We start from the raw sequence: 45,940 nt of genomic DNA on the forward strand, positions 1-45,940 counted from the left end.
CGCCGTATCCCCTTATTCGAAATCTTCGTCATCCCTGTTGAGAAGAACCGTACGACCACGCCAGACACAACGAATCCCGAAAACGTGCCACTGCGACACACCGGCAAAGCACGGCGCCGAGCGGTTACGAGCCCGGTCAGCCCAGGCCGTGCACCCGCTTGTACTCGAGCGCGTAGGCGAGCTTGCCCGGCTTGACGTCGGAGTACGGCTTGCTCAGCTTGTCGAACTCGCCCTTGTTGGCGGCCTTGCCGTCGTTCCACTGGTCCAGCGCCCCGAGCTCGGCGGCGGTGAAGCCGCTGTCGACGACGGTGGCCTTGGGCAGCGCGGTCATCGTCACGGTCAGGGACTTGACGGTGGCCAGGTAGCTGGCGTGGTCGTTCGGGTTCCAGCCGGCCAGATCGATCGGCTTGGTGTCGCGGACCCAGCTACCCCAGTAGAACTCCTGGAACGGCAGCCCGTTCTGCGCGTAGCCGATGTCGCGGCCGAAGTAGAGCAGGCTGCGGTACTTGTCGTCGGCGAAGTTGGCCAGCCCCACGCTGGTCGGCAGCTTGTTCACCTTGGTCGGGTTGCCCTGCGGGTCACGCAGGTACACCCACTTGTGCGCCTGCATCTCGGCCCAGAAGTCCTGGCGGGTGAGGGTGCTCAGGTTGGCCTGCACCCGCAGCCGGACGTGCAGGTTGGCGCCGCCGTCGGGGGTCTCGTAGAAGGAGGTGAGCGTGTGGTGCCCGTCGGTAAGGAACGGCTCGCCGCCGGGGCCGATGACCACGGTCTTCATGGCGGCGATGCTGTTCGCGGTCTCGGCACCGACCGGGAGCTGGCACGTGAAGGAGGAGGGGTCGTCCAGCCGCGCGGCGGGTGCGGCCGTCGCGGCGGCGACTCGGCCGTCGGCCTCGCACCAGTCGTCGAACTTCTTGTTGATCGCGTCCTTGCCCAGGGTGTAGCGGCCCAGCTTGTAGTAGACCTCGTCGTAGCCCAGCGACGGCTGCGTCGGGTGCACGTCGCCGATGCGGACGTCGAGCAGGTCACCGGCCTCGGCGCACAGGTACTGCGCGAACGGCGTCTTGCGCTGGTCGTGGCCGCAGAACGACGGCCGGGTGCCCGGTGCCCCCGGTGCGGCGAACGCGACCGGCGCGAGCGCGGCGACCCCGGCACCGATCGCCACGGCGATTGCCGCCCCGAGTACCGCGCCGCGGCGCGACGGAGATCTGAAGCGCATATGCGTGCTCCTAGCTGTCAGTGCGGATACTGACGCCGAGCGTCGCCATGATCACCCAACGCGCGAAAGCGCAACCCTGACATGCAGGTGAATCCGAGGGAACGATCTCATGTCAATCGCGCCGGCCTTCACGAGATGTCCACTTCGGACGGTCAGGGCAATACGTCCCGAAGCTGGGCCGGTGGGGACGAACGCTTCTTCCACTCGCGCGGGTACCCGACCGACACCTCCTCGTGGCGGACGCCGGCGTGCCAGGTGGTCCGCGGGATGTGCAGGTGGCCGTAGACGACCACGGCGGTGTCGAAGCGGGTGGGCCAGTCGGCGGTCAGGGTGGTGCCGCACCAGAGGGCGAACTCGGGGTACCACATGACGTCGGTCGGCTCCCGGACCAGCGGGAAGTGGTTGACCAGCACCGCCGGCCGGTCGAGGGCGGCGAGGCGCTCCTCGGTGGCGGCCACCCGGGCCCGGCACCACTCGGCGCGCCCGGGGTATGGGTCGGGGTGCAGCAGGACCTCGTCGGTGCCGACGATCCCGGCCTTGTGGGCGATCGCGAGCGCCTCCTCGGTCGAGGTCGCACCCTTGGGCCAGAAGGAGTAGTCGTACAGCACGTGCAGCGGCGCCACCGCGATGTCGTTCTGCCACAACGGGTACGGATCCTCGGGCGTGACGATCCCGGCCGCCCGGCAGGCGTCGACCAGCAGCTCGTACCGCGCCACCCCGCGCGCCTGCTCGGGGTCGTGCTGCGGGGTCCACAGGTCGTGGTTGCCCGGCGCCCAGATCACCTTGGCGAACCGCCCGGCGAGCGTGGTCAGGGCCCACATGACGTCGGCGAACTGGTCGGCGACGTCGCCGGCCACGATGAGCCAGTCGTCGTCGTGGGTGGGCCGTATCTGCTCGACGAGGGCCCGGTTCTCGGGGTAGGAGACGTGCAGGTCGCTGATGGCCAGGAGTCGCCCGCTCACGCGGGCAAGCCTACTGCCCGGCGCTCAGCTGCTGCCCGAGGTCGATGGCCAGGGCGGCCGGGTCGACGCCGAGCGAGCGCAGCATCCGCGCGCCCGGTGCGGCGGGGTCGGCGGCGATGACGTACAGCAGGTGGGTCGTCCCGGCGACCGGCTGCCCGAGGTCGGCGGCGAGCCGGTCGGCGTCGGCGAAGGTCCGCACGACGTCGGCCGCGAACGCCGGGTCCTCCCGCCCGCGCCACCACGTGCGGTCCCGCTTCGGCGGCTCGCCGACCTCGAACGACAACTCCTCGGCGAAGCCCTTGACCTGCGGGTAGCCGAGGCCCCGGGCGGCCAGCGCCTGCGGCCCGCCGCCGGCCGGGCGCCCGCCGGTCCGCTCCAGCGCGTGGTTCAGCGCGCACATCGCCATCACCAGGTGGGCCTGGCCGACGAGGGTGCACCCCCCGCGGACGGCCTGGCGGACGGCTTCGCGGCGCACGGCCGCGGCGACGCCCTGGGCCGGGCCGCCCAGCAGCTCCAGGCCGCGGGCGGCGTCCGGGCTGCCGTCGGCCAGGAACTCGGCGTCGGGGCGCAGGTGGAAGCGGCGCACGAACTCCATCCACTCGCCGGGCGAGTCGCACTCGGCGAGCAGGGAGCGCAGCATCAGCTTGAAGCCGACGTAGCGGATGTCGCCCTCGGCCGCGGCGGCCAGCGCCCGGCCCAGGGCGACCCGGATCCGCTCGTCCCACCCGGGCACGGGGGCGTCGAAGGGGCGCCGCAGCCGCCCGCGGGCGTGCCACTCGGCCAGGCGCAGGGTCGCGTCGACCTCGTCCTCGGTCTCGAACGGCACCGCCTCGCCGGAGGCGCCGAAGCCGGGGACGACCTCCCACCGTACGTCCATCGCCCCGACCCAGCCGAGCAGCACGTCGGCCAGGCGTTCGGCGTTCACCACCGGTGCGCCGGCGAGCCCCGCCCAGCGGCAGGACTCGCCGAGGCCGACCACGATCTCGTGCGAGGCGACGACCCCAGAGCTCATCACCTAACGATTCTGCGCTACCCGCTCTTTGAACTCGGCGACGTAGTCGGGCAGGTTGCGGGTCACCGTCCAGCCCAGCGCCTTGGCCTTGGTCGCCTCGGCGCGCCCGCGGGTCCGCTCCCCCGGCAGCGCCGGGATGAGCTCGATCGGCCCGCCGAACATCTCGGCGACGTCCTGGATCTGCCACTCGGTGCCGGTGCCGAGCAGGTAGCCGTCGCCGTCGCCGTGCTGGGCGCAGAGCAGGATGCCCGAGATGATGTCGTCGACGTGGGTGAAGTCGCGGGTCTGGGTGCCCGGCGACACCACCGGCAGCGGCACGCCGCGCTCGTGGTGGTCCTCGAAGATCCCGATCGCCGTGGCGTACTTCCCGGTGCGGATGTGCCCCGAGCCGTACACGTTGTAGAAGTAGGCGGCGACGTAGTCCAGCCCGTACCAGTCCCGATAGTTGGCCAGATACTCGATGTTCTTCGCCTTGGTCCAGGCGTACGGATTCAGCCGCTCGTCCTGCCCGTCGTTGCCGAACTTGGAGCTCGACCCGGCGTAGACGACCTTCGCCCCGTGCCGGTGCGCGAAGTCGACGACCTCCTTGGTCCCGCGCAGGTTGAACTCCCACGTGAGGTCGAGCTCCTCGAGCGACCGCACGATCCGGGAGTACTCCCCGAAGTGGAACACGTACTCCGGCGCCGGCAGCCCCTCGCTGGCCCAGACCTTGCTGAGCTCCACCGTGCTCGCGTGCAGGTAGGTCACCCGCGGGTCGTCGACCTGCGCCTCAATGGTCCCGGTGAAGTAGTTGTCCACCGACACCACGGCCACGCCGGGGTGGTCCCGCAGCAGGCGCCGAATGAGATGGCTGCCGACGAACCCGGCCCCACCGGTCACCAGAATCGTCCGCCCGTCGATGGGCCGCGCCGACCGCACATCCATCCGTGTCGCCACCTTCTGCTTCCCGAAGCCCGCTCACGTCCAGTCCGTTCACGCGGCTACGGAGCCTACCAGCGCCACCACGAAGCAGCCGCCCCCTCGCTTTGGGGGCCCCGGCCGTCTACGACTTGTAGGCGCCCGCGTCCAGGTCCTCGAGCAGGGTCGGGCCGGTCGGCGTCCACGCGAGCAGTTCCCGGGTCGCGGCGCTGGAGCTGGGAAGGTCCATCGCGAAGAAGCTGCCGATCCAGCCCCAGTGGCCCAGGACGTCGTCGGCCGCGATCGGGGCCACGGGCAGGTCGAACGCCCGGCCGATCGCCTCCGCGATCTCGCGGGTCGGCACCCCTTCCTCGGCCACCACGTGCAGGCGGGCGCCCGCGGGCGCCTTGTCCAGGGCCAGGGTGGCGAGCCGGCCGGCGTCGCGCACGTGCACGGCGGGCCAGCGGTTGCCGCCGTCGCCCGGGTAGCCGGACACGCCCTTCTCGCGGGCGATCGCGGACAGGATGGCGATGAACCCGTGGTCGCCGGTGCCGTGCACGGTCGGGGCGAAGCGCAGGCTCACGCTGCGCACGCCGCGCTCGACGAACTCCAGCGCGAGATTCTCGCTGCCGCCCCGCGGGGAGTCGGGGCCGTGGAACGGCGACGGGTCGGACTCGGTGGAGATCCGGCCCTGATTGAGGCCGGCCAGGCCGGCCGCGACCAGGAAGGGCCGGTCGCTGCCGGCGAGGGCGTCGCCGACGGTCTGCACGGCGGCCCGCTCGGCGGCGTTGGAGCCGGCCAGGTCGGCCCAGTCGTGCTTGTTGGCCAGGTGGACGACGGCCTCGGCGGCCTCCGCGCCGGCGCGGATGGACCCGAGATCGTCGAGGTCCCCGCGCAGGACCCGGGCGCCCTTGACGTCCAGGCTCGCGGCGGACGCGTCGGACCGGGCCAGGCCGGTGACCTCGTGGCCGGCGGCGAGCAGGTCGTCGACGACCGCCGAGCCGATCCAGCCGGAGGCCCCGGTGACGAATACGCGCATGACGTGCTCCCTCGACTGATGATGTCAGTGACAGACATACCGTACTCCGCGATGTCAGTTCCTGCCATCACTACACTGGAGCCCATGGTGCGGTGGGAACCCGGGGCCCCGGAGCGGTTGCAGAAGGCCGCCCTGGCGCTGTTCGCCGCCCGCGGTTACGAGCAGACCACCGCCACGGAGATCGCGCAGTCGGTCGGCCTGACCGAGCGCACCTTCTTCCGGCACTTCCCGGACAAGCGCGAGGTGCTTTTCCACGGCCAGCAGCAGCTGGTCGAGGCGTTCCTGGCCGGCGTGCACGACGCGCCGCCCGACGCGCCGCCGATGCAGGTCGTCGCCGCGGCCCTGCGCCGCGCCGCGGCCTTCTTCCCCGACGAGCGCCGGCTCCACTCCCGCACCCGCCAGACGGTGATCGACCAGCACCCGGCCCTGCAGGAGCGCGAGTCGCACAAGCTCACCATCCTGGCCGAGACGATCGCGGGCGCGCTGCGGGCGCGGGGCGTCGACGAGCGCACCGCCGCGCTGGCCGCCCACTCGGCCATGACGGTGTTCGGGATCTCGTTCGCGCAGTGGATCCGCGAGGGAGAGCGGCGCTCGCTCGCCGACATCGAGGACCAGGTCCTCGGCGAGCTGCTCGCGTTGCACACGCCGGCCGCCTGAGCTTCGGGGCCGCGCCGCACACCGCGCGTGCCGGGCCACCGGCGGCGTCCGGCGCCCCGCTGCTCAGCGGCTCCCGGCAGCGTCCAGCGTCTCGCTGCTCAGCGGCTCCCGGCGGCGTCCGGCGCCTCGCTGCTCAGCGGCTCCCGGCGGCGTCCGGCGCCTCGCTGCTCAGCGGCTCCCGGCGGAGCCGGGGGTGACCAGGCCGGTCTCGTAGGCGAGCACAACCGCCTGGGCACGGTCGCGGAGGGCGAGCTTCTGCAACAGGTGCCGGACATGGGTCTTCACCGTGGCCATCGAGATCACCAGCTCTGCGGCGATGTCCGTGTTCGACAGGCCTCGGCCGATGAGCTGAAGGATCTCGCGTTCGCGGGGAGTCAGGTCGGCGAGGCCGGCGAACGGCGGCGGCGCCGGTGGGCGGTTGACGTAATGGCTGACCAGGCGGCGCAGCACGGTCGGGGCGAACAGGGCCTCACCGGCGGCCACGACCCGCACCGCCTCCACCAGCTGCTGGCGGCCGACGTCCTTGAGCAGGAAGCCGCTGGCGCCCGCCCGGAGGGCCGCGAAGACGTGTTCGTCCAGGTCGAAGGTCGTCACCATCAGGACCCTCGTGTCGAGGCCGGCCTCGACGATGCGGCGGGTCGCCGCGATGCCGTCGGTCCCGGGCATCCGGACGTCCATCAGCGCCACGTCCGGCCGCAGGCGCTCCGCCTGCGCGAACGCCTCGGCGCCGTCCACGGCCTCGGCGACCACCTCCAGGCCGGCGACCTCGAGCACGAAGCGCAGGCCGGAGCGGACGAGGTCCTGGTCGTCCGCGATGAGGACGCGCGTCATGCCGCCTCGATCGGCAGCAGCGCCCGGACCGCGAAACCGCCGGCCGCGGCATTGCCGGCCTGCAGGTTGCCACCGTGAATGCGCACCCGCTCACGCATGCCGACCAGGCCGTGCGCGTCGGGCGAGGGCAGGCCGCGGGCCCCGGGGCCACGGTCGCACACCTCGATCTGCAGCGCGTCCGGCAGCCAGCGCAGGCCGACCGAGACCGGCGCGCCGGGCGCGTGCTTGGTCGCGTTGGTCAACGCCTCCTGCACGATGCGATACGCGGAGAGGTCGAGGCTCGGCGGCAGCGGTACCGGCGTGCCGTCCACGGCCAGGTCCACCGCCTGGCCGCCGTCGCGGGCCCGGCCCACCAGCGCGGGCAGCTGGGCCAGCCCCGGCAACGGCTCCCGGTCCGGGTCGCCGGCGTCGGCGCGCAGGACCCCGAGCAGCCGGCGCATCTCGGTGAGCGCCTCGACCGCCGAGCCGCGGATCACCGCGATCGGCCGCTTCGCGAGCCCGGGGTCGTACTCGAGCGCCGCCTCCGCAGCGTCGGCCTGCACGGCGATGACGCTCACCGCGTGGGCGACCAGATCGTGCAGCTCGCGGGCGATGCGGGCCCGCTCGTCCGCGACCGCCGACCGCTCGCGCCGGTCGCGCTCCCGCTCCAGATGCTGGGTCAGCTCCTCCAGCAGGCGGGTCCGCCCGCGCTGGCGGCGCACCAGCACCCCGACCGCGGCCGGGCCCAGGACGGCGAGGACGGCGCCGGCGTACTCCCCCACGCCCACCCGCTGCTCGGCTGAGCCGGCGATGCCGAAGATGGTCGCGATGAGGACCGTCGCGGCCGCCAGGTGCCGGTCGGTCACGTGGGCGGTCACCGCATAGAACAGCAGCAGCGCGGCGAGGTAACCGACCAGCAGGAATCCGTCGGTCGGAATCAGCCACACGGCCGAGCCGACGAGCGCGGCGATCACCGGGTGGGTGCGGCGCCAGGCGATCGGCGCGGTCGAGCCGACGGCCACGAGCACGCCGATCGGGGCGGGGGCGATCGGCAGGAACACGAGGACCTGCGCCAGCGCGATGACCACCAGCAGCGTCGCGACCACCCTGTCCGTGGTCCCGACCTGCGCGAACCGCCGCCATGGTGACACGTGGCCACGGTAGGCGGGCGGTGCACGGCGTGTCATCAGCCCGTGGGCTGAGCTCGCGCTCGGCCCACCGGATCGGCCGTGGTTCCGCCCCTGGGTCGATGAGCGAAGGCCCTGTCCGGCCGCACGATCGGCGTCGACACACCGGAGTTTTCCTGAGCCAATCCGGAGGTACCCCATGACCACGACCACCGCCGAGCCGACCACCGCCGTGCGCCGGCGGGTGCCGATCGCCGTCCGCGGCGCCCAGCTCCTGCTGCTGGTGCCGCTCGGCGCGTTCCAGCTCGTCGCGACGATCGCCTTCTCGATCATCATGCCGCTCTCCGGCAAGGACTACATCGCCGCCGCCTGGGCGCCCGTCATGGCGCTCGCCTGCATCGTCACGGCGCTGCGCCTCGGCCGCGGCGCCCCGCGGACGCTGCGCACGGCGCTGGTCCTGCTCGCCGCGCAGACCGCGTTCGGCCTGCTCAAGCTCATCGCGTTCGGCGAGACGGCCGCGCTGGTGTTCCTCGCCGTGACCGCGGCCTGCGCCGGGCTGCTCGCGCTGCCAGGGGCCCGGCGCCACTTCCACGCCTGAGACCTAGGGAGACATCACCGATGCGATCCACCTACCGAGTCTTCGCCTGCCTCGTCGCGGCCGGGGTGTTGGCGCAGGCGGCCAGTGTCGCTTACGCCTGGTTCGCGGTCCTGCAGACCATCGACGCAGGCGGAGTCTTCGACAAGGACGCCGGCGCCAATCCCGGCCACTACGCGCACGGCATCATCGGCATGGCGCTCATCCCGCTCATCGCGCTGACGTTGCTGATCCTGTCCTTCTTCGCCAGGATTCCCGGCGGCGTGAGATGGGCGGCAATCACCTTCGGCCTGACGGCGCTGCAGGTGGCACTGGCGTTCGTATCGTTCAGCGCGCCGCTGGTCGGCGCACTGCACGGCCTCAACGCCGTGGCATTGCTGGCCGCCGCGCTCGTCGCCGCGCGCCGGGTGCGGCGTGCTGTCGAGCCGGTCCTGCCGCGACCGGCCTGAACATGAGACGCAGGCATTGGCGAGCCGCCGTGCCGATTGCGGCGGCTCTGGCCACCCTGGGCCCGGTGGGCTGGTGGTGGCAGGGCAGTCTGACGCCGGACACCTACTCCGCCATGGACATGGGGTATCCCGACTACGGCGGCGGTGCCCGCGCCGACCACAGCGCCATGCATCACGGCGGCGCCGAGGTCACCGCCTTCACCGGCCCGCGCGACCGGCCCGCCGACGTGTCCATCACGCTGGTGGCCCGCGCCGAGCGGATCGACCTTCCCGACGGTCGCGGCGTGGCGGGGTACACGCTCAACCACGCCTCGCCGGGCCCGGAGATCCGCGCCAGGCAGGGGCAGCTGGTCGAGGTACGAGTGGTCAACGAGTCCGTGCCGGACGGTGTCACCCTGCACTGGCACGGCTACGACGTGCCGAACGCGGAGGACGGCGTGGCCGGCGTGACCCAGGACGCGGTCGCCCCGGGCCAGGCCCATGTGTACCGGTTCGTCGCCACGGACGCCGGCACCTACTGGTACCACTCCCACCAGGTCTCGCACGAACAGGTGCGGCTGGGGTTGTTCGGTGCGCTCGTGGTCGATCCACCGGCCGGCGCGCCTGCCGTCGTCGACCGGCTCGCGCTGGTGCACACCTATGGCGGCCGCCGCACCGTCGCCGGCCGCCCGGGTGAGACCGGCGTCGCCGCCGCCCCCGGCAGCACGGTGCGGGTCCGTCTGGTCAACACCGACCAGGGCACCGTGCGCGCCTGGGTGTCCGGCGCGGCCTACCGCCTCGTCGCCGTCGACGGCCGGGATCGCAACGCGCCGCCACCGGTCACCGCCGCCGCGGTCGTGCTGCCCGCCGGTGGCCGGGCCGACGTGGAGTTCGCGGTCCCGGACGCGGGCGGCGCCGTGCGGGTCGACGTCGGTGCGGGAACGGCGCTCGTGGTGGGTCCCGAAGGCGCCGTGGCCCCGGTGACGCCGGAGCCGAAGGCGTCGATCGATCTGCTGTCGTACGGCGCGCCGGTGACCATCGGCTTCGACCCCGCCACCGCGACGCGGCGGTTCGAGTACCGCATCGGGCGCCGCTTCGGCTTCCTCGACGGGCGGCCCGGACTGTGGTGGACCGTCAACGGCAAGCTGTACCCGGACGTGCCCATGTACATGGTCAGCGCCGGCGACGTCGTGCGCATGACGATCGCCAACAGCAGCGGCGAGACGCACCCGATGCACCTGCACGGCCACCACGCGGTGGTCCTGAGCCGCAACGGCACAGCCGCGACCGGCAGTCCATGGTGGACAGACTCCCTGGAGGTAGCCGACGACGAAACCTACGAGATCGCCTTCATCGCCAACAACCCCGGCATATGGGTCGACCACTGCCACAACCTGCCCCACGCCGCCGAGGGCCTCCTGGCCCACCTCGCCTACTCCGGCGTAACCACCCCCTACCGCATAGGCAAAGGCCACAACCACCCCGAGTGAAGATGCGTGGCCTGACGGTCGCGTCGCGCCGCGAACGGAACAGGGCCGCAGCGCGGAGGCTGCGGCCCTGCCGGTGGTTCGGTGGTGCTGGCGTGTTACGGGGTCGGGTAGTCGGTCACGAAGACCGGCGATCCGACCCGGGTCGTGTCGGCCGGGCCGCCCACGCCGTTGACGACGTGGTCGATCGTGCCGGCGCTGAGGTTGACCGTCATGATGTGGTGCAGCCGGACGCCCGGGGTCTGCGGGACCTCGAAGCCGTTCTCGGTGTGGATCGACGGGTTGTTCTGGTTGAACACGTAGGCGCCGCCGCCGTAGAGGCGGTGCGTCTTCACGCAGTTGCTGACCTTGTACGCGGCCCAGCCCTTGGTGTTGCCGTTCATCCAGTCGGCCTGGGTCGGCGGGTCGTAGGCCAGCTCGTTCTGGAAGAAGACCGTCGTGCCGCCGTTGCCGTTCCAGATGACGTCGTACTGCTGGAAGTGCTCGACGAACAGGCCGGTCGCGGTGACGTTGTCGCCGTTGACGACCACGCCGTTGCGGCTGGTGTTGGTCTTCCACCGCTGGGTGTCGGTGAAGCCCTCGACGCCGTGGTCGGCGCGCCACACCCAGGTGTGGTCGATGAGCACGTTGTCGCTGTTGATCTCGAGCGCGACGTCGGTCTTGCCCACGTGCGGACCGCCGACGCGGAAGTACACGTCGGACAGCGTCGTCGGGTTGTCCGCCGAGGTCCGGTGGTTGCCGTGCGGCTTGCCGACCCGCAGCAGCGCCGGCGAGTTGACCGGACCCGCGTCGAACGAGACGCCGGCGACGACGACGCCGGGGACGTCGGCGACCTCGAGCGGGACCGCGCCGGCGGCCGAGGTGAGCGTCGCGTGGCCGAGGCCGAGGACGACCGTGTCGGGCCGCTTGACCTCGATGGTGCGCGCGATGTCGTACACGCCCGGGGTGAGCAGCAGGTTCAGGCCACGGGCGAGCTGGTTGTTGATGACCTGCACCGAGTCGGACGGGGTCGCGACGAAGAAGTCCTTCAGCGGGACCGTGCGGCCCGGCGTCAGGCCGTTGGCCCACGAGATGCCGCGGCTGTTCTTCTGGGCGGACGGCACGCGGACGTTGTAGTTGCCCTTGGCGTCAGCGAACAGGTACGGCTTCTCCCGGCTCACCGGGGTGGTGTCCAGCGTCGTGTACGGCGGGTCGGGGAACCCGGCCTCGCTGGGCGCGCCGACGACACCGGAGAAGACCTGGTTCCACACGCCGTTGGACCAGCCAGCGACCTCGCTGTTGCGGGTCAGCCACTGCTGCTGCGATCCGCTGACGACGAACGGCAGCTTGGAGTCGGCGATGAAGCCACCGCTGGCGTACTGCGGGCCCGCGGTGCAGTAGTCCATCAGCGACAGGTTGGCGCCCGTGATGTTGAGGCGGCGCATGGAAACGGCCTGGGAGACCGCCCAGAAGTCCGCCGAGCCGCGGCAGCCGTCCTGCCCGGCGCTGTTGACGTTGATGGACAGGTTGGACAGCGTCCGCCAGAAGTTGACGAGCGCGAGGCAGTTGCTCGTGCCCCCGTTCTCCAGGCAACGGTTGTAGACCTCGACCTTGCCGTTGATGACCACGTCGGTGGGCGACGCGCCCAGGCCGGTGATCTCGGTGTAGTAGCCGACCTTGATCTGCAGCGGCTGCTCCGCCGTGCCGTACGTGCCCGGCTTGAAGAGGTAGGCGTGGCGCGCGGTGCCCATCTCGTTGTCGACCTGCGCGGCGTTCGCCGCGTCGAGGGTCGCCTGGATGCTGCTGACCGGCATGCTGGGGTCGAAGACGGTGACGTTCGATCCGAGGTCCCAGCTGCTGGGCGGCGGCGCGGCGGCGGCGGCCGCTCCCGCGGTCGTGATGGCGGTGGTCAGCACGAGCCCGGCCGTGAACGCCCGGCCGAGTTGCCGACGACCGGACCGCAGGCTTGCCAGACCCCGGCTACCAGGGGCGTGCATTGTCATTCAGTTCGTCCTTCCTGCTGGGGGCAGCGGTACGTAACGAAGAGTCGGATCCGGTGAGGAGACCTGAACAGGCGACGAAGGGCGCGCACCGGACGGGCGAGCGCTCTCTCGTCCCGCCGGGGTCGCGACCCTCATGGAGCCGCCTATTCAGGGGACTTGTGGCCCGATTTGGGCGGCTCGGTGCAGAGAGCGCTCTCACCGCACCGCCACTTGTATCAGGGCCTGAAGGAAGTGGGTGGAATGTTTCTACCGCGTAAACCAGCTCGGCGCTACGTCAGGCAGCCCTTGACTTTTTCGCGCAATAGCCCAGCGGCCCATCTCGACGGCGGAAATGCACACCAGAATCGGACCGAATGGTGTCGACCACCCTCAACGCCGACCATATGGGGCGCTCTTGGCGTCGGGTTCCCGGCGGTCCTGGCCGCCGGGGAGCTCCGGTTAGTCGACGGTGTCGTCGTCCACGAGCAGCACCCTGGCCAGACGGGTCACCGCCGCCGGGTTCAGGTCCCGGCCCGCCGCGAAGGCCCGGTCGAACGCATCACCCAGCGCCGCACGCACGGCTGCCGTGGTGCGCTCGATGTCGGCCTGATCCGCGACGGCCGGAGTGCTGCCCGTCGAGGCCCGGCTCCGCTGCGCGGCGCCGAGCAGCGAGGCGGCTGCGTGGTGCTCGCCGGCGGCCGCCGCGGTGCCCGCCAGGGCTGCGAGCGCGAGGGCGACATCACGCTCGGCGCCGAGCTCCCGAGCGGCCTTCAGCGCCTCGCGGTGCTGGCCGGCGGCGGCGGCCAGGTCACCCCGGTGCTGCGCCACGTGGCCGAGCTCGACCAGCACGCTGGGGACGTAGAGCGGACGACCCGCCCGGGTCGACTGGGCCGCCGCATCCCGCAACAGCGTCCGCAGATGCCGCATGGCGGTGTCGAGGTCGCCGGCGCGTCGAGCGGCCCACGCCAGTCCCATCCGCGCGAACGTCACGGTCAGCGGCGCGTTCTGCTCCTGGGCGAGAGCGAGCGCCTGGGTGCACTGCCGGATGGCGGCCTCCTGGTCGCCGTGTTCCATGGCGAGCCAGCCCAGCCATCCGAGCCGGCCGGCGACGTCCGCCCACAAGCCCAGCTCCCGGGCCAGCTCGAGCCCTTCCCGATGCAACCGGGTGGCGAGCGCGTGCTCGCCGGTCAGGCTGGCGTGCGCACCGAGCCACTCGGTCGCCTGCAGCAGGCCCCACCCATCGCCGAGCTGCCGGAAGATGCCGGCGGCACGGTCGCCGTCGTGGACCAGGCGGGTCGTGTCGCCGCGGATGTAGGCCAGCTTGGCGGTGAGGGTGAGGGTTGCCGCGGAACCCCAGGTGTCGTCCGTGGCACGAAACGCGGAGAGCAGCTCGGACACGAACGCCTCGGTGAGGGCGACGTCCCCGAGATCGACCTCTGCGTACGCCAGGAACCAGGCGGCGCGGGCGTGACGGGGGTCGGCGGTCAGGTCGTCCAGGGCCTCCCGAACGGCCTTGTGCCGGATCGGCCAGTCATCGACGTCGCCGAGCAGGAACGCAAAACCAGTTTCCCAGGCCGCCACGCGGACCCGTTCCGGGACTTCCGGTGCGCCGGCGGAGGCGGCCAGCGCGGCCCGCATCCAGCGGCGGCCCTCGCCCAGGCGCCCGCGGAGGAACCAGTACCAGGCCAGCGCGTCGACGAGCCGGAGCGCGCTGCGGGGGTGGCCGCCGGTCACCGCCTGGTCGGCGGCGGCGCGCAGGTTCGCCGCCTCACCGTCGAGGACGCGCAGCCACCGCGCCTGCAGCGGTCCGCGTAGCTCGGCCTCGGCGGCGGTGGCGAACGCCACGTAGTACCGCAGCCAGCGGGCGCGGGTAGCGTCCAGGTCGCCGGCCTCGTCGAGCCGCTCAAGGCAGAACGCGGTGACGGACTCCAGCAACCGGTAGCGTGGCGGCTCACCGTCGCGCTCCACTCGAACCACCAGCGACCGGTCCACCAGGCGGGCGAGGAGGTCCGGCACGTCGGCCGCCCGCACGTCGCCGGCGGCGCAGATGGCTTGCGCGGTGTCCAGGCTGCTGCCGTCGGGGTTGACGGCGAGGCGGCGCAGCACGATCCGCTCGGGCGCCGTGAGCAGCCGCCAGCTCCAGTCGATCGTGGCGCTCAGCGTCTGCTGGCGGGCCGGCGCTGACCGGTCGCCCACCGAGAGCAGCCGGAATCGGTCGTCGAGCCCGGCCACGAGCCGCTCGATCCCCAACCCGCGCAGCCGGGTCGCGGCAAGCTCCAGCGCCAGCGGGATCCCGTCCAGCCGGCGGCACAGATCGCCGATCAGGGCGGCGTTGGCGGGCTGCAGCTCGAAGCCCCGGTGCGCCGCGGCGGCTCGCGCCAGGAACAGCCGCATCGCCGCGGCGTCGCCCGGGTCGCCGCCGTCGGCCGGCAGGTCCAGCGGCGGCACGGGCCAGACCAGTTCGGCGGCGATGCGCAGCGGTTCCCGGCTGGTGGCGAGGACCCGCAGCTCGGGCGCGGCCGCGAGCAGCCGGCCGGTCAGGGTGGCGGCCGCGTTGATGACGTGTTCGCAGTTGTCCAGCACCAGCAGCAGCCGGCGGGGGCGCAGCGCGGCGGCGAGCCGGTCGACGGTCGTCGCGTTGCCACCCGCGGCGTCCCGGATGCCCAGTGCCCCCGCGACGGCGTCGGCGACCGCCTCGACACCCCCGTCAACGGCGGCGAGCTCGACGAGCCAGGCGCCGTCGCGGAACTCGCCTTGGACGGTGCGGGCCACCTCGAGCGCCAGCCGGGTCTTGCCGACGCCGCCCACGCCGGTCAGCGAGACCAGCCGTTGGGCGCCGACCAGGGCGGCGAGCTCGGTGAGCGCGGAGTCCCGTCCGAACATCTCACCCATCGCGGCGGGGAGGTTGCTGACCGGCTTGGGCGGGGCGGCCGCGGCCTCGGGCGGGTCCAGCGCCGGATCCTGCGCCAGGATCGCCCGATGCAGGGCCGCGACGTCCGGGCCGGGGTCGATGCCCAACTCGTCCTCGAGGCGGGCGCGCAGCTCGGCGAAGGCGTCGAGGGCCTCGGACTGCCGGCCGGCGCGGTAGAGCGCCAGCATCCGCAGGGACCGGGCCCGCTCCCGCAGCGGATGGCGGCTCACCACGTCCGCCAGCCAATCCGCGACCGCGGCGGCCTCGCCGAGCGCGAGCCGGGCCTCGGCGCGGTCCTCCACCGCGGTCAGCCGCTGTTCCTCGAGGCGTGCGACGACGGCCTCGACGAACGGCTCGTCCCGGTACTCCGCATATGCGTCCCCGCGCCAGAGATCCAGCGCCTCGCCGAGCAGCGCCGCGCGAGAATCCGGCGTCCGCTCATTGGCGGCCCGAGCGACCAGGGCACCGAACTCCGCGGCGTCGACGGTGGCGGCCCGCAGCGCGAACCCGGCCGGACCCGACTCGACCAGAGCACGACTGCCCGGCTCCGCGTCCTCGATCGCCCGGCGCAACTGCGACACCTTGACCGCGAGCGCCGCCGGCGGGTTGCCGGGCACCTGACCCGTCCAGAGCTCCTCGACGAGGCGGTCGGCGGACACCGGGCGCCCGTCGCGCGCGAGGAGCGCGGCGAGCAACGCCCGCACCTTGGCGCCCGGAATCGGCACGGGCCGGCCGTTGCGGTCCCACACCGCGAGCGGTCCGAGCACCCCAAAACGCATGCCAACGATCCTAGGTCGTCCAGCGCCGGGAATAAGACGACCACAATGACCGGCGGCCCGACCGTGATCGGGCCACCGGCACCATTACCGGGTTTCCTCAGGCCGGTACGAGAGAATGACGACGCCGTGGGGGAGCTGGGTCTGCGAGATCAGCGTCATCCGGGTCCACAGCCAGTCGCGGAAGACGTTCGTGCCGCCGCCGACCACGACCGGATGCACCCAGAGCCGGAACTCGTCCACCAGACCCGCAGCGGCCAGCGAGCGGGCCACCCCGCCGGATCCGTAGAGCAGGACGGCGCCGTCCGTGGTGCTCCTGAGTTCCCGCACGAACGCCGCGACGTCGCCCGGCACGACGTGTGCGTTCGTCCACTCGAGCTGGTTCAGGGTGCTGGTGACGACGTACTTGCGGATGCTGTTCATCCGGTCGGCGAAGCCCTCGGTCGCGGAGCCCTTGTCGTCGACCGCCGGCCACGTCGCGGCGAAGGCCTCGTAGGTGACCCGGCCCATGACGACAGCGTCGGCGGCGAGCAGTTGGTCCCGCGCGTAACGCCCGTACTCGTCCCCGAAGAACTCGAACGACCAGTCCTGTGGATCGTCCTGCACCCCGTCGAGCGTGATGAACGTCGAGACAATCACCGTTCCCATGTCCGCTCAGCCCCTTCCCGGCTCGGCTCATGTGTAGGTTGGCGGCTACGCCTCGTTGAGGTCGAGTTCTACGGCCTGCCGCACGTAGCCGGACAGCAGCGCGTCGTCCACATCGGCAGCGTTCTTGAGCTTGAGGTGCCGAGTCGTCTTGCCAATTCCCTCCAACCGGCGCTCGGGGTCGGAGAACTCCGCGCCGCGTGCGAAGGCGAGGGTGATGTGCGTCTTGCTGCGGCTCACGATGGCGATCAGTTGACGCCCCTTCCAGGCCGGCGAGCCACGGCTGATGACCTCGCGGGCATCGGGCGCGTGGATCGCCATGAACGCTCGGAGCGCCTGGACTATGGCTGCCTGCCCCTCGTCGAGATGGGCGGCGACGTACTCATCCATGTCGGTCACGGCGTTCATCCCCTCAAAGGCTCTTCGCCACGACAGCACTGATCGTGGTGAAGGCCGAGTAGTCGCCCGCCGTGACGCGGTTCTTCGCGACCGCGATCGCGACGCCGGTCTCCGGGTCGGCGTAGGCGGCCGTGCCGCCGCTGCCGGCCATGCCGAACAGCGTCGGACTGTCCAGCGGCCCCGAGAATCCGATGTCGTAACCAAGCCCTCGTTTCGCGGGAAACCCGAGCACCGCGTCCAGGCCGCTCACCACGACCGAGGCGGCATCGCGCAACCGCTGCGGTGACAACAGCCGGACCCCGTCGACCGGGCCCATCAACGCGGCGTACATACGAGCGATCGCGCGCGCCGACGCCACGCCCCCCGCGGGGATCTCCGCGGTCAGCACGTCGACCCGGTTGCAGTAGTCGGCATCGGGCATAGCCCCCAGCGGCGCCGCGGTCCAGTTGTCGAGGACCCGGAAGAACGGCACCGTCTCGGCCAGCTGCGCCGCCATCTCCGCGCTCAGGTGCATCCCGTCCGGCTGCTCGTGCCGCGCCACCCTGCCGAGAGCCTCCCGCGGAACGGCGAAGAAGAGTTCCTCCTCGACGCCCAGCGGTGCGGCGACCCGGCGGCGCGTCTCCTCGGAGATCGTGTGGCCGGTGGCGCGGCGCACGATCTCGCCGACCAGGTAGCCGTAGGTCTGCGGGTGGTATCCAGTGCGGGTCCCCGGTTCCCACCACGGGGTGGCGCCGGCGATCAGCTCGGACATCTTGTCCCAGTCGCAGAGGTCTTCCGGGGTCGTGCCGACCGGCACCGCCGGGACCCCGGCGCTGTGCGTCAGCACGTCCCGGACGGTGGTCCGTTCTTTGCCGTTGACCCCGTACTCCGGCCACAGATCGACCACCGGGGTGTCGTACTCCAGGATGTCGTCGGCCACGAGCCGGTGGACCACCGTCGAAGCCACCCCCTTGGCCGTCGAGGTCACGTGGAACAGTGAATCCGCGGCGACGGGCCGCCCCTCGGCCGCGAACCCGCCCACCGCGTCCACGATCTGCTCGCCGTGCCGGTAGACGGCGACCTGAAGCCCCCGCTCCGCGTCACTCTCGATCAGCTGATCGACCGCCAGCTGCACGTCCCGCTGAACATCACTCATCGTGGCCTTCACAGGTTCATTCGGGCGCCCTTCGCCCGGCCACGACCAATAATCCGGCGACCGCTTACGCTTTCTTTACCGTCCTTTACCGCCGCCCGGCGCAGGCTCGTTTCCGGCTGGTCGGGCTCCGCCGGAGCGCGTTCGTCACCGCAGGGTCAGCGCCGTCTCGACCTCCACGCGGGTCAGCTTCTCCGGGTTGCGGACGTAGTAGAGCCCGCTGATCCGGCCGTCCTCGACCCGGACCGCCATCACGCCGTCGATCACCCCGTCGATCCGCACCATGAGGGCAGGGTTGCCGTTGACCAGAGTGGGCTCGCTGGTGATCACACCCTCGGTCCGCCCGACGTTGCCCAGGTAGAAGCGGATCACCCGGTCCACACCGATGATCGGCCGCAGCGCGGCTTGCCGCAGACCACCGCCGTCGCCGACAAGGACCACGTCCGGCGCCAGTACGGTGAGCAGTTTTTGCAGGTCCATGGTATTCAACGCCTGCTGGAAGGACTCCAGGACGGCCTGGGTCTCGCCCGGCGAGACCACCTGACGCGGGCGGCGCGCCTCCACGTGCTGCCGGGCCCGATGCGCGATCTGGCGCACGGCCTCAGGGGTCTTACCGACGGCGGCGGCTATCTCGTCGTACCCGACGTCGAAGGCCTCACGCAGCACGAACACCGCGCGCTCGGTCGGCGAGAGTGTCTCCAGGACGAGCATGAACGCCATCGACAGGCTCTCGGCGAGTTCGGTGTCCTCGGCCACGTCGGGCGTGGTGAGCAGCGGCTCGGGCAGCCACGGCCCGACATACGCCTCCTTGCGGCGCTTCATGGTGCGAAGCCGGTTGAGCGCCTGGCGGGTGGTGATGCGGACCAGGTAGGCACGCTGATCGCGGACCCGATCAAGATCCACATTCGCCCAGCGCAGCCAGACCTCCTGCAGGACGTCCTCGGCGTCCGCCGCCGAGCCCAACATCTCGTAGGCGACGGTGAAGAGCAGATTGCGGTAGGCGACGAAGGCCTGCGTCGCCGGATCGGTGGTCTCGTCGCTCACCTGCCGGCCCTCTCCTCGGCCCTCAGCCGCTCCCCGCGCGTGCCGTCCGCCATCCAGGACGGGATCGAGATCGCCCCCGGCCGGCGCGCCTCGATGGCCAGCTGCTTGACCGTGCCCCAGCACACGAGCTCCTTGATCTTCGCAGCCGCACGACCGCCGACGTGGTACTTCGTCGCGGTGTCGTCACGGCCGCTGAACTGCACGAGGCCAGCCCGGCGCCCCAGGCTGATGCACTGGCCGACGAAGCCGAGCGCGACCTGCTCGGGCCGCTCCCCCGCGATCTTGCGAAGCACCGTGCCGGCGGCGTGCATGCCCAGCGGGCCGGCCGCCTGGCAGCTCATCCGGAACGGCATACCCGACGGCGCAGCCGAGTCACCGGCCGCAACGATCCGCTCATCGTCCACGCTGGTCAGGGTCTCGTCGGTGAGCAGGCGGCCGAGCGCGTCGGTGCTCAGCCCGCTGCGCGCGGCCAGGTCCGGCACGCTAAACCCGGCGGTCCAGACGGTCACCGCGCTCGGCAGCTCACGACCGTCGCCGAGCCGCACAGCGTCGCGGCTCACCGCCGTCACCTTCGCGCCGGGCCCGTCGAGCACGGTCACGCCGAGCTTGGCGAGTTGCGCGGCGGCCGAGCGCCGGCCCTTCGGGTGCAGATACGGGCCGAGCACCGAGCCGCAGACCAGGGTAACGGCCCGGCCCTGTTCGGCCAGCTCGGCGGCGGTCTCGATGCCGGTCGGCCCCGCGCCGACGACCGTGACCGGGGCCGAAACCGGCGCGGCGTCGAGGACCGGCCGCAGCCGCTGCGCCTCCTCCAAACCAGCGATCGGATACGCGTGCTCGGCCGCCCCGGGCACGGTCACCTCGGCGCTGCCGCTGCCCACCGCATAGATCAGGTAGTCATACCCGACCTTGTCACCACCGGCCAGGGTCACGCTGCGCCCAGCAGCATCGATCCGGTCCACCGTGTCGACCACCAGCCCGACCCGCCCGCCCAGCACCTCGCGATAGTCGACAACCGCGTCATCCGACCCGGCCACCAACTGGTGCAGGCGGATCCGCTCAACAAACGTCGGCCGCGGGTTGATCAGGGTCACGATGACATCACCGCGCCCGGCCAGGCGGTTGGCCGCCGTCACACCGGCATACCCGCCCCCAACCACAACCACTTCGGTGTTCCCGGCCATGATGCCCCCTAATTCTCGAGTTCTGGCCTCAAGACACCGACAACCCCCCGCTTGTGACAGACGTGCCCCAGATCACTGACGGCCGTGGGCAGCAAAAACCCCCACCGAGAAGCAAGCGAAGCGAAGCAAGCCCAACCCCACGACGGACCACAAGACCCCGACAAAGAGCAACCCAACCGGGGGTTTCGGGGGCGTGGGTGGCGAAGCCCCCACTGGGGAGCGAGCGAAGCGAGCGCGAAAATTCAACTCCACCACAAACGCGAACAGGCCCAGCCTGTGAATAGGCTGGGCCCATTGGTGGAGTTGAGGGGACTCGAACCCCTGACCCCCTCGATGCGAACGAGGTGCGCTACCAGACTGCGCCACAACCCCTGGTCACGGTTCGCTTTGCAGCGGACCGGCGCTAAGAGTAACAGGTCGGCCGGAGGGTTCGCGAATCAGATCACTGCCCCGAGGCGCGCGTGTCGTACGGGCGGCCACGCAGGGCGGACAGGCGGGCCGCCTCACGTCGGGCGCGGTCGCGTTCGGCCAACTGGCGGGCCAGGGCCTCGCGGCGGGCGGCGGCGCGGCGCAGCTGCTCGCGGCGGACCTGGGCCTGGCGGCGGGCGATCCATGCGGCGTAGCGGGCCTCGTCGCGGCGGCGTCGGCGGTCGGCCAGGGCGCGGGTGCGCAGGTGGGCCAGGTAGGTGACCAGTAGGACGCCGGTGACCGCGAAGCCCACCCAGAAGCCCGGGCTCACCAGCGTGATCCCGCACACCTCCACCAGGTTGAGCAGCACCAGGGCGAGCAGGACCCGGCGGCGGCGGTACACCGCGCGCGGGGCGCGGCGGCGGGGCGGGCGGCGGCGGGCCGCGGGGGGTACCGGGGTCAGGTTGCGCCGGGGCGGGGGCAACGGGCCCGACGCCGACGAGACGCGCGTGACCAGCAGGCGCGGCGGGTTGACCGGGCGGCGGCCGGGCACGGTGCGGCGGCGCCGGTCCACGCGGGACAGCACCCGCGCGGTCGACAATGCCCGCTCCGCCACCAGCCGCTCTGTTGCGTCGTATCGGCGCACCAGTGCGGGCGCCAGGGCGAGGAGCCCAGCAGCGGCGAGGACGGCGAGGAGCACCGAGGTCGGCACCCTCACGCCTCCTTGTTCAGCCCCCGCGCCGGTCCCCCCGGGCGCGGAAGATTCATTGAAGTCTGTGAAAGTTACACAGTGGTAACTCCGACTCATGACCATACGTGGCGGCGGGGCTTCTACCACGTCAACACGCAGGGCGACACGCCCGTTCGAGCTAACCGGGCGTAAACGAAAAGTCGGGAGAAACTCCCCAAACGGTCAGGCGTTGGCCTTCGACTTGTGCCAGCGCTCGAGCAGGCCGCCCTCGGTGGCCAGGTCCTCGGTCGTCATCGCGTAGCCGAGGTGGTCGCGCCAGTCGCCGTCGATGTGGAGGTACCGGTGGTGGTACGCCTCCTGGCGGAAGCCCAGCTTCTCGACGACCCGGCGGCTGGCCAGGTTGTCGGGGCGGATGTTCACCTCGATGCGGTGCAGCCCGCCGGCCCGGAACGCGTGGTCGACGACCAGGGCCAGGGCGGTGGGGATGATGCCCTTGCCGGCCTGGCGGGAGTCGACCCAGTAGCCGGCGTACGCCGAACAGAAGGCCCGCCGCACGATGTTGCCCAGCGTGAGCTGGCCCACGAGCTGGTCCTCGTAGCAGACCGCGAACGGCATCGCGGTGCCCTGCCGGGCGGCCCGGCGCAGGTCGGCGTGCACGGCCCGGAAGGCGGCCACGGAGTTGAGATCGTGCCAGGTGCCGTAGGGGGTCGGCTCCCACTTGCCCAGCCACTGCTCGTTGGCCCGGCGCACCTCGGACCAGGTGCGCGCGTCGGAGCGCCGATACGGGCGCAGCGTGACCGGACCGTCGGAGAGGACTGCGGGCCATCCGGGCTGACTCATCGCCGCCTATCCAAGAGTATGACGTCCACGGTGGAGCCGGCAGCCGCGCTGATCACCTTCTCGCCCAGCACCATGAGGCCGTTGGCGTCGGCCAGGCCGGAGAGGGTGTACGGGCCACCGGCGAGTGGAGCGACAGTGTACCCGCCGCCGCGGCGCTCCGTGATGTACGCGGGCCGGAACTCGCGCATCCCGGACGGGGAGTTGACGGTTTCCAGCAGGTGGGCGCGCACGCTCGGGCGGAAGACCGGGTCGGCGCCGGCGAGGAGCTGGATGACCGGGCGGGCGAGGACCTCGAAGCCGATGAGCGCGGCGCCGGGGTCGCCGGGCAGGCAGACGATCGGCACGCCGTTGGGGCCGCCGACGTTGCCGTAGCCGAGGGAGGAGCACGGGTACACCGACAGGTCGGAGAAGACGACCGTGCGCGAGAGGATGCGCCGCACCATGTCGCCCGGCCCGTGGCCGGTGCCGCCGGTGGTGATGATGAGGTCGGCCCGCAGCAGCTGGTCGTCGAGCAGGCCGCGCAGGCCCTCGGGGTCGTCGTCGCAGATGCCGACCCGGTAGGCGTGGGCGCCGGCCTCGGCCGCGGCGGCCGTGAGGGCGTGCGAGTTGGCGTCGACCACCTGGCCCGGCTGGCTGGCCCGGCCCACGTCGACGAGCTCGTCGCCGGTGGCGATGACCACGACCCGCGGGCTGGGACGGACCACGACGTGGCCGATGCCGCTGGCCGCGAGGACCGACACCAGCGGCGGGGTGACGTAGGCGCCGGCCCGGGCCAGGATCGCGCCGGCCGGCAGCTCGTCGCCGGCCCGGCGCACGCCGTGCCCGCGCTTGGTCGGGTGGTAGACCTCGACCGCGGCCATCCCCTGGTCGGTGAGGCCGGGCGGCACCACTACGTCGGCGGAGACCGGCATGAGCGCGCCGGCGGCGACCGAGAAGCAGGTGCCGGGGGTGAGGCGGACCGGCCGCCAGCTGGAGGCGACCAGGTCGCCGACGACGCTCAGCCGGACCGGCCGGCCCGGCTGGGCGTCGCTGACGTCGTCGAAGCGCGCGGCGTAGCCGTCGATGGCGGCGTGGTCGAACGCGGGCACGGGGCCCGGTCCGACCACGTCCTCGGCCAGCACGTTGCCGTGCGCGGCGGTGATCTCCAGGTCCAGCGGGGGCAACGGGCGCAGCCCTCGGAGCACGCCGGCGAGGTAGTCGGCGAGGGGGACGCGCGCGTTCGACCCGACGCCGGCGTCGCGCGCCGCGTCGTGGTGGGAGCCCGTCGCTGGAACCGCTGTCACCCGAGCAGATCCTTCTCCACGAATTGGGTCAGCCACTGGCTGAACGCCTTCCCGAGGTCGTCGCGCTTCACGGCGAGCTGGACGACCGTCTGCAGATACCCCAGCGGCATGCCGGTGTCGTACCGCGTGCCGCGGTAGACGATGCCGTGCACCGGCGTGCCCTCCGCCAGCAGCAGCGCCATGGCGTCGGTGAGCTGGATCTCCCCGCCGGCACCCGGGCCGATGCGGCGGATCGCGTCGAAGATCTCCGGGGGCAGGATGTAGCGGCCGACGATGGCCAGGTTGCTGGGGGCTTCCTCCGGCCGGGGCTTCTCGACCAGCGCGGTGACCTTCATCGCCTCGCCGGCCTCGACGGTGAACTCGGAGGGCTCGACGGCGGCGATGCCGTAGCGGTTGGTCTCCTCCGGCTCGACCTCGATGAACGCGAGCACGATGCCACCCGTGCGCGCCTGCAGGTCGAGCATCGCCGGCAGCAGCGGCTCGCTCTCGTCGACGAACTCGTCGCCCAGCAGCACCGCGAAGGGTTCGTTGCCGACGTGCGACTCGCCGTACGACACCGCGTGCCCGAGGCCGAGGGGCTCACCCTGCCGGCACGTGTAAATCTCGGCGAGCTCGGCCGGGCGCTTGATCGCCTCCAGGCGCTTGGTGTCGCCCTTCTCGGCGAGGCGGGCCTCCAGGTCGGGGCGGCGGTCGAAGTGATCGACCATCGAGGTCTTGCCGCGGCCGGTCACCAGGAGGATGTCCCGGATGCCGGAGGCGGCGGCCTCCTCGACGATGTACTGCAGGACCGGCCGGTCGACCACCGGCAGCAGTTCCTTCGGGACGGCTTTGGTCGCAGGGAGGAAGCGGGTGGCTAGCCCCGCCGCCGGGATCACGGCTTTGACAGCCCGCTGGCGCGGTGCGGACTGGTGAGGAGTCGTGTCAGGCATGTAGAAAGGCTAGCCGCCGCGGCTCTGTCGCGGTGGTTGCGCCGCCTTCGCCGCGCCGGGCGTCACCTCGGCGCTCGCCTTCGCGCTGGTCACGCTGCCCGCCAGGCGATATGTGTCGCGACCTCCGGCCTTGGCTGCGTAAAGGGCATCGTCGGCGGCCTCCAGCACCGCCGCCCCGGTCGCGCCGTGCACCGGAAATACCGCGATACCGATCGATACGGTGACCGGGATCCGGCGCGGCGGCTGGCCGGCGGTGGAAGAGATCACCAGGACCGGGCTGCGCCGCACGGCCGTGCCCAGCCGCTCGGCGAGCACCGCCGCGCCGCCCGCGTCGGTCTCCGGCAGCAGCACCACGAACTCCTCGCCGCCCTGCCGGAACGCGAAGTCGACCTCGCGGATCTCGGCCCGCAGCCGGCGGGCGAACTCGGCCAGCACCGCGTCGCCGGCGGCGTGCCCGTGGGTGTCGTTGACCTCCTTGAAGTGGTCCAGGTCCAGCGCCAGCACGGCCAGCGCGCGGCCGAAGCGGCTGGCCCGCTCGACCTCCCGGCGCAGCGACTCGCGCAGGTAGCGGTAGTTGGACAGGCCGGTGAGCGGGTCGGTGAGGGAGAGCCGCTGGGCCTCCTCGTGCACCCGCACGTTGTCGACCGCGACCGCGGCCTGGCCGGCGAAGGTACGCAGGGTGACGAGGTCGGCGTCGTCGAACTCGTCGAAGCCGTGCCGGTCGTAGAGGGCGAGCACCCCGCGGGCGGCCGGCGGGCGGTCCGACTGCGGCTCCAGCCCGGTGGTCGGGCCGGCCGCCGGGGCCGCGATCGGCACGGCCACGTAGGTCACGCAGCGCGGCTCCTGCGGCGAGAGCGCCGGCCCGTCGCGGTCGACCCGGCCCCGCACCGGCTCGCCGGACGCGGCGACCGTGCCGAGCAGCCCCTCCCCCGGGGAGAGCCGCAGCTCGGTCACGTCGATCCCGGCGAGACCCTCGCCGACCTGGCCCCGCAGGTCCGCGCCAGCCTGGTCCATCATGAGCACGACGCCGGCCTGCGCGCCGGTCGCGGCGGTCGCGGTCTGCAGGATCACCTGCAGGATGCGGTCGAGGTCGTGGGTGCCGGCCAGGGTGTCGCCGAGCACGCCGAGCTGGCCGCGCAGCTGGTCGCGGCTTGCCGTGAGGGCCTGGACGTACCCCTGCATCTCCCGCGTCATGCGGTTGAACGTCTGCCCGAGCCGTCCGACCTCGTCCTGGCTGCGCACGGGCACCCGGGCCCCCAGGTCGCCGCCGGCCACCCGCTCGACCGCCTGGGCGAGCTCGGTCAGCGGCTGGGTGGTCGAGCGGGCCAGCCACCAGGCGACGATGATCGCGACCAGGCCGGCGCAGACCACCACGGCCACGAGCACCGCGTAGAGCCCCTGCATGTCCGGCTCCGGCACGCTGACGGCGAGGGTGAGCGGCTGGCCGGGCTGGGGGTCGAGGCGGCGGACCAGCAGCCCGGCCTCGGTCGTGCCGGTCGTGCCCGGCACCAGGCCCCGGGCCAGGTCCACGACCTTGGTGTCGTCCGCGGTGAGCTGGGGGCCGGCGAGCGCGCTGACCCGCACCCCGCTGGCCGCGCCCAGCCACTGCAGCAGGGCGGCGTCGACCGGCTCGACGGCGGACGCCCGGCCGACCCGCCGGCCCTGGGCGTCGAGCACGTCGACCGAGGCGGCGATGGCGGCGAAGGCGGAGCCGGTCGGGGCGGCGCAGTCGGCCCACGGCCGGGCCGGCAGGTCGCCGGCGACCGCGACGGGGGTACCGTCGGCCCCGGCGACCTCGATCGCGCGGGCCAGGCCCCGGCCGACGGCCGCCTGGGCCGCGTCGGGGCGCTCGCGCAGCGGCGCCGCGGCCTCGGCCGCGAGGCGCAGCCGCTGGCAGGTGACGCCGAGAGCGGCGCGCAGGTTGTCGGCGCCGGCGGTGAGCCGCTCGCCGGCCCGCTGGTCGCTCACGGCGGCGACGGCGACCCCGACGAACACCGCGCCCAGCAGCACCGGACCGAGCACGACGGCGAGGAAGGCGGCGGTGAGCCGCGCACGCAGCGTCACGTCCGTCCTCCCGTACATCGGTTGATGCGATGCTGTCACAGAACAGGAGGAATTCGAGTGGTGCTGCCCGGGGTGTCCCCGAAATCCGAGCTCAGAGCGCACATCCGGTCCGTCCGGCGGGCGCTTGCCGAACACGTGCGGGGCAACGCCGACCGTTCCCTGGCTGTCGCGGCTATCGATCTGGTACGGCAATCAGCCGCCGAAACCGTGGCCGCCTACGTCCCGCGCCGGTTCGAGCCGGGCGGCGATCTGCTCATACCCGCCCTGGCCGCGGCCGCCCAGCGCCTTCTGCTGCCCGTCCTGCTGGACGACAACGACCTGGACTGGGCCGCCTACGACGGCCGCCTGGCCCCCGGCCGGCTCGGCCTGCTGGAGCCGGTCGGCCCGCGCCTGGGCCCGGGCGCGGTCGCCGAGGCCGGGCTGGTCCTGCTGCCCGCGCTCGCCGCCGCGCCGGACGGCACCCGGCTGGGCCAGGGCGGGGGCTCCTACGACCGGGTCCTGCGCCGGGTCGAGGCGCCCACGGTCGTTCTGCTTCACCCGGGGGAGTTTCTGGCCGATGTCCCCTCGGAGCCGCACGACCAGCGCGTCTGCGGTGCCGTGGAGGGTGCCCGTGAGGGTTATGACACCGCGCACGTCCACTGGACGAAGGGGTGCCCGATGCCGCAACATTGGCACTCGAAGTATCGGAGTGCCAATGATGGAGGCTGAGCGTTGCCTACCTACCAGTACGCCTGCACGGAGTGCGGCCACCAGCTGGAAGCTGTGCAGTCGTTCACCGACGAGTCGCTGACCGTGTGCCCGGAGTGCCAGGGCCGGCTGCGCAAGCAGTTCTCGGCGGTGGGCGTGGTGTTCAAGGGCTCCGGCTTCTACCGCACCGACTCGCGCTCGTCGTCCTCGACGTCGGCCTCCGGCTCGTCCTCGTCCACCAAGACGGAGACCAAGACCGAGACGAAGTCCGAGAGCACGACCAGCACCACGACCAAGTCCGACTCCAAGCCGGCCGCCAGCTCCACGCCGGCCGCCTGACCGGCACGCAACAAGCGCCCGGGCCCTCGAGGAGAGGGCGCCGGGCGCTTTTGTGCGAAAAGGACTCAGTCCCAGTGCGGCGGGCGGTCCGACAGCAGGCGGTCGTCGTTGGTCGACGCGCGCTCGCCCCAGCCCGAGTCGGTGTCGTCGGTCGTGTGGTCCGGGAGCACGACCAGTTCGTCGGCGAAGTCCTCGAAGGACACTTCACGCTGTTCATCGGTGGGAGCCCACCCGTTGGTACCTGCCACGGCAGCGAGACTACCCCTGGCAGTTTGCGGGAAAGTGGCCGAATGACGACAGTCGCCTTTGCGGGAGACGGGTCACACTCGGCGGCATGACACAACCAACGCCGGACCCGGCCCTCGACCTCCCCCTCGGCGAGGCGCCCGCGGACGACCAGGAGACCCAGCGCCTGGACGCGCCCGACCTCGACTCGACCCGACCCATGTCTTTGGCGGAACTGCGCGAGCTCAACCTCAGGCTCGGCTAGCCCGTTCCTCCCCTTCCCGGCCCGGGCGTACCACCCGGGCCGGGCAAGGAAACGGTGGGTAATGTCGTTGGCGTGAGCGACGACGCGTACTGGCGACGCCCGGCCGAGGGCGCCGAGGCGGCCCCTCCTCCGCCCGCCGCCCCGCCGAGCGTCCCGTACACGGGTGCCCCGCGCAGCACTCCGCCCCCGCACGGCTGGCGGCCGCCCGTGGTGGAGAACCCGGCGCCGCCGCGCAAGCTGCCCGCCCAGGACGTCGAGCGGGTCGAGCGCGAGGAGCAGGCCGCGACGATCCTCACCAAGGGCATGGGGATCTTCGCGGGCGCCGTGATGCTGGTCCTGCTGCTGATCCTCTGCGGCCGGGCCCTCTTCTGACCAGCCCTCTTCCGGCCGGGTTCTAGAAGCCCGACCAGACCATGTGGGCGCCGCTGTCGCCGGTCTTGTAGACGTAGTACGCCGCGGCGATCGCCAGCACGACCGACAGGCCGGACGCGACCCAGTGCGCCGGCGCCGGGGCCTTGATCCGGGAGCTGCCGCCGGCCGCCGCCGGGATCATGAACGCCATCACCAGGGCCACCACGGCCAGACCGACGATCACCCAGAACAGGGTGTCGGCGTAGTCCTCGTGCTCGGCGATCAGCGCCCTCACCTGCGGCGCCTGGAACGCCCGGTTGCCGCTGAACGACTCGCCGGACTCCTTCGCGAAGAACACCGAACCCGGGGCGGTCAGCGCGAACGCGACGAGCGGCCAGCGGATGTGCCTCCGGCTGGCCGGCCACACCGCATACAGCACCGCGGTCAGGGCCAGCAGCGGCACCAGTACGACGGCCGCATGGATGAACAGCGGGTGGGCCGGAATACCCAGGACACGATCGAACACGGGGCCTCCTCCTCCAGATGCGATCCTCCCCCGCCGGGGCGTACCCGCGGTGAAGATCCAAGGTTCAAGAGCCCGGAAACATTTGAACGGTTCCAGTTGGCTTGCTCCGAACCTCGTGGTGTTATGGAAACTGTGTCGGGTGAGGATCTGCTGCGCGCCCGGGGTCTGCGGGTGACGCGGCCCCGGCTGGCCGTGCTGGAGGTCCTCGAGAGCTCCCACGGCCACCTCGATGTCGACCAGATCGCGGCCCGGGTGCGCCAGCGCCTGGACACGGTCTCCACCCAGGCGGTGTATGACGTGCTCGGCGCGCTGTCCAGGGCCGGGCTGGCCCGCCGGATCGAGCCGGCCGGCAGCCCGGCGCGGTTCGAGTCCCGGGTCGGCGACAACCACCACCACGTGGTGTGCCGGGGCTGCGGGGAGATCGCCGACGTCGACTGCGCGGTCGGCGACGCACCCTGCCTGACCCCGTCGCAGGCCCACGGCTTCGTGCTCGACGAGGCCGAGGTCACCTTCTGGGGCCTGTGCCCCGCCTGCCAGCAGAAGCGCGACGAAGAAACCCCGTGAGCGAGCCCGACCCCGGGCTCTTCGGGCCCGACTCGATCACCTGGCGGGTGCACCGCGAGCCGATCATCTCCGTCGGCGGGCTGCGCAGCCTGTACCTCCAGGCGCTGCACCCCCGCGCGGTGGCCGGCGTCGAGCAGAACAGCCGCTACCGCCAGGACCCGTGGGGCCGCCTAGCCCGCACCTCGACCTACGTGACCACGGTGATCTACGGCACCACGGAGGAGGCCGAGCGGGCCGGCCGACGGGTCCGGGCGATCCACTCCCGGATGACCGCGGTCGACCGGCGCACCGGCGAGCGCTTCCGGGTCGACGAGCCCGAGCTGCTGCGCTGGGTGCACATCACCGAGGTGGAGTCGTTCCTGACCGCGGCCCGGCGGGGCGGCCTGCGGCTCACCGCGGCCGAGGCCGACGCCTACTACGCCGAGCAGACCCGCACGGCCGCGCTCGTCGGGCTCGACCCGGCCACCGTGCCCGACTCGGTGGCGGCGGTCGAGGACTACTACGCCGAGATGCTCCCGTCGCTGGAGCTCACCGTCGACTCGGCGGCCACCGGGCTGTTCCTGACGGTGCCGCCGCTGCCGTACGGGCTCGGCCTGACCCCGGTCCGCGGGTTCTCCCTCGGCGTGTCGGCGCTAGCCATCGGTCTGCTGCCGGCCTGGGCCCGGCGGCTCTACGGGCTGCCGCCGCTGCCCGGCGCCGACGGCCTGACCTCGATGAACACCCTGTTCCTGGGCCGCCTGCTGCGCTCGGTGCCGATCGAGTGGATCCAGTCCCCGGCCCGCAAGCGCGCCATGGAGCGGCTCGGCCTGCGCAACTGATCCACGGTCGCCCGCGTTCAACCGGGCGTGACCCGGTGGTTGCCCGCGCTCGTCGTCGTCGCGGTGGTCGCCTGGGCCGCCGGGACCGACATTTCGGATATTGCGCGATACGCCGCTTATATCGCTTTCTACGTCGTCCTTCCGGGAACCCTCGTCTACCGGGCACTGCGCCGCGATCCGCACAGCCTGGTGGAAGACCTGGCCTTCGGCGCCGCGACCGGGCTCGTCGCCGAGACGCTGCTGCGGCCCGTGCTCCTGATCTGGCCGGTCGTGGCGGTCGTGCTGCTCCGCCGCCACCTGAAGCCGCCGCAGTACCCGCACCGGCCGACGAGGGGCTGGTCGTGGGCGGTGGCGGCCGTCGCGGCGGGGTTCGTCGGGTACCTCGCCAAGGCCTTCATCCGGGCCAACCCGCCGGTGCCGGTCGACGGGCCGCACGAGTACATGATCGACCAGCTCAACCTGCTGGCCGTCGCCGCCGACCTCGAGCACCACTTCCCGCTCGCGGTGCCCGGCCTCGGCGCCGAACCGCTCCCCTACCACTGGTTCGCCTACGCGCACCTGGCCTCCGCCGCCCGCCTGAGCGGCGTCGACCTGCCGGTGCTCTGGTTCCGGCTGGACCTCCCGGCCCTGGCCGTGCTCGCGGTCGTGCTGCTGGCCGTGGCCGCCTGGCGGGTCACCGGCCGCGCCTGGGCGGGCCCTGTCGCCGCGGCGCTCACCTACACCGTCGGCGAGGCGCTCCTGCCGGGCCGGGCGCCCGCGTTCTTCGGCTCGATCACGGCGTACTACTCCTGGTCGAGCCGCTCCGTGCTGTACGCCTCCGCCTTGTCCATGCCCTTGATCGCGGTGCTGGCCCAGATCCTGCGGCGCGGGCACATGCGCCGGACCTGGCTCCTGCTGGCCGTGCTGGCCGTGGGCGTGGCCGGGGCCAAGTCGACGGTGCTGCCGGTCGCGCTGGCCGGCCTGCTGTGTGCGGGCCCCCGCCGCGCGTGGCGCCCGGCCGCCGTGCTCCTCGGCGTGTTCGCGCTGGCCGTCGCGCTGCTCTACGGCACCGGAGGCGGTGGCCTGGCCTGGTCCCCGTTCGGCATCATGGCCGACTTCGCGCAGGGCCGCCCCGCGGTGATCGTCGCGGGCCTCGGCGCCTACGGGTTCGCGATGGGCGCCAGGCTGGCCGGCGCCGTCTTCCCGCCGCGCGCCTGGGGCCCGGTGGAGCGGATGCTGGCCGGCGCCGCGCTGGCCGGGTTCGCCGGCGCCGTGCTGCTCTGGCACAACGCCTGGGGCCAGCACTTCTTCGCCATCGCCGGGTGGCCCTTCGGCGCGATCCTGTCCGCCGACGGGCTGGCCCGAGTCCTGTCCCGGCGGGCCCTGCGCGTGGGCCTGCCGGCGGCCGCCGCGCTCTCGGTGTTCGCTTCCTTCGCAGCGGTACCGCACGTGCGCCGCCCCTGGGACGCGGTGTTCCCGGTGTACCTGTTCGCCGCGCTGGTCCTCGCCGTCGCGCTGGCATTGCTGGCCACGCGCCGGCGGGCCGCCGCCCTGACCGCGGTGCTGTTCGCGGGCGGCGCCGGGCTGCCGTACGACGCCGCGCACCACGCCAACCTCGGCTCGGCGTACCACGTGCGGGTCACCCCCGACCAGGCGGCCGGCGCACGGTGGCTGCGCGCGCACAGCTCGCCGGATGAGTACGTGGCCACCAACGTGCACCGGATCGGCTCCGGCGCGCAGGCCGGGCAGAGCCTGACGTACTGGATCGCGGCCTTCTCGGAGCGCCGGGTGCTGCTCGGCAGCTGGGGCTACTCCCCCGAGTCGACCCGCGAGCGGACCGCCCGGCGCCGGATCGGGCCGGCGCCGGACTACTGGGACCCGGCCCGGCTGGCCGCCAACGACCTGGCCGTCTACGAGCCGACGGCGCAGCGCCTGCGGTGGCTGTGGGACCAGCGGGTCCGCTGGATCCTGGTGGACCGGGCGCAGGGGCGCGAGTCCCCGCGCCTGGCCGACCAGGCCACCTGCGCCTGGTCAGCCGGCGACATCGTGATCTACCGGCTGCGGGGTGTGCCCGAGTAGCTCCTGCGCTACTTCGCGCACGTTGCGCGGGCCGGGTGGTCCGGATCACCTTGCGGGCGACGTGTTGGCGCCCGCGTAGCTCCTGCGCTACTTCGCGTACTTTGCGCGGGCCGGGTGGTCCGGATCACCTTGCGGTCGACGTGTTGGCGCCCGCGTAGCTCCTCCGCTACTTCGCGTACTTTGCGCGGGCCGGGTGGTTCGGCGGGAGCGCGCATGCGGCCGTGCCGCCCGGCATACGGTGCCTGTTCTTGGCGACCCACCGGTACACCGGCCAGGCCATCGCGGTGATCGGGCGCAGGCCCAGGACGGCCCCGGCGGCGCGCCACGGCCATCCGGCGATGCGCAACATGTCGGCGATCGCGGCCGGGCCGCCGGTGCTGCGGCCGGGCGCCACGTAGTACACGGCGGAGCTCACCTGCTCCTCGGTGAGCCCCAGCGCGCCGAGGTCGGTGAACTGCCACGCCACGACCTGCGCGGCGGGCCGGATGCGCCGCTCGATGAAACGGGCGCATGATGAACAGAAGGCACAGTCACCGTCGAACACGAAGGTCGGGCGTTCCACGCTTCCCATCATCCCGCACGGCCGGGGAGTGGGAATGCCGGTAAGGGGTATGCGGTTATGACGGTGCATACCTGATGCGACGCCATGAGGATCGGAGCTGAAAGCATGGCAACCGTAGAGCTGACCGCGGAGAACTTCGCTGAGAAGATCGGCGGTGAGGGCATCACCCTCGTCGACTTCTGGGCGTCCTGGTGCGGCCCGTGCCGGATGTTCGCGCCGGTCTACGAGCGGGTGTCCGAGGACAACCCCGACATCGTGTTCGGCAAGGTCGACACCGAGGCGGAGCAGGCGCTGGCGGCGGAGTTCAACATCCGCTCGATCCCGACGCTGATGATCGTGCGGGACGGCGTGGCGCTGTACTCCGAGCCCGGCGCGCTGCCCCAGCAGGCCCTGGAGTCCTTGATCCAGCAGGCCCGCGAACTCGACATGACCGAGATCAAGGCCAAGGTCGCCGAGGCGCAGGCGGCCCAGGGTGAAGTCAACGCGTAACCCGGTGTAGTCCCCCGCCGCGTTTCCTTGAAATCCGTTCGTACGCATGTTCGAATGAACCCGTGCGTTGGGACAACCTCAAGGCGACTGGCGGTCCTGGCACCGGCGACACCGGGCAGCCGCGAGTCCTGCCACTCGCGCTGCCCGGGGCCGTCGTGCGAACCTTCGACACCCCGGAATTCCGCGGCGTCACCTTCTACGAGGTGCATGCCAAGTCGATGATCAACCGGGTCCCGGGCACGTCCCGGGTGCCCTTCCAGTGGACGCTGAACCCCTATCGCGGCTGCTCGCACGCCTGCGTCTACTGCCTGACCGGCGACACCGCGATCCTGCTGGCCGATGGCACCACCCGCCCGCTGGCCGACCTGCGGGTGGGCGACGAGATCGTCGGCACCGTGCGCGACGGGCGCCTGCGCCGCTATACGACGACCCGGGTCCTCGCGCACTGGTCGACGGTCAAGCCGGCCTTCCGGGTCACCCTCGCCGACGGCACCACGCTGGTCGCCTCGGGCGAGCACCGCTTCCTCACCGACCGCGGCTGGAAGCACGTGACCGGCACCCGGCACGGGCGCGGCCGCCGCCCTCACCTCACCACCGCCAACCGCCTTGCCGGTTTCGGCGCCCTGCCGGCCCCGCCGCCCTCGGACTCACCTTCGTATCGCCGCGGCTACCTGTGCGGCTTCATCAACGGCGACGGCCACGCGGCGCCCGTGTCGTCCGCGCGGGCCGTGCTGTATGCGCAGAGCCTCGGGGGCCTGCACGCGCTGGCCGCCGAGGGCCGGGAGTTCTCCGGGGCGAGCGTCCGCGACGCCAGCGCCGTGCTCGACTGGCCCCACGATCCCCCGCGGGCCTGGCGGCTGGGCTTCGTCGCCGGCCTCTACGACGCCACCGGCTCCGTCGCGGCCGGCCTGCCCCGCTTCGACGTCATCGACAAGGTCGTCGTCGACTGGCTGGTCGAGTGCCTGGCGTTCTGCGGGTTCGCGGCCGAGCTCGAGCACGCCTACGGCGACCTGACCGGCGTGCGGGTCCTGGGCGGCCCTCGCGAGCGCGTCCGCTTCGCCCTGGCCTTCGGCGCCACCCACCCCCCGTTCGCCGTGACCGGCGACCTGGTCCGCGGCGACGACGCCCTGCGCGTGGAGTCGGTCGAGCCGCTGGGCGTCGACCTGCCGATGTTCGACATCACCACCGGCACCGGCGACTTCATCGCCAACGGCGTGGTCAGCCACAACTGCTTCGCCCGCCGCACCCACACCTACCTCGACCTCGACGCCGGCCACGACTTCGACTCCCAGATCGTCGTCAAGGTCAACGCGGGCGAGGTCCTGCGCCGCGAGCTCTCCGCCCGCTCGTGGCCCGGCGCCCACCTGGCCATGGGCAGCAACGTCGACTGCTACCAGCGCGCCGAGGGCCGCTACCGCCTGATGCGCGACATCCTGGCCGCCCTGCGCGATCACGCCAACCCGTTCTCGATCCTCACCAAGGGCACCCTGATCGCCCGCGACCTGGACCTCCTGCGCGAGGCCGCCTCGGTCACGACGGTGGGCCTGTCCATGTCGGTCGGCTTCGTGGACGAGTTGCTGTGGCGCTCGGTCGAGCCCGGCACCCCGAGCCCGCTGCGCCGCCTGGACACCATCCGCCGCCTGGCCGACGCCGGCTTCGAGGTGGGCGTCCTGATGGCCCCCATCCTCCCGGGCCTGACCGACACGGAGGAGTCCATCGACGCCACCGTCGCCGCACTGGCCGCCGCCGGCGCGACGAGCATCGTCCCGTTGGTGCTGCACCTGCGCCACGGCGCCCGCCAGTGGTACCGCGCGTGGCTGACCCGCGAGCACCCGGCCCTGGTGCAGCGCTACCGGGATCTCTACGCCACGGGGTCCTACGCTCCACAGCCCTACCAGCGCGAGGTGACGGCGCGGGTCCGGCTGGCCGCCCGGCGCCACGGCATAGCCACGGGCGGCACCGGCACAACTCGAATCCCGGACGCTGTGGAGCCCCCGGCCGAGCCCGAGCAACTGACGCTGCTGTGACCGGGGTGCGGCTGGAGGCCTAGGCGGGGAGGCCATCGGCGCGCCGCGACCGGGAGCGACTGGAGGCCGGCGCGGCGAGGCCCGCTCACCCTGGCGGCTGCCGCTCGCTATGACCGGGTGCGGCTGGAGGCCGTCGGCGCGCTGCGACCGGGTCGCGCGTGCGGCTGGAGGCCGGCTGGCGGGAAGGCCGTCGGCTTGCTGTGACCGGGTGCGGCTGGAGGCCGGCTGGGCGAGGAGGCCGTTGGCGCACCGAGTCCCGCTCACCCGGGCAGCTGACGCCGTTGTGATCAGGGTGCGGTTGGAGGCCGGTCGGGTGAGAAGGCCGAACCAGCCCACCCGACCGGCGCTCGTCGGCGCCGGGTCCCGCTCAGCGGTGCAGGGCGCGCGCCAGTTCCTGGGCGATCCCGTTGACGAAGCGGCGCTCCGCCAGCGGGATCTCCACGCCGCCGAGCCGGATGCGCCCGGCTTCCCAGGCGGTCCGGCCGACGCTGGCCGCGATGTCCATCAGCCACTCGCCGTAGGCGAGGGCGACGTCCGGGCCGAGGCGCTCGACCAGCAGCCGCACGGCGTAGCCGCAGTCGGCGAGCACGGCGGCCGGTCGGGCACTCGTGGCGTCGATGTCGTTGTCGGTCAGCTGCTCGGCGAAGATGGCCGCCACCACCCCGCGCACGAGCAACGCCCGGGACCGCTGCCCCGCGGCGATGGCCTCGACCCCGGCGACGGCGTCCACGCGGTCATCCCCGGCGCAGGCCGCGACGAGCACGCTGCGGGGCAACCTGACGAGCAGATCCCACTCCGGCCGCCGCAGCGGCAGGTCCACCCCTACGGCCGGACGGCCGGACGGGCCGGATGCGGGTTGGCTCGGCATGGCAACCTCCCACCGCCGAGCGTATGCCGAAATTTCGGCTTATCACGGGCTTTCGGCGCTCTTTCCCGACCCGCCCGGCCCGGACTCGCCCGCGACGAACGGCGACGAACGGCCCGGCCGAACCTCGCCCCGGTCAGCCGCGCCGCGCTAACCACAGCAGGCCCCGGCGAACCCGCCCGCTGCCTGAACGGCCCAGCCGAACCTCAACCCGGCCAGCCGCGGCGAACCCCGGCGAACTAGGGTGTTTGCCCAAAATCCCGGGTGTTTCGAGCCAAAGCTCCATTTCGGACTTATACCCCGGCGGGGTATAAGTCCGATAAGTCGTGGCGCGGAGTGCCCGACTTATCGCTTCGCGGCGATCGGCCGGGCGGGTCAGGCGCCCGTCTGGGCGAGTCAGGCGCCCGTCTGGACCATGCAGCCCCAGCCGTCGTAGATGCCGTCGTGGCCCTCCACGATGCCGCGCACCTTCCAGGTCACCTCGTGCAGGGCCGGCGGCTCGACCGAGTCCCGGCGGATGGCCTGCAGCACGAAGTCTCCCTCGTCCCCGCGCTCCACCGTGACCGCGAAGCCGTCCTCGCGCAGCTCCTGGGCCGACGCCTCAGCCCGGTCCGGGTCCGGGAAGTAGGCGAGGAACTCCACCGCCCGCGGCAGGCTCAGCCGGTCGCCGTGCGCCTCGAGCTCCTGGACCACCTGGTTGTCGTCCATGATGTTGCGCTGCCAGGCGTCGGGCGTGAGCTCCTCGCGCACCCGGGTCCAGCCCGGGTCCGAGATCACCGCCACGGTCGGGGCCAGGCCGTCGACCTGCGGGAGCGGGGGCGGGGTGACCCCGGCCGGCAGGTACCCGGTGATCCGCCCGGCGCGGTCGGACAGCCTGCGGCCGACGAGGGCCCCGCCGGCGGAGCGGAGCACCTGCCGTACCGCGGCATCCAGAGCATGGATGGAGGACAGTTCGCCGTCGGCCGGCATGCCGCTGGCGCCGTCCCCGGCGTAGGCGAACTCGACGTCGTACCGCTGGGGGAACCTCGCCACCGGGGCCGCCTCGACGGCGCCGAGGTCGATGTTGTACATCGCGAGCTGGCCGCCGACCTCGCCCGGGTACACCGCCCAGCGCTCGACCCAAGCCTGTTCCCGCCCCAGCAGCCTGCGGAGCCAACCCACGCCGTCCTCCTTGACGCGTTGCCTAGACTCTCACGATTTCGGCGTCGGGAAGCTCGGCGCCTCCGGGCCGGCGTACGACTTCTTCGGCACCATCACCCGGCGCTTGAATACGCACACGAGGGTGCCGTCCTGCTTGTAGCCCTTGGTCTCCACGGTCACGACGCCGCGGTCGTCCTTCGACTCCGACTCGCGCTTGTCCAGCACGACCGTCTCGCCGTAGATGGTGTCGCCGTGGAAGGTCGGGGCGGTGTGGCGCAGCGACTCGACCTCCAGGTTGGCGATGGCCTTGCCCGACACGTCGGGCACGGACATGCCGAGCAGGATCGAGTAGATGTAGTTGCCGACCACCACATTGCGCCCGAACTGCGTCGACGTCTCCGCGTAGTGCGCGTCGAGGTGCAGCGGGTGATGGTTCATGGTGAGCAGGCAGAACAGGTGGTCGTCGGACTCGGTGACCGTCTTGCCTGGCCAGTGGCGGTAGACCGCCCCGATCTCGAACTCCTCGAAGTACCGGCCGAACTGCATCGTCGCCCCCTCCGTCGGGTTTCTGGGCAGCATGCCGGGCCGGATCGGGGGCTCGTAAGAGGGATGCGGGTAACTGTGACAAAACGCAGCAAGCGGCGGGGCTCTCCGGCGCCCGCCGCCCACGCTTCGTGGTGAGTATCTTGGTACCGCTACCCGCTTCGTCGCAACGCTCCGTATAGAGATGCGCGTCACAATATTGAGATATTGAGCGTAACCACTACACAGTGTGACGGGAGTCTCACTACGGAGAGTGAGATAGTTGCCGTACGGTAAAGTCTGGCGCCGATGGAACGGTTGACCGCTCGGGGGCGCGTGCCGCGGGTCGCGGCGACGCTGGTCGTGGCCGCTTTGACGCTGGCCGGCACCTTCTTCGCCGACGACTCAGTGTTCCCGTTCGCGCCGTTCCGGATGTTCTCCACTGCCGACAACCCGAACGAGCCGGTCCTGGTCCTGCGCACCGACGGCATCGACACCACGGGCCGCCGCCTGGAGCTCGACGAGCGCAACGCCGGCGTGCGGCGGGCCGAGATCGAGGCCCAGATCGAGCGCTTCAAGGCCGACCCGTCCCTGCTGCGCTCGGTCCGGGAGGCATACGCCCAGCGCAACCCGGGCAAGCCACCGCTCGTGGAGGTCGACATCGTCGAGGTCCAGCACCACCTGCGCCACGCCCAGCCGACGGGCGAGATCACCGAGGTCGTGCTGGCGAGGTACCGCCCGTGAGCTGGCTGTTCGCCCCCGTCCCGAAGGCGCGCATCGCCGCCTTCCGGACCCTGCTGTACCTCTTCGTCCCGCTGGACCTGATCTTCTTCAGCGCCTGGATCAAGAGCCACGGCAGCCTGCCGGGCGACCTGTACCAACCGCTGGTCATCGGCCGCCTGCTGCACCTGCCGACCCCGACCCACCTGCTGGTCAACTCGATCTACTACGCCCTCATCCCGCTCTCGCTGCTGGCCGCCACGGGAAGGGCCCACCGCCTGCTCGGCTGGACGGTGTTCGCCCTCTACTTCGAGTGGATGATCATCGCGATGAGCTACGGGAAGATCGACCACGATCGGTACGCCATCCTGGTCGCCCTGGCCGTGCTGCCCACCGCCGGCAAGGCCCGCCACGGCGACCAGACCCCGTCGGAGGCGGGCGGCTTCGCGCTGCGGGCCACGCAGGTCGCCGTCATCGCGACGTACTTCCTGGCCTCCATCGCCAAGCTGCGCTACGGCGGCCTGGCCTGGCTGACCGGCGCCACCCTGACGCGGTCCTTCATCCGCCGCGGCACGGTGCTGGCCCAGTGGCTGCTAAAGATCCCGTACTTCACCACGGTCTCGCAGTTCGGCATCGTGGCTTTCGAGATCCTCAGCCCGGTCGTCTTCTTCGTGAAGCCCAAGTGGCGCTATGCCATCGTGGCCGGCTTCTACGTCTTCCACCTGCTGACGTTCAGCCTCATCACGATCTCCTTCATCCCGCACCAGATCGCCATGACGGCGTTCCTGCCCCTGGAGAAGGTGACCCCGATCCGCTGGCTGCGCCGCAACCGGACGGCCCCGGCCAAGCTCGAGCCAGCCGCGGCGGAGGTCTGACGGTGGAATCGCTGGAATCGCTGGAAATTGAACCCGAGATCGAGGTCGAGGTCGGGGTCGGCCCGTGGGAGGGCCCCTGGCCGACCGGGGAGCACTACGACCCGCACCTCCTCGCCGAGGGCGACCGTCGCAACGTCGTGGACCGGTACCGCTACTGGCGGCTCGAGGCGATCGTGGCCGACCTCGACACCCGCCGGCACCCGTTCCACGTGGCGGTGGAGAACTGGCGGCACGACCTGAACATCGGCACGGTCGTGCGGACCGCCAACGCGTTCCTGGCCGCCGAGGTGCACATCGTCGGGCGGCGGCGCTGGAACCGGCGGGGAGCCATGGTCACGGACCGCTACCAGCACATTCGCCATCACCCCGACGTCGAGGCCTTCCTGGACTGGACCCGGCGGCACGACCTGCCGCTGATCGGCATCGACAACCTGCCCGGCGCGCGGCCGCTGGAGCACGCCGCGCTGCCCGAGCGGTGTGCGTTCCTCTTCGGCCAGGAGGGCCCTGGCCTGTCAGAACCCGCCCGGCTGGCCTGTGCCGCGGTGTACTCGATCGCCCAGTTCGGCTCGACCCGCTCGATCAACGCCGGGGTGGCCAGCGGCATCGCCATGCATGCTTGGATTCGCCAGTACGGGGCCACAAACCCCTGACCGGCCTTACCGTGGGTATATGGGCGTCGCAGTCAGCTGTCCCCGCTGTGGTGGTCCGGTGCGACCGCCGGACCTCATGCACTCCGAGTGGCGCTGCGACACCGACGGCGGGGTCCTGCCGTTGCACGTCGCGCAGCACATCGGGGCCGAGATCGTCGAGGCGGCCAGAGCCCGGCTCGTGAGCGCCGCGCAACGGGCGGGCCAGCACCGGCCGACGCCGCTGTGGTGCCCATGGCCGCTGCCCAGCGGCTGGACGGTCACCGGCGTCGGGTGGGTCGGCGACGAGCGCTCGGGCGTGCGGGCCACCGTGCTCGCCTGCAGCGGACCGGGGCCGGTCGAGCACGGGCCGGCCGACTGCGTGATCGTCGCCGAGGAGCCCGGGGTCGGGCTCGGCACCCGCTTCGCCGGCATCCCGGGCACCGACCCGGGGCCGTTCTTCGACGGCGACCTCGCCACCACCACCGCGCACGCCAAGGTCCGGACCGCGGGCTGGCCGACCCCGCTGTGGATGGCGAAGACTCCCGAGGACCGGTGCGCCTACATCGGCGAGGCAGCCGGCATGTGGCTTTACGTGGTGACCTGGCCCGCGGCCGCCGGATATCTCCTCGAAGAAGGGCTCGATCTGCACGATCTGTCCGATGACGTGCCAACCCATCTCGTGTACGGCGCGCCGTCGCCCTATCTTCACGGCAAGGCGTAGACACTCGCGACTAGGATCAAGGTCCGAGTCGATGCTCGGCGCGGCACAGCTGCACCCAGCGCCGCGCAGCTGATACGCTGAGTTGGCCGGGACGTTGGTGCGCAACGTCGCGGGGAGGGGATTGACGGCAATGGTCAAAAAGGTCCTCACCTGGGGAAGCATTGCCTTCCTCATTTTCTTCGTGGCATATCGGCCACAGTCGGCCGCCCAGGTGTTCAAGTCCCTTGGCGGCGGCATCATGGACATCGCCACCGGATTCGGCGACTTCTTCTCCAGCCTGGTTGCGTAACGTCCCATGACCACCGGCGCCGAGCCCCCCGAGGACGACCCGAATCTCCGCCGTAACCAGGACCGGGACACGGAGCCAATCCCCCGCGCCCGGCCGGAGTCACGTCACGAGCCGCTCTCGGGCGCCTACCCGCCGCCCGGCGACCCGGATGACTTCAGCGACCCGGCCGACTACGCCGGGCCGTCCGACTACGCCATCCCGGCGTCGAGCTCGTCGGCCAGCTACACCACGGATGGTGACGACTTCACCTCCGATGCGTACGCCGACCCGCTCACCGACGGCTCGCATGCGCGCGGCAGCACCGGCCGGCAGTACAGCGACGCCCCGCCGACGTTCTCGCAGGACGAGTTCGCCCGGCTGCAGGGCGGTGACGCCAGCCCCGCCCTGCAACCGGGCAGCCGCGTGGCGCCCCTGGAGGACGAGGCCAGCCGGCACGCGGCCCGCTATCTCTTCCCCACCGAGAAGTTCCGGGGCGAGTGGAAGCGGCACTGGGTTCAGCTGGCGAAAGAGGGCCTGATCGCGATCTTCGCGACGATCGCGATGGGCTATATCGCGGGCTGGCTGACCAAGCACAATCAGACCCAGTTGCGCACCGCGGTGCTGGTCATCTGGGCCGTCGTGATCCTGTGGTGCGCGTGGCGGGTCGCCGATTGGTGGTACGACCGCTTCATTCTCACCAATAAGCGGGTCATGGTCGTGTCGGGCATCTTCACCCGCAATGTGGCGATGATGCCGCTGGCGCGGGTCACCGACATGAAATACGTGCAGTCATTGACGGGTCGCACGTTTGGATACGGGCATTTCGAGCTCGAGTCGGCGGGCCAGGACCAGGCCCTTCGCAATATCCGCAACCTGCCCAACCCGAACGAGCTCTATCTGCGCATCGTCGAGGAGATGTACGAGCCGGAGGCCGTCGAGGCGCGTCTCGGCCGTGCGACCGGCGCCGATGACGACGGCACCTGAGAGTTAGCTGGGAAATCCGGCCCGGGTGCAACCCCCGGGGCCCCTCATGGCGTCTTCGTACGTGGGCGGAGGGGGAGGGGGCGGCGTGCCGGACGACGCAGCAGGGTTCCGCGAGGAAGACTTCCGGGAGTTCGTCGCGCTGCGCTCCAAGGCGCTACTGCGCACCGCCTACCTCCTGGCCGGCGACTGGGCGACCGCCGAGGACCTGCTCCAGATCGCGCTGACCAAGACCTTCCTGGCCTGGAAGCGGCTCGGGCACATCGAGGCCGTCGAGCCCTACGCCCGCCGCGTGCTCGTCAACACGTCCACCAGCTGGTGGCGGCGCCGCTGGCACGGCGAGCGCCCCACCGAGGTGCTGCCCGAGGGGCCGGCCGCCGACCAGCTGGAGGAGAGCCTCGAGCGCGACGCCATGTGGCGGCACGTGCGCACGCTGCCCAACCGCCAGCGGGCCGTGCTCGTCCTGCGGTACTACGAGGACCAGTCCGAGGCCGAGACCGCCCGGCTGCTCGGCGTGTCCGTCGGCACCGTCAAGAGCCAGACCTCGCGCGCCCTGTCCACCCTGCGGGAGCGGCTGGCGGCCGAGGGCGTCCGGCCGCCGACCCCTCCCAAGACTCCCGCGGCAACACGGAAAAAAGCCCCTGACCCGCCCCCAGCGGAGCCGGAACAACCTTTTGACGAGGCTGAGGCGCTTCTACCCACGGAGACCATCACGCACGCCATGGTCGAAGAGCCGGTGGAAGTCTGACTGGGGACGTGACGAACATGCTGGAAGACGAGCTCCGCGCGACGTTCGCGGCCAAGGCGGGCAGCCCCCCGCCGGGGTCGGTGTCGGCGCTGCACGGGGCCGCCGACGCCGCCATCGCCGGGGCCTTGCGGGTCCGCCGGCGGCGGCGCGCCGCGGTCACCGGACTGTCCGGGTTCGTCGCCGTCGCCGCCGTCTCCGTGGCCGTGCTACACACCCTGACCGCGGGCGGCCCGGCCGGGCCACCGCAGGCGGGCGGCTCGATCGGGCGGCCGCAGACCGAGCAGCGCCCGTCGGCCGGGACGACAAACTTCTCGTCGCCCACGCAGGCGGCGATGCACGAGGTCGAGGCGATCGGCCCGAGCGCCCAGGCGGCCACCCGGGTCCGGCTGCAGCTGCCGGCGGCCAGCACCGTCACCGCCGCCTACCAGGCCAGGGACGGCTACCTGGTGGTCAACACCCAGCCGGACGGGGACAAGCAGCTGCTCCTGCAGGACGACACGGACCAGCAGCAGGTGCTGGTCGACAACGCCAACGACATCGCCGTGGCCAAGGACGGCAACACCGTCGCCTGGGCCGAGCAGGGCAAAATGTACGTCGGCAGCCGCGCCGGGGGCGACGGCAAGCGGGACGACACCAAGAAGATCACCAAGAAGACCACCGCGGACGTCCCCCAGGACACCCAGCCGGTCGCCTTCGTCGGCACCAACCTGGTCATGAGCAACGGCGACAAGGGCTTCGACGTCTGGCAGACCGAGCGGAGGTACGACCCGACCTGGGACAACACCGTGGTGCGGGTCTTCGGCGGCACGGCCGACAACTCCGGCGTCTACGCCGAGTTGACCCCGGTCGACCCCGACACCCCGATGTGCCTGGCCCTACTGAAGTTCGGGCAGCCGTTCACGATTCAGAAACAGGTCTGCGGGCTGCCGGTGGCGGCCAAGGTGGGCGGCCGGATCTCCCCGGACGGCCGCTGGCTGGCCTATCCCGTCGCGGGGCTCAAGCAGGTGGCCATGCTGGACCTGGCCGCGGTGTTCACCGCGGCCGGGGCCAAGCCCAAGCTGTGGACCCTCACGGTCACCACGAAGACCGTCTGGCTCAACGCCACCACCTTCGTCGTGGACAACGGCAAGAAGTTCCTGAAGCTCAACCCGGCCGCCGGGGGCGCCGACCCCGTGCCGCTGGACCAGGACCCGGGTCAGGAGACGGAGACCGCCCAGGTCGTCCTGATCGAGCCTCTCGAAGGCCCGTAGCGCTCTATAGGCTGAAGGCGTGCAGATCGATCTCCACGCCCACTCCACCGCCAGCGACGGCACCTCGACCCCCGTCGAGCTGGTCGCCGAGGCGGCCGCGGCCGGGCTCGACGTCGTCGCGCTGACCGACCACGACACCACCGCGGGCTGGTCGGCAGCGGCCGAGGCCAGGCCGGACGGGCTCGCCCTGGTGCCGGGGGCCGAGCTGTCCTGCCGGTGGCGCGGGGGCCCGTGGCCGATCTCGCTCCATCTGCTGGCCTACCTGTTCGACCCGAGCGACCCCACGCTGGCCGGCGAGCTGGCGAGGGTCCGCATGGCCCGGGAGACCCGCGCCGAGCGCATGGTCGAGCTGATGCACGCCGACGGCATCGACGTGACCTGGGAAGAGATACTGCAGGACGCGGCCGGCGGCACCGTCGGCCGCCCGCACCTCGCCAAGGCCCTGATCCGCCGGGGGCTGGTCACGACGGTCACCGAGGCGTTCGAGCCGCAGTGGCTGGGCACGCGGTACCGGGTGCCCAAGGAGGATCTCGACGTCTTCGCCGCGCTGCGCCTGGTGCTCGACGCCGGCGGCGTACCCGTCTTCGCCCACCCGCGGGCCAGCGTCCGCGGCCCCGTCGTGCCGGACTCGCTCATCATCGAGATGGCCGGCGCCGGGCTCTTCGGCCTGGAGGCCGACCACACCGACCACAACCCCGAGGAGCGGGCCCAGATCCGGGCGCTGGCCGGCGAGCTGGGCCTCGTGGTCACCGGCAGCAGCGACTACCACGGCACCAACAAGACGGTCCGGCTCGGCGCCCGGACCACCGCGCCGGAGGTGCTGGAGCGGATCACGGCGGCCGGCCACGGAAGCAACGTGCTCGGGTGAGCACCGAGTACAGCGGGGCCGGCGACCCGCGCCGCAGCATCGAACTGCTGTGGGGGCGGGTGTCGACCCCCGCGGCCCGTCGGGGACCGCGGCCGAAGTTCACGGTGCCCGGCATCGTGGCGGTGGCGGTCGCGCTGGCCGACACCGAGGGGCTGGCCGCGGTGTCCATGCGGCGGGTCGCCGAACAGCTCGGGGTGACCGCCATGTCGCTGTACACGTATGTGCCGAGCAAGGCCGAGCTGATCGACGTCATGGTCGACGCGGTCGCCGGAGAGGCCGTCCAGGACGCCTACACCGGGCCGGGGTGGCGGGAGCGGCTGGCCGAGGTGGCCCGCGACAACTGGGAGCTCTACCGCCGCCATCCCTGGCTGCTGCAGGTGGCCACGAGCCGTCCGGTGCTCGGGCCGAACACGATCGCGAAGTACGACTTCGAGCTGCGCGCCTTCGAGAACACCGGGGTCGGGGACCTGGAGCGCGACCAGTTGCTGAGCCTCGTGCTCGACTACGTCACCGGGGCCGCGCGCGCGGCCGTGCTGGCCGACCAGGCCGAGCAGCGCACCGGGCGCAGCGACGCGGAGTGGTGGGCCGCCTATGCGCCGCTGCTGAGCGAGGTCCTCGACCCGGCCAGGTTCCCGACGGCGGCCCGGATCGGGCAGGCGGCCGGGGAGGAGTTCGGGGCGGGCGACCCGACGCGGGCCTTCGCCTTCGGGCTGCAGCGGGTCCTGGACGGCATCGCCCTGTTCGTGGACCGCCCCGGCTCGCCCGCATCCGGCTGACGCACGACATGCCGGGCGCCGGCGCGCCGGACCGGAGCCACCAGAAAAGAACCGGGCGGGGGGGGGGGGGGGGGGGGGGGGGGGCGCGGGCGGGGGGGGCGGGGGGGGCGGGGCGGCGGGTGGGCGGGCGGGGCGGGGGTGCGGCGGCGGGTGGCGGGGGGGCGGGCGGGGT

The 45,940-nt window shown here is 72.2% G+C and carries 48 protein-coding genes and 1 tRNA gene; 23 read left to right on the top strand and 26 right to left on the bottom strand.

Annotated features, from left to right (window positions below):
* Positions 1–136: 136 nt before the first annotated feature.
* The 5 genes from AB0M46_RS02800 to AB0M46_RS02820 all read right to left on the bottom strand — a co-directional run bounded on the left by AB0M46_RS02800 (position 137) and on the right by AB0M46_RS02820 (position 5,126).
* Complete coding sequence (locus tag AB0M46_RS02800; RefSeq protein WP_363332518.1) at positions 137–1,216, bottom strand: ParB/Srx family N-terminal domain-containing protein; 1,080 nt, start codon at positions 1,214–1,216, stop codon at positions 137–139.
* 152 nt (positions 1,217–1,368) lie between these two features.
* Positions 1,369–2,178, bottom strand: coding sequence for a metallophosphoesterase (locus tag AB0M46_RS02805; protein WP_363332519.1), 810 nt, complete (start codon positions 2,176–2,178; stop codon positions 1,369–1,371).
* 10 nt (positions 2,179–2,188) lie between these two features.
* On the bottom strand, positions 2,189–3,190 hold the full coding sequence (locus AB0M46_RS02810) for a Clp protease N-terminal domain-containing protein (protein ID WP_363332520.1): 1,002 nt from the start codon (positions 3,188–3,190) through the stop codon (positions 2,189–2,191).
* Between the two features lie 3 nt (positions 3,191–3,193).
* Positions 3,194–4,114: an NAD-dependent epimerase/dehydratase family protein gene (locus tag AB0M46_RS02815; RefSeq protein ID WP_363332521.1), complete on the bottom strand. Its 921-nt coding sequence runs from the start codon at positions 4,112–4,114 to the stop codon at positions 3,194–3,196.
* Positions 4,115–4,232: 118 nt separating this feature from the next.
* Positions 4,233–5,126 (bottom strand): SDR family oxidoreductase, encoded by an 894-nt coding sequence (locus AB0M46_RS02820; RefSeq protein WP_363332522.1) that lies wholly within the window; start codon positions 5,124–5,126, stop codon positions 4,233–4,235.
* Positions 5,127–5,210: 84 nt separating this feature from the next.
* Here AB0M46_RS02820 and AB0M46_RS02825 point away from each other — a divergent pair, with 84 nt between their 5' ends.
* The gene (locus AB0M46_RS02825; protein ID WP_363332523.1) at positions 5,211–5,783 is read left to right on the top strand and encodes a helix-turn-helix domain-containing protein; all 573 of its coding nucleotides are present in this window, start codon (positions 5,211–5,213) and stop codon (positions 5,781–5,783) included.
* Positions 5,784–5,951: 168 nt separating this feature from the next.
* On the opposite strand, the gene AB0M46_RS02830 is transcribed toward AB0M46_RS02825, so the two are convergent.
* Both AB0M46_RS02830 and AB0M46_RS02835 read right to left on the bottom strand, forming a co-directional pair.
* Entirely contained in the window at positions 5,952–6,614 is a 663-nt protein-coding gene (locus AB0M46_RS02830) for a response regulator transcription factor (RefSeq protein ID WP_363332524.1), read from the bottom strand.
* A complete protein-coding gene (locus AB0M46_RS02835; protein WP_363332525.1) occupies positions 6,611–7,744 on the bottom strand; it encodes a histidine kinase in 1,134 nt (377 codons plus the stop codon). Before AB0M46_RS02835 ends, AB0M46_RS02830 begins: the two co-directional genes overlap by 4 nt.
* 175 nt (positions 7,745–7,919) lie before the next feature.
* Here AB0M46_RS02835 and AB0M46_RS02840 point away from each other — a divergent pair, with 175 nt between their 5' ends.
* Genes AB0M46_RS02840 through AB0M46_RS02850 form a run of 3 tightly spaced genes read left to right on the top strand, consistent with a single transcriptional unit; the run spans position 7,920 to position 10,233 of the window.
* Complete coding sequence (locus AB0M46_RS02840; protein WP_363332526.1) at positions 7,920–8,318, top strand: hypothetical protein; 399 nt, start codon at positions 7,920–7,922, stop codon at positions 8,316–8,318.
* Between the two features lie 20 nt (positions 8,319–8,338).
* Positions 8,339–8,764 carry a DUF6220 domain-containing protein gene (locus AB0M46_RS02845; RefSeq protein WP_363332527.1) on the top strand — a complete coding sequence of 142 codons (426 nt, stop codon included), beginning with the start codon at positions 8,339–8,341 and terminating at the stop codon, positions 8,762–8,764.
* Between the two features lie 29 nt (positions 8,765–8,793).
* On the top strand, positions 8,794–10,233 hold the full coding sequence (locus AB0M46_RS02850; RefSeq protein WP_363332528.1) for a multicopper oxidase family protein: 1,440 nt from the start codon (positions 8,794–8,796) through the stop codon (positions 10,231–10,233).
* A 95-nt stretch (positions 10,234–10,328) separates the two neighbouring features.
* On the opposite strand, the gene AB0M46_RS02855 is transcribed toward AB0M46_RS02850, so the two are convergent.
* The 13 genes from AB0M46_RS02855 to AB0M46_RS02915 form a co-directional block, all read right to left on the bottom strand.
* A complete protein-coding gene (locus tag AB0M46_RS02855) occupies positions 10,329–12,206 on the bottom strand; it encodes an adenylyl cyclase (protein ID WP_363332703.1) in 1,878 nt (625 codons plus the stop codon).
* Positions 12,207–12,650: 444 nt separating this feature from the next.
* On the bottom strand, positions 12,651–15,881 hold the full coding sequence (locus AB0M46_RS02860; protein WP_363332529.1) for a BTAD domain-containing putative transcriptional regulator: 3,231 nt from the start codon (positions 15,879–15,881) through the stop codon (positions 12,651–12,653).
* Between the two features lie 84 nt (positions 15,882–15,965).
* Entirely contained in the window at positions 15,966–16,526 is a 561-nt protein-coding gene (locus AB0M46_RS02865; RefSeq protein ID WP_363332530.1) for a dihydrofolate reductase family protein, read from the bottom strand.
* A 45-nt stretch (positions 16,527–16,571) separates the two neighbouring features.
* Positions 16,572–16,913, bottom strand: a complete 342-nt coding sequence (locus tag AB0M46_RS02870; protein WP_363332704.1) for a DUF1801 domain-containing protein — start codon at positions 16,911–16,913, stop codon at positions 16,572–16,574.
* A gap of 22 nt (positions 16,914–16,935) precedes the next feature.
* The gene (locus AB0M46_RS02875; protein ID WP_363332531.1) at positions 16,936–18,057 is read right to left on the bottom strand and encodes a serine hydrolase domain-containing protein; all 1,122 of its coding nucleotides are present in this window, start codon (positions 18,055–18,057) and stop codon (positions 16,936–16,938) included.
* 144 nt (positions 18,058–18,201) lie between these two features.
* On the bottom strand, positions 18,202–19,098 hold the full coding sequence (locus AB0M46_RS02880; protein ID WP_363332532.1) for an RNA polymerase sigma-70 factor: 897 nt from the start codon (positions 19,096–19,098) through the stop codon (positions 18,202–18,204).
* The gene (locus AB0M46_RS02885) at positions 19,095–20,279 is read right to left on the bottom strand and encodes an FAD-dependent oxidoreductase (protein ID WP_363332533.1); all 1,185 of its coding nucleotides are present in this window, start codon (positions 20,277–20,279) and stop codon (positions 19,095–19,097) included. The genes AB0M46_RS02880 and AB0M46_RS02885 overlap by 4 nt, the downstream gene beginning before the upstream one ends.
* Before the next feature lie 295 nt (positions 20,280–20,574).
* A tRNA-Ala gene (locus tag AB0M46_RS02890) sits at positions 20,575–20,651 on the bottom strand.
* 70 nt (positions 20,652–20,721) lie between these two features.
* On the bottom strand, positions 20,722–21,405 hold the full coding sequence (locus AB0M46_RS02895; RefSeq protein ID WP_363332534.1) for a hypothetical protein: 684 nt from the start codon (positions 21,403–21,405) through the stop codon (positions 20,722–20,724).
* Positions 21,406–21,600: 195 nt separating this feature from the next.
* On the bottom strand, positions 21,601–22,218 hold the full coding sequence (locus AB0M46_RS02900; RefSeq protein ID WP_363332535.1) for a GNAT family protein: 618 nt from the start codon (positions 22,216–22,218) through the stop codon (positions 21,601–21,603).
* The gene (glp, locus tag AB0M46_RS02905; RefSeq protein ID WP_363332536.1) at positions 22,215–23,501 is read right to left on the bottom strand and encodes a gephyrin-like molybdotransferase Glp; all 1,287 of its coding nucleotides are present in this window, start codon (positions 23,499–23,501) and stop codon (positions 22,215–22,217) included. The genes AB0M46_RS02900 and glp overlap by 4 nt, the downstream gene beginning before the upstream one ends.
* The gene (locus AB0M46_RS02910; protein WP_363332537.1) at positions 23,498–24,430 is read right to left on the bottom strand and encodes a UTP--glucose-1-phosphate uridylyltransferase; all 933 of its coding nucleotides are present in this window, start codon (positions 24,428–24,430) and stop codon (positions 23,498–23,500) included. The genes glp and AB0M46_RS02910 overlap by 4 nt, the downstream gene beginning before the upstream one ends.
* A 9-nt stretch (positions 24,431–24,439) precedes the next feature.
* A complete protein-coding gene (locus tag AB0M46_RS02915) occupies positions 24,440–26,512 on the bottom strand; it encodes a diguanylate cyclase (protein WP_363332538.1) in 2,073 nt (690 codons plus the stop codon).
* Between the two features lie 6 nt (positions 26,513–26,518).
* On the opposite strand from AB0M46_RS02915, the gene AB0M46_RS02920 reads away from it, so the two are divergent.
* Both AB0M46_RS02920 and AB0M46_RS02925 read left to right on the top strand, forming a co-directional pair.
* Positions 26,519–27,202: a 5-formyltetrahydrofolate cyclo-ligase gene (locus AB0M46_RS02920; protein WP_363332539.1), complete on the top strand. Its 684-nt coding sequence runs from the start codon at positions 26,519–26,521 to the stop codon at positions 27,200–27,202.
* A 3-nt stretch (positions 27,203–27,205) separates the two neighbouring features.
* Complete coding sequence (locus AB0M46_RS02925) at positions 27,206–27,520, top strand: FmdB family zinc ribbon protein (protein ID WP_363332541.1); 315 nt, start codon at positions 27,206–27,208, stop codon at positions 27,518–27,520.
* Positions 27,521–27,585: 65 nt separating this feature from the next.
* Here AB0M46_RS02925 and AB0M46_RS02930 read toward each other — a convergent pair whose 3' ends face one another.
* Positions 27,586–27,768 (bottom strand): hypothetical protein, encoded by a 183-nt coding sequence (locus AB0M46_RS02930; RefSeq protein WP_344617915.1) that lies wholly within the window; start codon positions 27,766–27,768, stop codon positions 27,586–27,588.
* Positions 27,769–27,854: 86 nt separating this feature from the next.
* On the opposite strand from AB0M46_RS02930, the gene AB0M46_RS02935 reads away from it, so the two are divergent.
* Both AB0M46_RS02935 and AB0M46_RS02940 read left to right on the top strand, forming a co-directional pair.
* Positions 27,855–28,010 carry a hypothetical protein gene (locus tag AB0M46_RS02935; RefSeq protein WP_363332542.1) on the top strand — a complete coding sequence of 52 codons (156 nt, stop codon included), beginning with the start codon at positions 27,855–27,857 and terminating at the stop codon, positions 28,008–28,010.
* Positions 28,011–28,082: 72 nt separating this feature from the next.
* A complete protein-coding gene (locus tag AB0M46_RS02940; RefSeq protein ID WP_344617852.1) occupies positions 28,083–28,382 on the top strand; it encodes a translation initiation factor 2 in 300 nt (99 codons plus the stop codon).
* A 22-nt stretch (positions 28,383–28,404) separates the two neighbouring features.
* On the opposite strand, the gene AB0M46_RS02945 is transcribed toward AB0M46_RS02940, so the two are convergent.
* On the bottom strand, positions 28,405–28,887 hold the full coding sequence (locus AB0M46_RS02945) for a DUF2231 domain-containing protein (RefSeq protein ID WP_363332543.1): 483 nt from the start codon (positions 28,885–28,887) through the stop codon (positions 28,405–28,407).
* Between the two features lie 132 nt (positions 28,888–29,019).
* Here AB0M46_RS02945 and AB0M46_RS02950 point away from each other — a divergent pair, with 132 nt between their 5' ends.
* Genes AB0M46_RS02950 through AB0M46_RS02960 form a run of 3 tightly spaced genes read left to right on the top strand, consistent with a single transcriptional unit; the run spans position 29,020 to position 32,327 of the window.
* The gene (locus AB0M46_RS02950) at positions 29,020–29,451 is read left to right on the top strand and encodes a Fur family transcriptional regulator (RefSeq protein ID WP_363332544.1); all 432 of its coding nucleotides are present in this window, start codon (positions 29,020–29,022) and stop codon (positions 29,449–29,451) included.
* Complete coding sequence (locus tag AB0M46_RS02955; RefSeq protein WP_363332546.1) at positions 29,448–30,269, top strand: oxygenase MpaB family protein; 822 nt, start codon at positions 29,448–29,450, stop codon at positions 30,267–30,269. The genes AB0M46_RS02950 and AB0M46_RS02955 overlap by 4 nt, the downstream gene beginning before the upstream one ends.
* Positions 30,270–30,296: 27 nt before the next feature.
* Positions 30,297–32,327 (top strand): hypothetical protein, encoded by a 2,031-nt coding sequence (locus AB0M46_RS02960; protein WP_363332547.1) that lies wholly within the window; start codon positions 30,297–30,299, stop codon positions 32,325–32,327.
* 166 nt (positions 32,328–32,493) lie between these two features.
* Here the strand turns inward: AB0M46_RS02960 and AB0M46_RS02965 are convergent, their stop codons facing one another.
* Positions 32,494–32,898, bottom strand: coding sequence for a DUF393 domain-containing protein (locus AB0M46_RS02965; RefSeq protein ID WP_363332548.1), 405 nt, complete (start codon positions 32,896–32,898; stop codon positions 32,494–32,496).
* Between the two features lie 96 nt (positions 32,899–32,994).
* Here AB0M46_RS02965 and trxA point away from each other — a divergent pair, with 96 nt between their 5' ends.
* Both trxA and AB0M46_RS02975 read left to right on the top strand, forming a co-directional pair.
* A complete protein-coding gene (trxA, locus tag AB0M46_RS02970; protein WP_363332550.1) occupies positions 32,995–33,378 on the top strand; it encodes a thioredoxin in 384 nt (127 codons plus the stop codon).
* Between the two features lie 62 nt (positions 33,379–33,440).
* Positions 33,441–35,405, top strand: a complete 1,965-nt coding sequence (locus tag AB0M46_RS02975; protein ID WP_363332551.1) for an intein-containing Rv2578c family radical SAM protein — start codon at positions 33,441–33,443, stop codon at positions 35,403–35,405.
* 367 nt (positions 35,406–35,772) lie between these two features.
* On the opposite strand, the gene AB0M46_RS02980 is transcribed toward AB0M46_RS02975, so the two are convergent.
* The 3 genes from AB0M46_RS02980 to AB0M46_RS02990 all read right to left on the bottom strand — a co-directional run bounded on the left by AB0M46_RS02980 (position 35,773) and on the right by AB0M46_RS02990 (position 37,956).
* Positions 35,773–36,273 (bottom strand): hypothetical protein, encoded by a 501-nt coding sequence (locus AB0M46_RS02980; RefSeq protein ID WP_363332552.1) that lies wholly within the window; start codon positions 36,271–36,273, stop codon positions 35,773–35,775.
* A gap of 393 nt (positions 36,274–36,666) precedes the next feature.
* The gene (locus tag AB0M46_RS02985) at positions 36,667–37,431 is read right to left on the bottom strand and encodes a DUF695 domain-containing protein (protein ID WP_363332553.1); all 765 of its coding nucleotides are present in this window, start codon (positions 37,429–37,431) and stop codon (positions 36,667–36,669) included.
* Positions 37,432–37,461: 30 nt separating this feature from the next.
* The gene (locus tag AB0M46_RS02990; protein ID WP_363332554.1) at positions 37,462–37,956 is read right to left on the bottom strand and encodes a MaoC family dehydratase; all 495 of its coding nucleotides are present in this window, start codon (positions 37,954–37,956) and stop codon (positions 37,462–37,464) included.
* Between the two features lie 285 nt (positions 37,957–38,241).
* On the opposite strand from AB0M46_RS02990, the gene AB0M46_RS02995 reads away from it, so the two are divergent.
* The 10 genes from AB0M46_RS02995 (at position 38,242) to AB0M46_RS03040 (ending at position 45,768) form a co-directional block, all read left to right on the top strand.
* Positions 38,242–38,676 carry a hypothetical protein gene (locus AB0M46_RS02995; protein WP_363332555.1) on the top strand — a complete coding sequence of 145 codons (435 nt, stop codon included), beginning with the start codon at positions 38,242–38,244 and terminating at the stop codon, positions 38,674–38,676.
* Positions 38,673–39,527 carry an MFS transporter permease gene (locus AB0M46_RS03000; protein ID WP_363332556.1) on the top strand — a complete coding sequence of 285 codons (855 nt, stop codon included), beginning with the start codon at positions 38,673–38,675 and terminating at the stop codon, positions 39,525–39,527. The genes AB0M46_RS02995 and AB0M46_RS03000 overlap by 4 nt, the downstream gene beginning before the upstream one ends.
* A 26-nt stretch (positions 39,528–39,553) precedes the next feature.
* A complete protein-coding gene (locus AB0M46_RS03005) occupies positions 39,554–40,177 on the top strand; it encodes an RNA methyltransferase (protein WP_363332705.1) in 624 nt (207 codons plus the stop codon).
* A 19-nt stretch (positions 40,178–40,196) separates the two neighbouring features.
* Positions 40,197–40,877: a DUF6758 family protein gene (locus tag AB0M46_RS03010; protein ID WP_363332557.1), complete on the top strand. Its 681-nt coding sequence runs from the start codon at positions 40,197–40,199 to the stop codon at positions 40,875–40,877.
* Positions 40,878–40,971: 94 nt separating this feature from the next.
* Entirely contained in the window at positions 40,972–41,166 is a 195-nt protein-coding gene (locus AB0M46_RS03015) for a hypothetical protein (RefSeq protein WP_363332717.1), read from the top strand.
* Positions 41,167–41,172: 6 nt separating this feature from the next.
* Positions 41,173–42,129, top strand: coding sequence for a PH domain-containing protein (locus AB0M46_RS03020; protein ID WP_363332558.1), 957 nt, complete (start codon positions 41,173–41,175; stop codon positions 42,127–42,129).
* Between the two features lie 85 nt (positions 42,130–42,214).
* Positions 42,215–42,874, top strand: a complete 660-nt coding sequence (locus tag AB0M46_RS03025; protein ID WP_363332559.1) for a SigE family RNA polymerase sigma factor — start codon at positions 42,215–42,217, stop codon at positions 42,872–42,874.
* A gap of 8 nt (positions 42,875–42,882) precedes the next feature.
* Positions 42,883–44,124 carry a hypothetical protein gene (locus AB0M46_RS03030; RefSeq protein WP_363332561.1) on the top strand — a complete coding sequence of 414 codons (1,242 nt, stop codon included), beginning with the start codon at positions 42,883–42,885 and terminating at the stop codon, positions 44,122–44,124.
* Between the two features lie 19 nt (positions 44,125–44,143).
* Positions 44,144–44,992, top strand: a complete 849-nt coding sequence (locus tag AB0M46_RS03035; protein ID WP_363332562.1) for a PHP domain-containing protein — start codon at positions 44,144–44,146, stop codon at positions 44,990–44,992.
* Entirely contained in the window at positions 44,989–45,768 is a 780-nt protein-coding gene (locus AB0M46_RS03040; protein ID WP_363332563.1) for a TetR/AcrR family transcriptional regulator, read from the top strand. The genes AB0M46_RS03035 and AB0M46_RS03040 overlap by 4 nt, the downstream gene beginning before the upstream one ends.
* The last annotated feature ends 172 nt before the right edge of the window (positions 45,769–45,940 follow it).

The sequence above is a fragment of the Dactylosporangium sp. NPDC051485 genome (assembly GCF_040682015.1).
Taxonomy (GTDB): domain Bacteria; phylum Actinomycetota; class Actinomycetes; order Mycobacteriales; family Micromonosporaceae; genus Dactylosporangium.

Bases quoted from the DNA above. Each gene is read 5' to 3' on its own strand.
- AB0M46_RS02800 (WP_363332518.1), bottom strand. From the start codon at position 1,216: ATGCGCTTCAGATCTCCGTCGCGCCGCGGCGCGGTACTCGGGGCGGCA.
- AB0M46_RS02810 (WP_363332520.1), bottom strand. From the start codon at position 3,190: ATGAGCTCTGGGGTCGTCGCCTCGCACGAGATCGTGGTCGGCCTCGGC.
- AB0M46_RS02815 (WP_363332521.1), bottom strand. From the start codon at position 4,114: ATGGATGTGCGGTCGGCGCGGCCCATCGACGGGCGGACGATTCTGGTG.
- AB0M46_RS02820 (WP_363332522.1), bottom strand. From the start codon at position 5,126: ATGCGCGTATTCGTCACCGGGGCCTCCGGCTGGATCGGCTCGGCGGTC.
- AB0M46_RS02825 (WP_363332523.1), top strand. From the start codon at position 5,211: ATGGTGCGGTGGGAACCCGGGGCCCCGGAGCGGTTGCAGAAGGCCGCC.
- AB0M46_RS02830 (WP_363332524.1), bottom strand. From the start codon at position 6,614: ATGACGCGCGTCCTCATCGCGGACGACCAGGACCTCGTCCGCTCCGGC.
- AB0M46_RS02840 (WP_363332526.1), top strand. From the start codon at position 7,920: ATGACCACGACCACCGCCGAGCCGACCACCGCCGTGCGCCGGCGGGTG.
- AB0M46_RS02845 (WP_363332527.1), top strand. From the start codon at position 8,339: ATGCGATCCACCTACCGAGTCTTCGCCTGCCTCGTCGCGGCCGGGGTG.
- AB0M46_RS02855 (WP_363332703.1), bottom strand. From the start codon at position 12,206: ATGCACGCCCCTGGTAGCCGGGGTCTGGCAAGCCTGCGGTCCGGTCGT.
- AB0M46_RS02860 (WP_363332529.1), bottom strand. From the start codon at position 15,881: ATGCGTTTTGGGGTGCTCGGACCGCTCGCGGTGTGGGACCGCAACGGC.
- AB0M46_RS02865 (WP_363332530.1), bottom strand. From the start codon at position 16,526: ATGGGAACGGTGATTGTCTCGACGTTCATCACGCTCGACGGGGTGCAG.
- AB0M46_RS02870 (WP_363332704.1), bottom strand. From the start codon at position 16,913: ATGGATGAGTACGTCGCCGCCCATCTCGACGAGGGGCAGGCAGCCATA.
- AB0M46_RS02875 (WP_363332531.1), bottom strand. From the start codon at position 18,057: ATGAGTGATGTTCAGCGGGACGTGCAGCTGGCGGTCGATCAGCTGATC.
- AB0M46_RS02885 (WP_363332533.1), bottom strand. From the start codon at position 20,279: ATGGCCGGGAACACCGAAGTGGTTGTGGTTGGGGGCGGGTATGCCGGT.
- AB0M46_RS02900 (WP_363332535.1), bottom strand. From the start codon at position 22,218: ATGAGTCAGCCCGGATGGCCCGCAGTCCTCTCCGACGGTCCGGTCACG.
- AB0M46_RS02910 (WP_363332537.1), bottom strand. From the start codon at position 24,430: ATGCCTGACACGACTCCTCACCAGTCCGCACCGCGCCAGCGGGCTGTC.
- AB0M46_RS02915 (WP_363332538.1), bottom strand. From the start codon at position 26,512: ATGTACGGGAGGACGGACGTGACGCTGCGTGCGCGGCTCACCGCCGCC.
- AB0M46_RS02920 (WP_363332539.1), top strand. From the start codon at position 26,519: ATGCGATGCTGTCACAGAACAGGAGGAATTCGAGTGGTGCTGCCCGGG.
- AB0M46_RS02935 (WP_363332542.1), top strand. From the start codon at position 27,855: ATGACACAACCAACGCCGGACCCGGCCCTCGACCTCCCCCTCGGCGAG.
- AB0M46_RS02965 (WP_363332548.1), bottom strand. From the start codon at position 32,898: ATGGGAAGCGTGGAACGCCCGACCTTCGTGTTCGACGGTGACTGTGCC.
- trxA (WP_363332550.1), top strand. From the start codon at position 32,995: ATGGCAACCGTAGAGCTGACCGCGGAGAACTTCGCTGAGAAGATCGGC.
- AB0M46_RS02980 (WP_363332552.1), bottom strand. From the start codon at position 36,273: ATGCCGAGCCAACCCGCATCCGGCCCGTCCGGCCGTCCGGCCGTAGGG.
- AB0M46_RS02990 (WP_363332554.1), bottom strand. From the start codon at position 37,956: ATGCAGTTCGGCCGGTACTTCGAGGAGTTCGAGATCGGGGCGGTCTAC.
- AB0M46_RS02995 (WP_363332555.1), top strand. From the start codon at position 38,242: ATGGAACGGTTGACCGCTCGGGGGCGCGTGCCGCGGGTCGCGGCGACG.
- AB0M46_RS03010 (WP_363332557.1), top strand. From the start codon at position 40,197: ATGGGCGTCGCAGTCAGCTGTCCCCGCTGTGGTGGTCCGGTGCGACCG.
- AB0M46_RS03020 (WP_363332558.1), top strand. From the start codon at position 41,173: ATGACCACCGGCGCCGAGCCCCCCGAGGACGACCCGAATCTCCGCCGT.